Here is a 57671-nt window from a genome sequence, read left to right on the forward strand (position 1 = left end):
TAAGGAGGTGATCCAACCGCAGGTTCCCCTACGGTTACCTTGTTACGACTTCACCCCAGTCATGAATCACAAAGTGGTAAGCGCCCTCCCGAAGGTTAAGCTACCTACTTCTTTTGCAACCCACTCCCATGGTGTGACGGGCGGTGTGTACAAGGCCCGGGAACGTATTCACCGTGGCATTCTGATCCACGATTACTAGCGATTCCGACTTCATGGAGTCGAGTTGCAGACTCCAATCCGGACTACGACATACTTTATGAGGTCCGCTTGCTCTCGCGAGGTCGCTTCTCTTTGTATATGCCATTGTAGCACGTGTGTAGCCCTACTCGTAAGGGCCATGATGACTTGACGTCATCCCCACCTTCCTCCAGTTTATCACTGGCAGTCTCCTTTGAGTTCCCGACCGAATCGCTGGCAACAAAGGATAAGGGTTGCGCTCGTTGCGGGACTTAACCCAACATTTCACAACACGAGCTGACGACAGCCATGCAGCACCTGTCTCACGGTTCCCGAAGGCACTAAAGCATCTCTGCTAAATTCCGTGGATGTCAAGAGTAGGTAAGGTTCTTCGCGTTGCATCGAATTAAACCACATGCTCCACCGCTTGTGCGGGCCCCCGTCAATTCATTTGAGTTTTAACCTTGCGGCCGTACTCCCCAGGCGGTCGACTTAACGCGTTAGCTCCGGAAGCCACGCCTCAAGGGCACAACCTCCAAGTCGACATCGTTTACGGCGTGGACTACCAGGGTATCTAATCCTGTTTGCTCCCCACGCTTTCGCACCTGAGCGTCAGTCTTTGTCCAGGGGGCCGCCTTCGCCACCGGTATTCCTCCAGATCTCTACGCATTTCACCGCTACACCTGGAATTCTACCCCCCTCTACAAGACTCTAGCCTGCCAGTTTCGGATGCAGTTCCCAGGTTGAGCCCGGGGATTTCACATCCGACTTGACAGACCGCCTGCGTGCGCTTTACGCCCAGTAATTCCGATTAACGCTTGCACCCTCCGTATTACCGCGGCTGCTGGCACGGAGTTAGCCGGTGCTTCTTCTGCGAGTAACGTCAATTGCTGCGGTTATTAACCTCAGCACCTTCCTCCTCGCTGAAAGTACTTTACAACCCGAAGGCCTTCTTCATACACGCGGCATGGCTGCATCAGGCTTGCGCCCATTGTGCAATATTCCCCACTGCTGCCTCCCGTAGGAGTCTGGACCGTGTCTCAGTTCCAGTGTGGCTGGTCATCCTCTCAGACCAGCTAGGGATCGTCGCCTAGGTGAGCCGTTACCCCACCTACTAGCTAATCCCATCTGGGCACATCCGATGGCAAGAGGCCCGAAGGTCCCCCTCTTTGGTCTTGCGACGTTATGCGGTATTAGCTACCGTTTCCAGTAGTTATCCCCCTCCATCGGGCAGTTTCCCAGACATTACTCACCCGTCCGCCACTCGTCACCCAAGGAGCAAGCTCCTCTGTGCTACCGTTCGACTTGCATGTGTTAGGCCTGCCGCCAGCGTTCAATCTGAGCCATGATCAAACTCTTCAATTTAAGTTTGATGCTCGTGAATTAAACTTCGTAATGAATTACGTGTTCACTCAGAGACTTGGTATTCATTTTTCGTCTTGCGACGTTAAGAATCCGTATCTTCGAGTGCCCACACAGATTGTCTGATAAATTGTTAAAGAGCAGTGCCGCTTCGCTTTTTCTCAGCGGCGCGGGGTGTGCATAATACGCCATCCCGCCACGAAGTCAAGCATTTAATTTCGCTTTCTTCGCCGGAGTTCTCAGTGGAACCCCGCTGACCCGGCGGCTTGCGTGCCGTTGTTCCGTGTCAGTGGAGGCGCATTATAGGGAGTTATTTCAGGCTGACAAGGGGAAATTTAAAATAATTTTCCGAGTGCATACTTTTTCACCAAAAAAGACTAAATCGCCAGTTTTTCGAGCGTTTTGAAGCCATAGCGCTGCAACACTGGCAATAACTGTTCGGCCTCTGTTGTCATTGCCATGCAGAATGCCACATTCTCATCGGCCGATTTTGCATCTGGCGCTTCATGTTCTAATAACCAGGCCGTTCGACGCGCAATCGCGGCACCAGAATCCACCAGTCGCGTCCCTTCCGGGAGGACCTGTAATAGCTCCTCCTGTAATAGAGGGAAATGCGTACATCCGAGTACGACCGTGTCCGGTGGCTCCGACATCCGCAACCACGGGCGCAGAATACGGCGCAGATCTTCCAGCGAGACGGGTTCTCCGTGCAGCTTCGCTTCTGCCAGCTCCACCAACTCAGCGGATCCCAACATCGCTATCTGACACTCGTTAGCAAAGCGCGCAATCAATTCGTGTGTGTACGAGCGTTTCACCGTCGCGCGCGTCGCCAGTAGCCCTACAATACCATTCGCCGTGAGCCGCGCCGCGGGTTTAATCGCAGGCACCACACCGACAACCGGAAAAGCGAACTTTTCACGTAATGCCGGGAGTGACACCGTGCTGGCGGTATTGCATGCGATAACCGCAAGCGCGAGGGGATAGCGTTGCTGAACTGCAGTCACAATCTCAACGACACGCTCAACGATAAACTCTTCGCTTTTCTCACCATAAGGAAAGGCGACGTTATCGAAAGCATATATATAGTGGAGATCCGGCAGAAGATTCCGGATCTCATTGTAGACCGACAACCCACCGACGCCGGAATCAAACACCAGCACGGTGGGACGTGAATCAGAAGGTGTAGCTGCCAGACAAGGTGTATTCCCGTCCTGCAGTTGGGTAGCCATAAACTGTCTCGTAATCTTTATCGAACAGGTTGGCGATTTTACCACGAACTGTCAGCTGTGAGGTGATCGGATATGACACAGCCAGATCCCACAAACTCACACCGCCCATTTTTACCGGTTGATAAGTAACGTAGTCCGTATCGTATCGCGTCCCCAGATATTGATATGTCAGGCCCCAGTCAAAATCATAGACCTGCCAGTCGAGTTGGTATTTCACCTGCTGTTTAGAACGACGAGCCAGTGGCTCGTTGGTAATCGCATTACGCGAATCTACGTAGTCGTAGCTAAGCGTATGCGCCAACGGCCCGGTGTCGAAGTTTGCAGTCGCTTCGATACCTTTAATACGCACTTTGCCTTCGTTGTAGTACTTCTGAGTGTGGGTGTTGTAGTCGATCATGTCATCGATATCGTTGCGATACCCTGACACGCGCCAGTTAACACCTGATGTTAACCCTTCAAACGCCCCTTCCCACTGCTTACTCTCTTCGGGATCAAGGTTTGCATTGCCGTAATAGCCATGCAACTGCCCCAGATTTGGCGCTTTGTAAGATGTGCCATAGGAGGCAATGAAACGATAGCCTTCGATAAACTCCCATCCAGCGCTAGTTTGCCATGTACCATGACGACCAAACTCGGAGTTATCATCACTACGTGCCGCACCTTCGAAGGTGAAGTCACCAAGCTGCTGCAATCCCGTCAAATAGAGGCCAGTATTACGTTGGTCGTAACCGTCCGTAACATACCCAGTGCCTGGCTCCGTAGTTTGCTTTTGCCAGTCCACGCCTGCACCAATGTTACCGTGGCCAACAACTATGCTGTTTGACCACTGAACATTATATTGCTTCATCTCATCCAGCGTGGCCGAGGAATCATAGCGGCCATAGTTCGGATCATAGTTGTAGTCTTTACTGTGGCTGTAGCTCGAAACCAGTTGTGACTGAATAAGCTCGCCATTAAAACGTAACCCAGCGTCCCAGCTCTGGCTATAAAGCTGCCGGGTATCAAGTAGCGCCGAGCCAGGAGAATAATACGAGTCATAATCTGTGCGGTTATCATAACCATAACCACGAACGAACCCGCTCCATGTCTCGGAGAAGTTGTGCTCCAGTGCGCCATACAGCGTCTTGCTTAAGAAACCGTCTTTATCCGGTTGAGCCTGTGCACCAGTGCTACCGTAGGCCACAACATCGAAGCCTTTGGTGTAGGCATAATCGCCCATCAACGTGACACGCGTATTTTCGCCAAGCTGTTGTTGGGTTGCGATATCGTAATTTTGATACCCATTGCTTCCCACGCCGGCAGTCAGTTCCGTCCCTGGTTTTTCGCGCGTAGTAATGATATTCACCACGCCACCAATCGCATCCGAACCATATATAGCGGAACGCGGCCCGCGGATATACTCAATACGTTGCACCAGCGATACCGGGAACTGGCTAAGATCGGCCGAGCCGCTCACCCCCGCTAAATTAAGACGCACACCGTCTATCAACACCAGAACATGGCTGGCGTTAGTGCCACGAATAAAAATAGACGAGTTCTGTCCCATACCGCCGCTTTGTGCAATATCAACACCAGGCAAACGACGCAGTACATCGTTTACCGAGGTAGATTGCCAGCGATCAATGTCCTGACGTGTAACGACGGTGATGGGTGCAAGTACTGCACTTAGGGGCTGCTGAAAACGGTTAGCAGTAACGACGAGAGTATCTGGGCTAGCATCCTGCGCCCAACCAGAAGATGCCGCGACGGAAAGCGCCGTCAACAGCAACGATTTTTTAATCATTGTAAAGCATCCACAATATAAGAAGGATGCCGCAGGTCCACCGATAGTACGCGATAGTGAAAACCAGATGCGACGTTAGCCGGCAGGTCTTCGGGCTTGGAAGGTTATTCAGGATACCGAATAAAAAGAAATGAAGACTTCCCACCCACAGGCAGTGTCTGCTTTACGCTCTCATTTCACCTTTCCTTACCGCTGCGCGTCAGCTCCAGATTCACACTGGATTCCCTTTTAACTCACAGGACCGGAAAACGGATGCTACAGTTTGTTACAACCTGGTGTCCAGACCGGATATCACAATATCGGAAATCATCAATAACTGGACATCTGATGAGCAATCCCTACAATCCCCGCGTACTTTTATTTTTCAGGACGCATCATGACCCCCGAACACCTTCCGACAGAACAGTACGACGCACAGCTAGCTGAAAAAGTGGTGCGTCTGCAGAACTTAATGACGCCATTTTTTACAAAGGCTCCGGAAGTGTTCCGCTCACCGGTTAGCCATTACCGTATGCGTGCCGAGTTCCGTCTGTGGCATGACGGGGATGACCTGTACCACATCATGTTCGACAGCCAAACGAAGAACCGTATTCGCGTCGACAGCTTTCCGGCAGCCAGCGAGCTTATCAATACGCTGATGACAGCAATGATTGAAGGTGTACGCAACAATCACGTCCTGCGTCACAAACTGTTCCAGATTGATTACCTCACCACCCTGAGCGATCAGGCGGTGATATCCATGCTATACCATAAAAAACTGGATAATGAGTGGCGCCGGGAAGCCGAAGCGCTGCGGGATGCGCTGCGGGCGCAAAACCTGAATGTGCACCTGATCGGCCGGGCGACCAAAACTAAAATCGAGTTGGATCAAGATTATATCGACGAACGTTTACCGGTCGCGGGCAAAGAGATTATCTACCGCCAGGTTGAGAACAGTTTCACGCAACCGAATGCTGCGATGAACATTCAGATGCTGGAATGGGCGATTGATGTCACCAAAGGTTCAAAGGGCGATCTGCTGGAGCTGTACTGCGGTAATGGTAACTTTTCATTAGCGCTGGCGCAAAACTTCAACCGCGTACTGGCCACCGAAATCGCCAAGCCGTCCGTTGCTGCAGCCCAGTACAACATCGCAGCTAACCATATTGATAATGTACAAATTATCCGTATGGCAGCCGAAGAGTTTACGCAGGCAATGAACGGTGTTCGCGAATTCAACCGGTTGCAGGGGATTGATCTGAAGAGTTACCAGTGCGAGACCATTTTCGTTGACCCACCGCGCAGCGGTCTGGACAGCGAAACGGAGAAAATGGTGCAGGCGTATCCGCGGATTCTGTATATCTCCTGCAACCCGGAGACATTGTGTAAGAACCTGGAAACGTTAAGCCAGACGCACAATGTTTCACGTCTGGCGCTGTTCGATCAGTTCCCGTATACGCACCATATGGAGTGTGGGGTACTGTTAACGAAGAAGTAAGACTGCACGTAGGCCGGATAAGCACTACCGGTTCAGATTGCCGGATGACGGCTTTGCCTTATCCGGCCTACAGCTACAACTGTTACTCCGCTATTTCCTGCTTACGATTACGCACTTTAAAACCGATCCAGAACACCAGAATCACCGACAGTACCGCCGGGAAGAAGTTAGAGCCAATATCCGGGTATTCAGCGCGAACCACGGTGCTGTACAACAGAACACCGAGAATAAAACAGGCGGCAGCCAGGCCCGGCAGCCCCACAGGCATGGTGCGGTTCTGATAGCGTTGATGCAGACAATAAACCGTCAGCACCAGCGAAATAATCGGGAATACTGAGAATGGCACAATGGAGCTAAACAGCGCCGCAAATGTGCCATTGATCGATAAGCCAGCAACCAGCGCCAGCAGCAGCGTACCTTTATCTTGACCTGACTGTTTCATTGCTCGTCCTTCTCGTTACTCGGAGTGGTGCGTCATCTTCTCTTGTTCACGGCGGTACCAGTAAAATGCGCCTTTGGCGATCATGCGCAATTGCAATACCAGTCGCTCTTCCAGCTGTCGACGCTGTTCGGCGCCAACATCCAGTGCTTCTGCCCCGGCGCTGAACACAATGGTTACCATGGCTTCAGCTTGCGCTTCAGTAAACGCACGAGGCATATGGTTTTCGAGTTCCAGATAGTCCGCAAGTTCCGCAATGAAGTGCTGAATTTCACGTGCGACCGCTGCACGAAACGCTGCGGAAGTCCCAGAACGCTCGCGCAATAATAAACGGAAGGCGTTGGGATTGTTGCCGATGAACTCCATAAATGTTGAGACCGAGGTGCGGATCACACTCCCGCCTTTAGCGATGCGCTGACGCGCCTGGCGCATCAACTGGCGCAGCATCAGACCACTCTCGTCCACCATCGTCAGGCCGAGTTCATCCACATCGCGGAAATGGCGATAAAACGAGGTTGGCGCAATGCCCGCTTCACGAGCGACTTCGCGTAGACTGAGGCTGGCAAAACTACGCTCAGCGCTGAGTTGACTAAATGCGGCTTCTACCAGCGAACGCCGGGTTTTCTCTTTTTGTTGCGCTCTAACGCCCATCACGATGTCTGAATCCTTCCACATACCTTGCTGGCACTATACCAGAGATTAGGCGGTTGGCATGGCTTTGTGAATGATTGTTTACGCGCAGTTTGTGCTTCGACTTCGCAAAAAAGCACAACGATAATTGGGTTATCTCAACAACGATGTTACTATTCTGTTGCTTTTATGTATAAGAACAGGTAAGCCTGACCATGTCACATTCCTACGATTACGATGCAATAGTAATAGGTTCCGGTCCCGGCGGCGAAGGCGCTGCGATGGGTCTTGTTAAGCAAGGAGCGCGCGTCGCGGTTATTGAGCGCTATCATAACGTCGGCGGAGGCTGTACCCATTGGGGCACCATCCCGTCGAAAGCCCTCCGCCACGCCGTCAGCCGTATCATTGAATTCAATCAGAACCCACTTTACAGCGACCACTCCCGACTCCTTCGTTCTTCTTTCGCCGATATTCTCAACCACGCTGATAACGTCATTAATCAGCAAACGCGCATGCGGCAAGGGTTTTACGAGCGTAACCACTGCGAAATTTTGCAGGGCAATGCCCGTTTTGTTGATGAACACACGATCGCCCTGGAATGCCACGACGGCACGGTGGAAACGCTGACTGCGGATAAGTTTGTTATTGCCTGTGGCTCACGCCCTTATCACCCAACTGACGTCGATTTTTCGCACCCACGGGTTTACGACAGCGATTCTATCCTCAGCCTGCATCACGAACCTCGCCATGTTCTGATTTATGGCGCAGGCGTGATTGGCTGTGAATATGCGTCGATCTTCCGTGGAATGGACGTAAAAGTTGATTTAATCAACACCCGCGATCGTCTGCTGGCATTCCTCGATCAAGAGATGTCCGATTCGCTCTCATACCACTTCTGGAACAGCGGCGTGGTCATTCGCCACAATGAAGAGTATGAGCGGATTGAAGGCTGTGATGACGGCGTCATCATGCACCTGAAATCCGGTAAAAAGCTGAAAGCAGACTGTCTGCTGTACGCCAATGGTCGCACCGGTAATACCGATTCGCTGGCACTGGAAAATATTGGTCTGAAAACGGACAGTCGCGGGCAGTTGAAGGTCAACAGCATGTACCAGACGGCGCTGCCGCACGTCTATGCCGTTGGCGATGTGATCGGTTATCCGAGCCTGGCATCGGCGGCCTACGACCAGGGACGCATTGCCGCCCAGGCGTTGGTCAAAGGCGAAGCCACCGCGCATCTGATTGAAGATATCCCGACCGGGATTTATACCATTCCAGAAATCAGCTCCGTTGGTAAAACCGAACAGCAGCTCACGGCAATGAAAGTTCCATACGAGGTTGGCCGTGCCCAGTTTAAACACCTGGCGCGGGCGCAAATCGTCGGCATGAGTGTCGGAACGCTGAAGATTTTGTTCCATCGCGAGACCAAAGAGATTTTGGGGATCCACTGCTTTGGGGAACGCGCAGCCGAAATTATTCATATCGGTCAGGCGATCATGGAGCAAAAAGGTGGTGGTAACACCATCGAGTACTTCGTTAACACCACCTTTAACTACCCAACCATGGCGGAAGCCTATCGGGTAGCGGCGCTAAATGGCTTAAACCGCCTGTTTTAACGCACTGTCGAAATGGCCATCCATTGATCCCCGGATGGCCTCTGCCAGCTGTTCATAACGGCTGCGCAGCGGCGAGCCAGGGCGATACACCAGGCCAATCGTCCGGCGTGGTTCAGGCTTAATGCACGGCAGATAGACCACACCATCACGCTTACGCTCCGGCGGCACAGCCAGCGCAGGCAGTAAAGTAATACCGCTGCCTGCCGCCACCATGTTGCGCAGCGTTTCCAGACTGGTTGCCCGGAAATGGGTGTCTTCATCAGCACCGGCTTCAAAGCAGAAGCCCATCGCCTGATCGCGCAGACAGTGACCATCTTCCAGCATCAGCAGTTTTTCACCTGCTAAATCTGACATCGGCACACAGTCGCGGTTGGCCCATGGGTGATCTTCATAGATCGCCAGCAGCATAGGCTCATCAAATAACGGTACTTCGATGAACGCCTCACTCTCTTTCACCAGCGCCAGAATGACGCAGTCGAGCTTACCGCTATCCAGTTGCGCCAGCAGCTGATGTGTCTGCGCTTCATGCAGGTACATTTCCAGTTTCGGGAAGGTCTGGTGCAACATAGGGATAATATGCGGCAACAGGTATGGTCCCACCGTTGGGATCAAACCAATGTGCAGCGGGCCTGACATTGTCTCGCCTTGTTGGCTTGCCATTTCCTTGAGCACTTTGACCTCGCGCAGCACAGTACGCGCCTGATCCACCAGCAGTAAACCTGCCTGAGTGAACAGCACTTTACGACTCGTACGCTCCAGCAGCATAACGCCAAGCTCATCTTCCAGTTTGCGGATTTGCCCGCTAAGCGTTGGCTGGCTGACGTGGCAGGAATCCGCCGCTCGCCGGAAGTGACGATGCTCGGCTAGCGCCACCAGGTATTCAAGATCACGAATATTCATTATTCATCCTCCATCGCCACGATAGTTCATGGCGATAGGTAGAATAGCAACGAACGATTATCCCTATCAAGCTTTCTGTTTAATAATGCACCACAGAAACGGAACGGTACCCTTTAACCCTTGAAGCGCCTGTCCGTTCTCATACTCGAAATAACTAAAGCCAACGTGAACTTTTGCGGACCTCTGGTCCGCTTTTTTTTGCGTAAAAAAGCCCGGCGTAATGCCAGGCTCTGATAACTTTTTGTCTGATGGCGCTACGCTTATCAGGCCTACAACAACAAAGGTTATGCGATACGCGCCTTCGCGTAATCGATCGCCTGCGCAACCTGCTGCGGTGAAACACCACCTTTCGCCGCGCGCTTATCGAGGCACGACTGCAGCGAGAGAATCGGATAGACGTCATCGCCAATCACCGCGCTGAACTTTTGCAAGTCGGCCAGCGACAATGCTTCCAGCGGTTTACCCTGACGAATCGCCTCAACCACCGTTTCACCTACGATATGGTGTGCTTCGCGGAACGGAACACCTTTGGCAACCAGATAATCCGCCAATTCAGTGGCGTTGGCATAACCCTGCTGCGCCGCTTCCTGACAACGCGGACGTTTCACCTGAATGCCATCCAGTACCAGCGCGGCCATGTGTAAACAGTCCAGCCAGGTATCGAGTGCATCGAACAGGCCTTCTTTGTCTTCCTGCATGTCTTTGTTGTACGCCAGCGGCAGACCTTTCAGTGTCATCATCATGCCGGTCAGCGCACCTTGTACGCGTCCACATTTGCCACGGATCAGCTCTAATGCATCCGGGTTTTTCTTCTGTGGCATCAGAGATGAACCTGAGGTCACACGATCGGATAACTCAACAAAGCCCGCTTCACCGGTGTTAAAGAAAATCAGATCTTCAGCAAAACGCGACAGATGCACCATGCCGATAGAGGCATCAGAGAGCAACTCCAGTACATGGTCACGATCAGAAACGCTGTCCAGACTGTTGCGGGTCGCCGAGGCAAAGCCCAGCCAGCCTGCCAGTCGCTCACGATCGATTTCATACGCCGTACCCGCCAGCGCGCCGCAGCCTAACGGACTAACGTCCAGACGCTTAAGCGCATCCTGCAGACGGCTCTCATCACGCGCCAGCATTTCGACATAAGCCAGACACCAGTGAGCAAACGTCACCGGCTGTGCACGCTGCAAGTGCGTGTAACCCGGCATAACCGCATCCTGATTATTTTGCGCGGTGTCGACTAACGCGCTTTGCAACTGACGATTCGCAGACAGCAGTTCCATGACCGTGTCTTTGCACCACAGTTTAAGATCAGTGGCGACCTGGTCATTACGGCTACGCCCGGTGTGCAGTTTTTTACCTAACTGCCCGACTTTATCAATCAGCTTGCCTTCCACCCAGCTGTGAATATCTTCCGCATCACTTTGCAGGATCTGCTGCGGATTCGCGCGAACCTCTTCCAGCAGAGTGTTCATCGCTTCTTCCAACTGTAGTTGTTCATCAGCAGTCAGTACGCCGACGGTTACCAGCGCTTTGGACCAGGCCACAGAGCCGACAATATCCTGCTCTGCCAGGCGGTAGTCAAAACGTAACGAGTCGTTGAACTGTTTGAACCGCTGATCTGCTGCCTGTGTAAAACGCCCACCCCAAAGTGCCATAACATGCTTCCTTAAATTATTCGATTTCAATGCCGGATGGCGCTGCGCTTATCCGGCCTACAGGTTCGGTGTTATCACGTAGGCCCGATAAGGCGTAGCCGCCATCGGGCACATAAAATCTTACGCCAGAATACGCGTACCAATCGGCGTGCCGTTAAACAGCGCCGGGAGTTGCTCAGCATGACGCCAGGAAGCGATATCTACCGGGCGCCCCAGCGTACGCGCAGCATCCAGCGCCGCATTGACCTTCACGATCATGCCATCGGTAATAATGCCCTGCTCAATCAACTGTTCCGCTTTCGTCGCGGTCATTTCGGCAATACGCTGGCCTTTACCATCCAGAATACCACTCACATCAGAGAGCAGGATCAGATCAGCACCCAGCGTTGCCGCCAGCGCCGTCGCCGCCTGATCGGCATTGACGTTCATCAACAGCCCATCTTCAGTAACGCCAATGGAACTCACTACCGGCAGAAACCCCCCTTCCAGCAGCGTGTTAATCAGCTTAGGCGAACCCGGCTGCGCCAGTCCAACATGACCCAACTCTTTATCGAGTGGCGTCACTTTTACACTGTCGCCATCGCCAAGATACAGACCCACAGAGGCAATTTGATGTTTCTTCGCCCAGGCCAGTAAAGTTTTATTCGCGGTTCCCGCCAGTGCCCCCGTGATGATGTCGATTTGATCGGCTGGCGTAACACGCAGACCATTTTTCTTTTTCACCGGCAGATTGAGTTGTTTCATCAGCTCGTCGACGACACAGCCACCACCGTGGACAATGACCAGCGGACGCTGATGCGACTCGCGATAATTTACCAGCGCGGTAAACAGACGCTCCAGCGCCTCTTCGCTATCCAGTAAAACGCCGCCCAGCTTGATAATTAATGGATTCATCATTGCACCCTTAAATAAGAGACTGCGTCTCAGCAAAGCCGAAACGGATATTTGCGCACTGCATCGCCTGTGCCGCCGCGCCCTTCAATAAGTTATCTTCAGTCGCTACCACAATCAGGTGCTCGCCCTGTACGGCGAACCCGATATCACAGAACGGTAAGCCAACCACGTTCTTCAGCGCCGGAACACCTTTATCATACAAACGTACCAGTGGTTTATCGCCATACGCCTGTTGCAACGTCTGGGCCACCTGCGCATGAGTCACGCCCGCTTGCAAACGGCAGGTAATGGTTTCCAGGATCCCACGCGGGAAATTGCCCAAATGCGGGGTGAAGATCACCTCCGTACCCAGGTGAGTCGCGATTTCCGGCTGATGGCGATGAGTAAACACGCCATACGGTTGCAGGCTCACTTCACAAAAGCTGTTCGAAATAGCGGCCTTACGGCCCGCACCGCTCACCCCACTGGTGGCGTTAATCACCGGCCACTGACTGAGATCCAGCAGCCCGGCATCAATCAGTGGTTTCAGCGACAATTGTGCCGCCGTCGGGTAACAACCCGGAACAGCAATCAAATTCGCGTCTTTCAGACTGTCTGCGCTCCACTCCGCCAGGCCGTACACTGCCTGCTCCAGCAGGTCAGGATGCTGATGGGTAAAGCCGTAATATTTTTCATAGAACGCGCCGTCGTTTACGCGAAACGCGCCCGAGAGGTCAAACACCACACACCCGGCACGCAGAAACTGCGGTGCCAGATCATGACTGACCTCGTGAGCCGTCGCGAGGAACACAACGTCCACCCCTGCGCTAAACTCGCTGATATCGGACATTGGCTGTAACGGCAAATCGACAATGCCTTTTAGCTGCGGATGTAAATCGGAGATTAATTTTCCTGCATCATTGCTTTGCGCTGAGACGGTCAAAGCGGTTATGGTCATATCAGGATGGCGATTTACATAGGTCACAAGCTCTGCGCCAGCGTAGCCACTGGCGCCCACAATCAGCGTATTCAACATCGGGGCTGCTCACCTTCTTAGATTCGGTTGCCAGGTATAAGCCTTTATCACCTCACCTTACACTTGGTGGGTTTTATTACGCTCAACGTTAATGTATTTTTATTCACAAATACTGCATGAATATTGATACTATCATGACCCGAGGTGTGTCAACAATGAAAAACAATTTACCGCCATTTATCGAGATTTACCGCGCTCTGATTGCCACACCGTCGATTAGCGCAACCGAAGAAGCGCTCGATCAAAGCAATGCAGGTTTAATCACTCTGCTGGCGAACTGGTTTAAAGATTTAGGCTTCAATGTTGAGGTTCAGTCAGTTCCTGGTACGCGCAATAAATTCAATATGCTGGCGAGTGTCGGGCATGGTGCCGGCGGCCTGTTGTTGGCAGGCCATACCGATACCGTACCTTTTGACGATGGACGCTGGACGCGCGACCCCTTCACCCTCACCGAGCATGACAATAAGCTCTACGGTCTGGGTACAGCGGATATGAAAGGCTTTTTTGCCTTTATTCTCGATGCACTGCGCGGTGTAGATGTAACGAAACTGAAAAAGCCACTCTACATTCTGGCCACCGCTGATGAAGAGACCAGTATGGCCGGCGCACGTTACTTTTCTGAAACGACTTCGCTCCGCCCGGACTGCGCGATCATTGGCGAACCGACATCTCTGCAGCCCGTTCGCGCGCACAAAGGCCATATCTCTAATGCGATTCGAATTTTGGGTCAGTCGGGTCACTCAAGCGATCCGGCGCGCGGCGTGAATGCGATTGAACTGATGCATGATGCCATTGGCCATATCATGAAGCTGCGCGATGACCTGAAAGAACGCTATCACCATGACGCCTTTACCGTGCCGTACCCCACGTTAAATCTGGGCCATATTCATGGCGGCGATGCTGCTAACCGTATCTGCGCCTGCTGCGAACTGCATATGGATATTCGTCCACTACCCGGCATGACGCTTAACGATCTGAATGGGCTACTCAACGATGCGCTGGCCCCGGTCAGTGAACGTTGGCCGGGTCGCCTGACGGTATCGGAACTGCATCCGCCCATTCCTGGCTATGAGTGTCCGCCGGACCATCAGCTGGTCGAGGTGGTTGAGAAACTACTGGGCGCACAGACTGAAGTGGTGAACTACTGCACCGAAGCGCCCTTTATCCAGACGCTGTGTCCGACGCTGGTATTGGGTCCCGGCTCTATTAATCAGGCACATCAGCCGGATGAATATCTGGAAACACGCTTTATTAAGCCAACCCGCGAATTAATCACCCAGGTTGTGCATCACTTCTGCTGGCATTAACCGTTTATCGCCTCGCTAACCCTTTAGTGGTAAGCGAGGCAATTTATTAACATCTCCATAAGCAACGCTTATTTGGTTCGATGTGAATTAAATAACGTAAATTGCCGCCATTTTTTCGTTTGCTGAACCGATTTCGCAGCAATTGACGCCACGAGTTTTACGTGGCTTTATAAAAGACGGCTAAAAAGTTAAGCCCGAAAAATACAGGGCTAATAATTTCAAGATGGGGTGTCTGGGTAAATATGAACGAACAATATTCCGCGTTGCGTAGTAATGTCAGTATGCTCGGCAAAGTGCTGGGAGAGACCATCAAGGACGCGCTGGGAGAGAACATTCTCGACCGCGTAGAAACAATCCGTAAGTTGTCCAAGTCATCCCGCGCTGGCAATGAAATCAATCGCCAGGAATTGCTCACCACGCTGCAAAACCTGTCTAACGACGAGCTGCTGCCGGTTGCCCGCGCGTTTAGCCAGTTTCTGAACCTGGCCAACACCGCCGAGCAGTACCACAGCATTTCGCCAAAAGGCGAAGCTGCCAGCAACCCGGAAGTGATTGCTCGCACTTTGCGTAAACTGAAAGACCAGCCCAACCTCGATGAAACCACCATCAAGAAAGCCGTGGAATCGCTGTCTCTGGAGCTGGTACTGACCGCGCACCCAACCGAAATCACCCGCCGCACCTTGATTCATAAAATGGGTGAAGTAAACGCATGCCTCAAACAGCTTGATAACAAAGATATCGTTGATTACGAACGCAATCAGCTGATGCGTCGTCTGCGTCAGTTGATTGCTCAGTCCTGGCATACGGATGAAATCCGTAAACTACGACCAAGCCCGGTTGATGAGGCCAAATGGGGCTTCGCAGTGGTTGAAAACAGCCTGTGGGAAGGCGTACCTAACTACCTTCGCGAGCTAAATGAACAGCTGGAAGAACATCTGGGCTATAAGCTACCTGTTGATTTTGTTCCGGTGCGTTTTACCTCCTGGATGGGCGGCGACCGTGATGGAAACCCGAATGTCACCGCCGATATCACCCGCCATGTGCTGCTGCTTAGCCGTTGGAAAGCCACCGACCTGTTCCTGAAAGACATCCAGTTTTTGATTTCTGAACTGTCGATGGTAGATGCCACACCGGAGCTGCTGGCATTGGTGGGCGAAGAAGGCGCAGCGGAACCTTACCGTTATCTGATGAAAACGCTGCGTTCACGTCTGATGGCAACCCAGGCCTGGCTGGAAGCCCGTCTGAAAGGCGAAAAACTGCCAAAGCCTACTGGCCTGCTAACCCAAAACGAACAGCTTTGGGAGCCGCTGTACGCGTGTTACCAGTCTCTGCAGGCCTGTGGTATGGGCATCATCGCCAATGGCGAGTTGCTCGACACCCTTAGGCGCGTGAAATGTTTTGGCGTACCGCTGGTACGCATTGATATTCGTCAGGAAAGCACCCGTCATACCGAGGCTCTGGGCGAATTGACCCGGTATCTGGGCATTGGCGACTACGAAAACTGGTCAGAAGCGGATAAACAAGCGTTCCTGATCCGTGAGCTGAATTCCAAGCGTCCGCTGCTGCCGCGTCACTGGGAACCGAGCAACGACACCCGCGAAGTGCTGGACACCTGCCAGGTCATTGCCGAAGCCCCTTACGGCTCCATTGCCGCCTATGTTATCTCGATGGCGAAAACCCCGTCAGATGTGCTGGCCGTACACTTGTTACTGAAAGAAGCTGGTATCGGTTTTGCTATGCCGGTCGCACCGCTGTTTGAAACGCTGGACGACCTGAACAACGCCGATGACGTCATGTCCCAGCTACTGAATATCGACTGGTACCGCGGCTTTATTCAGGGCAAACAGATGGTCATGATTGGCTACTCTGACTCCGCAAAAGATGCGGGCGTGATGGCGGCCTCCTGGGCGCAATACCAGGCACAGGACGCGCTGATCAAAACCTGCGAAAAAGCGGGTATCGAACTGACGCTGTTCCACGGTCGCGGCGGCTCCATTGGTCGCGGCGGCGCGCCTGCCCATGCGGCACTGCTCTCTCAACCACCAGGTAGCCTTAAAGGCGGCCTGCGCGTGACAGAACAAGGCGAGATGATCCGCTTCAAATACGGCCTGCCGGAAGTCACCATCAGCAGCTTGTCGCTGTACACTGCCGCAATTCTGGAGGCTAACCTGTTACCGCCGCCGGAGCCAAAAGATGGCTGGCGTCATATCATGGATGAGCTTTCAGATATCTCCTGCGATCTCTATCGTGGATATGTTCGTGAAAACAAAGACTTTGTACCTTACTTCCGTTCCGCAACACCTGAGCAGGAACTGGGCAAGTTACCGCTCGGCTCACGTCCGGCAAAACGTCGCCCGACCGGTGGCGTAGAGTCTCTGCGTGCTATTCCGTGGATCTTCGCCTGGACGCAGAACCGCCTGATGCTTCCGGCCTGGCTGGGTGCGGGTACGGCACTGCAAAAAGTGGTTGAAGACGGTAAGCAAAGCGAACTTGAAGCAATGTGCCGTGACTGGCCATTCTTCTCCACGCGTCTTGGCATGCTGGAGATGGTATTCTCAAAAGCTGACCTGTGGCTGGCGGAGTACTACGATCAGCGCCTGGTCAAAAAAGAGCTTTGGCCATTGGGTGAAGAACTGCGTCAACGTCTGGAAGCCGATATCAATGTGGTGTTGGCAATCGCCAATGACTCACATTTGATGGCCGACCTACCGTGGATTGCCGAGTCTATTCAGTTAAGAAATATTTATACTGACCCACTGAACGTCTTACAGGCCGAATTATTATATCGTTCGCGCCTGGCAGAAGAGCAAGGTCATGCACCAGACCCACGCGTCGAACAGGCGCTGATGGTGACAATTGCTGGCGTTGCTGCCGGTATGCGTAACACCGGCTAATTTTATGCCTGTCACCCTCGTGCTATTGCGCGAGGGTGACATAAAATACTGCTGTCATAACCATCTCATTTTTAATATATTCCTGTCTGCATTTTATACATCCAATGGATATTTGTTAGCAGAACGCGATTTTCGACTCGCATTGCTTCAGATCCTCTTAAGGTTTAGCCGCTAACGTTGGCGCTACGATTAAAGACAGGCTCACACTATGCAATCCTTACAACTCCAGTCTAAACCCAAATTTAGCTGGAAAGCCCTGGGTTGGGCACTCCTCTATTTTTGGTTCTTCTCTACCTTACTCCAGGCCATTATTTATTGTACTGGCTATAGCGGAACTAACGGATTACGCGACTCAATACTGTTCAGCTCATTGTGGTTGATTCCGGTATTCTTATTCCCGAACCGTATTCGCATTATCGCCGCCGTTATTGGTGTGGCACTCTGGGCTGCTTCATTGGCCGCGCTGAGTTATTATGTTATTTACGGACAAGAATTCTCACAAAGCGTTCTGTTCGTCATGTTTGAAACCAACGCTAACGAAGCCCGCGAATATCTGAGCCAATATTTCAGTCTCAAGATCGTACTTATCGCACTGGCCTATACAGCAATCGCAATCCTGCTGTGGACGCGTTTACGCCCGGTTCATATTCCGTCGCCATGGCGTTATTTGGTGTCATTTGCACTGTTGTACGGTTTAATTCTGCACCCAATGACCGTCAATACGTTTATCAAGCATAAGCCTTTTGAGAAAACGTTGGGCGGCCTTGCATCGCGCATGGAGCCTGCCGCGCCATGGCAGTTCATCTCGGGTTATTATCAATACCGTCAACAATTGACCGCATTAAATAGCCTGCTGAATGAGAACAACGCATTGCCGCCACTGGCTAACTTTAAAGACAATTCAGGTGATGCTCCGCGTACGCTGGTGCTGGTGATTGGCGAGTCAACGCAACGTGGCCGCATGAGCCTGTACGGCTACCCACGTGAAACCACGCCGGAACTGGATGCGCTGCATAAATCCGATCCAAATTTCACCGTGTTCAATAATGTCGTGACCTCACGTCCGTACACGATTGAAATCCTGCAACAGGCGCTGACCTTCGCAAACGAGAAGAACCCGGATTTATATCTGACGCAGCCGTCGTTGATGAATATGATGAAACAGGCGGGTTATAAAACTTTCTGGATCACCAACCAGCAAACAATGACCGCCCGTAACACCATGCTGACCGTATTTTCCCGGCAGACAGACAAGCAGTTCTATATGAACCAGCAGCGTACCCAAAGTGCGCGTGAATACGACAGCAATGTGCTAGCACCGTTTAAAGAAGTCATGGCCGACCCGGCACCGAAAAAGTTCATCATCGTTCACTTGCTGGGTACACACATTAAATACAAATTCCGCTATCCGGAAGGCCAGGGTAAGTTTGACGGTAATACCGAGAACGTACCTGCAGGTCTGAGCAGTGATGAACTGGAGTCATATAACGATTATGACAATGCCAACGTCTATAACGACCATATCATTGCCAGCCTGATCAAAGACTACAAAGCAACTGATCCAAACGGCTTCCTGCTCTACTTCTCTGACCATGGTGAAGAAGTGTATGACACGCCGCCACATAAAACGCAGGGCCGTAACGAAGACAGCCCAACGCGCCATATGTATACGGTACCGTTCCTGCTGTGGACGTCTGAAAAATGGCAGGCTGCGCACCCACGCGACTTCTCGCAGGATGTTAATCGCAAGTACAGCAGTTCTGAACTTATCCATACCTGGTCAGATTTAGCCGGCTTTACGTACGACGGTTTCGATCCGACCCGTTCTATTACCAGCCCGGAGTTCAAAGAGACGACCCGCTGGATTGGTAATCCGTACAAGAAAAACGCCCTGATTGATTACGACTCCTTGCCTTACGGCGATCAAATCGGGAATCAGTAACGCCCTCTCAGGCCACTCTTTAAGAGTGGCCTTTTTTTATGATGACGGTTACTGTTTCCCTGTCCACGATCTGTCAGGGATTCACATGTATCACAACATCAGCCACCTACTTTCCCGCCTGATTAACGGTCCCTTACCGCTGCATCAGGTTTACTTCGCCAGCAGCAATGCCGCAACGCCAGAACTGGCGTACAAGGCAGATTTTCCGCGACTGGAAATCGTGCTGGAGGGGCAACTTTCGGATACGGGTATCGGGAACATACTTGTTCCCGGAGACGTTCTGTACGTCCCGGCAGGAGGCTGGAATCTTCCGCAATGGCAAACGCCCGTCACCATGCTGACGATTCTGTTCGCTAAGCAGCAGTTAATCTTTAGCGTTATGCAATGGGATGGCCGCCAGTTTCAACATCTCGCCAATCAACATGTGGCACGCCGCGGACCGCGTATCGGCTCCTTCATGCTACAGGCACTCAATGAAATACAAATGCAGCCCCAGGAGCAGCAAACCGCGAAATTAATTATTGCCAGCCTGTTCAGCCATTGCCGTGACCTGCTCGGTAGTCAAATCCAGACGGCATCGCGTAGCCAGGCACTTTTCGGCGCCATTCGCGACTACATTGACGAACGCTACGCCTCTCCGTTGACCCGCGAATCCGTCGCCCAGGCTTTTTACATCTCACCGAATTACCTTTCGCATCTGTTTCAGAAAACCGGAGCCATTGGTTTTAACGAATATCTCAACCACACCCGACTTGAACAAGCGAAAACGCTATTGAAGGGCTACGATCTGAAAATTAAAGAAGTTGCACACGCCTGCGGGTTCGTCGACAGCAACTACTTCTGTCGCCTGTTTCGCAAAAATACCGAACGTTCACCATCTGAGTATCGTCGGCAATATCACAGCCAGTTAACGGAAAAAGAGACGTTCCCACATTAAGGTGAAGTCGCGACAAAACCCACAAAGGACAAAAAACATATTTACTGGACTTTTGTAATATCAAAAAGAAACACGCATCCTCCGCCATCAGATTAAACTGGCCAACCAAGAACATGTGAAGTATCTCCCACTTTCACCGATATATTACATTTGTCCAGCTTTTGACAGATTTGTCAGATAGCGAAGTATACCGAAACACTCTTATCCTGAGCACAGCAAAGTATCCCGGTAACGGGCTGCTAACGAGAAATTAAGAGGGTGTTTTATATGGAACTGTACCTGGATACCGCCAACGTCGCAGAAGTTGAACGTCTGGCCCGCATTTTCCCTATCGCGGGCGTCACCACCAACCCAAGCATTATAGCGGCAAGCAAAGAATCCATCTGGGATGTGCTGCCGCGCCTGCAAAACGCCATTGGTGAAGAGGGCATTTTATTTGCCCAGACCATGAGCCGGGATGCACAAGGCATGGTGGAAGAAGCCAGACGCCTGAGCAACGCCGTACCCGGCCTGGTGGTGAAGATTCCCGTCACGGCTGAAGGTCTGGCCGCGATCAAAATGCTGAAAAAAGAGGGTATCACCACACTGGGCACCGCGGTATACAGTGCTTCTCAGGGTCTGCTGGCCGCACTGGCTGGGGCTAAATACATCGCGCCTTACGTTAACCGCATTGATGCTCAGGGTGGTGACGGTATCCGCACAGTACAAGAACTGCAAACATTGCTGGAACTGCATGCGCCAGACAGCATGGTGCTGGCAGCCAGTTTTAAGACACCGCGCCAGGCGCTGGATTGCTTACTGGCAGGATGTGCCGCAATCACCCTGCCATTAGACGTAGCGCAACAAATGCTCAATACCCCTGCGGTAGAGTCAGCAATAGAGAAGTTTGAGCAGGACTGGAACAACGCATTTGGTCACATCAACCTGTGAGGGAAATAAAGTATGGATCGCATTATTCAATCACCTGGTAAGTACATCCAGGGTGCTGATGTTATTACCCGTCTTGGCAGCTATCTCAAACCACTGGCAGAACGCTGGCTGGTCGTTGGGGACAAGTTTGTCTTAGGATTTGCACAATCTGCGCTGGAAAAAAGCTTCCAGGATGCCGGACTGGCGCTGGAGATTGCACCGTTTGGTGGTGAATGTTCACAAAACGAAATCGACCGCCTGCATGGCGTGGCGGAAAAAGCGCAATGCGGGGCAGTACTCGGTATTGGCGGCGGTAAAACGCTGGATACCGCCAAAGCGCTGGCGCACTTTATGGGTGTACCGGTTGCCATTGCGCCAACCATCGCATCTACCGATGCGCCATGTAGCGCGCTGTCCGTTATTTACACCGATGCGGGTGAATTCGACCGCTATCTGCTGCTGCCGAACAACCCGGACAGGGTCATTGTTGATACCAAAATTGTCGCGGGTGCGCCTGCGCGGCTGCTGGCAGCAGGTATCGGCGATGCGCTGGCAACCTGGTTTGAAGCACGAGCCTGCTCACGCAGCGGCGCCACCACCATGGCGGGTGGTCAGTGTACTCAGGCGGCGCTGGCACTGGCAGAGCTGTGCTTTAATACGCTGATCGAAGAAGGTGAAAAAGCGATGCTGGCTGCAGAGCAGCACGTGGTTACACCAGCACTGGAGCGCGTGATTGAAGCCAACACCTATCTGAGCGGCGTCGGTTTTGAAAGCGGCGGCCTGGCAGCGGCTCACGCCATTCATAATGGTCTGACCGCAATCCCGGATGCGCATCACTATTACCACGGCGAAAAAGTGGCTTTTGGCACGCTGACGCAACTGGTGCTGGAAAATGCGCCGGTAGACGAAATCGAAACCGTTGCGGCGCTGTGCCATTCCGTTGGTTTGCCGATTACCCTGGCGCAACTGGACATCAAACAGGATATTCAGGCGAAAATGCGCATTGTGGCAGAAGCGGCTTGTGCCGAAGGCGAAACCATCCACAACATGCCGGGCGGCGCAACGCCGGACCAGGTGTATGCCGCCCTGCTGGTGGCTGACCAGTACGGTCAACGTTACCTGCAAGAGTGGGAATAACCTGCAAATAGAAAATCCCCGCAAATGCGGGGATTTTTTTATTCCTACGATGCCGGACCCGCGCAAGCGACATCCGGCATTTTCTATTACAGCAGATCGAAACGGTCCAGGTTCATCACTTTCACCCATGCCGCGACAAAGTCCTTCACGAACTTCTCGTGGGCATCGCTGCAGGCATAAACTTCTGCCAGCGCACGCAGTACCGAGTTAGAGCCAAACACCAGGTCGGCGCGAGTTGCGGTGTATTTCACTTCACCGTTCAGACGGTCACGACCTTCAAATACCTCTTTCGATTCGTCAGTCGCTTTCCATTCGTTACGCATATCCAGCAGGTTGACGAAGAAGTCATTGCTGAGCACGCCAGGACGATCGGTAAAGACGCCATGCTGGCTACCATCAAAGTTGGCACCCAGTACGCGCATCCCGCCTACCAGCACGGTCATTTCCGGTGCTGTCAGGGTTAACTGCTGCGCTTTATCGATCAGTAACGACTCGGTGGTCGACACGTCAGGACGGGCACGATAGTTACGGAAACCATCTGCAATAGGCTCCAGCAGCTCAAACATCTCGATATCGGTTTGGTCCTGACGCGCGTCTACGCGGCCCGGAACAAAAGGCACAGTGATGTTAACACCCGCCGCGCTTGCCGCTTTCTCGACACCGACCACACCGGCCAGCACGATAATGTCGGCCAACGAGGCGGTATGAGCAGATTTATAAATACCTTCCAGCACAGGCAGAACACGTGCCGCAGTCGCATTCACATCCCAGCCGCGTTGTGGTGCCAGCGCCAGGCGAGCACCGTTAGCGCCACCACGTTTGTCACCGCCACGGAAAGTCGATGCGGAAGCCCACGCCACCGATACCAGCTCACTGACAGAAAGCCCGGAAGCTGCAATGGTCGCCTTCAGGTTAAGAATGTCTTCTTCACTTGGGTTGAAGAACGCATGCGGCAGTGGATCCTGCCAAATCAGATCTTCTTGCGGTACTTCCGGCCCGATGTAACGCGCTTTCGGCCCCATATCACGGTGCGTCAGTTTAAACCACGCACGAGCAAAGGCTTCGTTGAACGCCTGCGGATCGTTAAGGAAACGACGAGAGATCTTCTCGAACTCAGGATCAAAGCGCAAGGTCAGGTCGGTGACCAGCATTGTTGGCTTGCGTTTTTTCGACGGATCAAACGGATCGGGGATAATCTCCGGTGCGTCAACCGCTTCAAACTGAATAGCGCCTGCCGGGCTGCGAGTTTGCACCCACTCATATTTGAACAGGTTCTCGAAGAAATAGTTGCTCCACTGGGTCGGAGTCTGCGTCCAGACAACTTCCAGACCAGAAGTGATGGCATCTGCACCCGAGCCGCTGCCGTAGCTGCTGGCCCAGCCCAGGCCCTGCGCTTCAATTGGTGCAGATTCAGGATCAGGACCAACATGGGATGCAGGTGCTGCTCCGTGGGTTTTGCCCAACGTATGACCACCACCAATCAGCGCAACAGTTTCTTCGTCGTTCATCCCCATATTACCGAAGGTCGCACGAATAGCCGCTGCCGCAGAAAGCGGTTCACCACTGTGATCAGGACCTTCTGGGTTCACATAGATAAGACCCATTTCGGTTGCGCCAAGCGGGGCTTTTGCCAACTCTTCAGGATGGCGGTGAGTCAGCCAGGCTTTCTCATCACCCCAGTTTACGTCCAGATCCGGTTCCCAGACATCTTCACGCCCTGCGCCAAAACCGAAGGTACGGAAGCCTGAGTTTTCCAGCGCCACGTTACCCGCGAGGATAAACAGATCGGCCCAGGAAATTTTCTGACCATATTTCTGCTTGATTGGCCACAGCAGACGACGCGCCTTATCAAGGCTAACGTTGTCCGGCCAGGAGTTCAGTGGTGCAAAACGCTGCTGTCCGCGACCCGCGCCGCCGCGTCCATCGATGGAGCGATAAGTCCCTGCACCGTGCCATGCCATGCGGATAAACAATCCAGCATAGGTTCCCCAGTCAGCGGGCCACCACGGTTGAGATTCGGACAGAAGGGCTCTGAGATCCCCTTTCAGGGCAGAATAGTCGAGTTTGCTAAATTCTTTGCGGTAGTTGAAGTCCTCGCCCAGCGGGTTCGAACGGTTGGAATGTTGGTTCAGCAAATCTACACGGAGTTGATTAGGCCACCAGTCGCGGTTGTTCGTTCCTGCTCCCGCGCTCTGATCGTGACTGCCCTGATGAAAAGGACACTTACCGGCAGTTGATGCGTTATGGCTATCGTCGGACATGCTCATCTATATGCTCCCTTTACAGTGTTCTGACTACGATATACACCACCAGAGATAAGATATAGTCGAAATAACCCACAGATTCGATAGCTAATTCCTTTTATATTTTACGTTACAGAGATGTAGATCAAAATGATCAATAAAAAGCCCTCCGTAGAGGGCTGGGGCATCTGTTTAATTCGGTCTTACACCCAGTGTGTGACAAATAGCGTAGCTCATCTCAGCGCGGTTGAGCGTATAGAAGTGAAAATCTTTCACCCCTTCGCGACTGAGGATCTTCACCATGTCCATGGCGATATTCGCCCCTACCAGCTTGCGGGTTTCGGCATCATCATCCAGACCATCAAACATTGTCGACATCCAGGAAGGGATACGAACATTGGTCATATCGGCAAATTTCTTCGCCTGCTTAAAGTTAGAGACCGGCAGGATACCCGGAATAATTTCCACATCGATGCCTGCTGATACGCAACGGTCGCGAAAACGCAGGTAGCTTTCCACATCAAAGAAGAACTGGGTGATCGCCCGGTTTGCACCGGCATCAACCTTACGCTTCAGGTTCAGCAAATCAGCCTGAGCACTCTTCGCTTCCGGATGAACTTCCGGATAAGCGGCAACAGAGATATCAAAGTCTGCAACGTCTTTCAGCAGCGTCACCAGGTCAGAAGCATACATATCCGGTTTACCGCTTCCCGGCGGCAGGTCACCACGCAGGGCAACAATATGACGAATACCGTTGTTCCAGTAGTCCTGAGCAATGGTACGCAGCTCATCACGGGTCGCATCAATGCAGGTCAGGTGCGGCGCTGCTTCAAGACCCGTGCGATCCTTAATACCTTTAATAATGCTGTGCGTACGGTCGCGCTCACCCGAATTTGCCCCGTAGGTCACGGAAACAAACTTCGGCTTCAGGCTGCTCAGACGATCGATGGAGTTCCACAGGGTTTGTTCCATTTCACTGGTGCGCGGCGGGAAAAACTCAAACGAAACGTTAATCTGACCGGCAACTTCCGCCAGGCTCTGATTCAGGGCTTCCCGCTGGTTGGCGTGAAAAAAGCTCATACCTTACCTCATCAATCTTTTGTCGTTATATGTTGTATTGTGAACTGCTATACGTTTAGACGTCTAGATGTAAAAATGACGGAAAAGCACGCTGGCGTCAACACAAAAATCATCGATAAAGGTGAGGAATACTCAGCCAACGTGAAAAAAATTCACATCAGCTTGAAATGGTGAAGGATTGCATCATGAGTTCTTGCACCCACTGCAACCGGCTCTCATTTTCAGGCAACATCACGAACCCGGCACGGATACACAGCTCAGCATCGCTCAGTGGATGGAATACCACGCCCTGGCGCTGGATAGCGGCAAATGAAGCCGGGAGCAAACTTAAACCATCGCCCTGGGCAATCCGCGCAAGCAACACATCATGCTCCAGTGGTTCTTCAAGACAGGAAGGAGAGTAACCAGCACGGTGGAAAATCTGCCGGGTATAGTCAAAGAAAGCCGGGTTACGTTCCCGCTGGAACCAGAACAACGGTCGGTGGTTAAGTGCCGATAAGGAAAGAGAGGTCGTACAAGCCTCTGACCAAAAGGAGGGTAATGCAGCAATTATCGGCTCTTGCCAGGCTAAAGGGATGACGGTAAGCCCAGATGCCTCAATAGGCAAAGCCACCAACGCCGCATCCAGTTTGCCTCGCCTTACCTGACGAACAAGTTCAGGTGAGCCGTGACGCATGACACGCAGCATTTTTACACGAGCATTTAGCATTGATTCAAGCGCCACAAAAACACCCTGTTCAAACGCCGTGCTTAATCCTAAACGCAGAGGTTGCACCTCCATCTGCGCTAGCTGGCTCAATGCAATATAGGTCTTGTCCTGTAGCGCCAGCAGTGGGCGCACCATTTCTAATACATGCTGGCCCTCTTCCGTCAATGTCAGCCCACGGGTATGACGGACAAAAAGCGTCACCCCCAGACGTTCTTCAAGCTGGCGAATATGGCGGCTTAGCGGCGGCTGCGACATAAAAAGACGTTGCGCCGCACGGCTCATGTTGTTCTCTTCGGCCACTACGGTGAAGTAGCGCAGCAGACGGATATCCAGAGAGTGCAGGGGCGATATTGTCATACCAAAAAAGTATCACGGAAACGGTATTATCCCAATCATTCTGCGCGCTCTATCCTCACGCCACAGACCACACGATAGAGGAAGAAATGATGCTTTCAGAACGCTTTATTACCGGTCAGGAGATGTTGCAAAAAGTGGATGGCAAAGGGGGCGATGCGGTCATCGAAAGTCTGCAGGACATTGCGCCAGACTTCGCCCAATACCTGATTGAATTTCCTTTTGGCGACATCTATTCAAGACCGGGGCTGGATTTACGCAGTAGAGAAATAGCTACCGTCGCGGCATTAACTGCGCTGGGTAACGCCACACCGCAACTGAAAGTACATATTGGTGCGGCATTACACGTGGGTTTAACGCAGGATGAGATCGTTGAAGTGATTATGCAGATGGCCGTATATGCTGGCTTCCCCGCGGCACTCAACGGTGTGTTCGCCGCAAAAGAGGTGTTTGCCTCCCACAAAGGCTAAAACAACAGGCCAGCGGATTATCTGCTGGCCTGAGTATCTGCTGGGTTATGCCGCACTGCATTGCCGGGCATGCGGCAGCTATCCCCCGTTGTTTAATGGGGAACAATTTCGCGAACATCACGCCTCGCTTTGGTTTGTGGATGAAGAAATCAGTGACGATCAACACACCAGACCCTGGCAGTTACTGGGCAAAAGTTATCAGGGATGGTGGCAAAACCAGTGGCAAATTTGGCAACAAGGCGACACGCGTAAAATGGTGTGTTTGTTAACAGGGGGTCAGGTTGAAAAAGGAGCGTTAATAACCCTGGCGGCAAGTCATCATTTTCTCAACGGGTTGCAGCAACAGACGGAATTTCAGCAAAGCCCACGTTACTCTGCCCATTCTGTGTTTCAGACGATAAGGACGCTGTAAATACAACGCCCTCATTGATAAACGGTAATGATGCCGGATAGTAATACTTACGCATTTTATCCGGCAAAAAAACTACAACAACTGCGCCAGACGGTTGATGTCGGACTGGATAGCACCGGCGGTTACATCACGACCTGCGCCCGGCCCACGGATCACCAGCGGGTTATCGCGATACCAACGGCTTTCAATGGCGAACACGTTATCGCACGGCAACAGCGCTGCCAGCGGGTGTTCAGCGCGGACCGCTTCAACACCCACACGCGCTTTACCATTGGCGTCAAAACGCGCCACGTAGCGCAACACCAGCCCCATTTCACGTGCAGCTTCCAGACGTTGCACCATCTGTTCGTTCAACTCATCACCATTTTCAAAGAAATGGTCAATGGAGCCTTCTTCACAGTGCGCAGGCACCAGTGACTCAACGCGAACCTGGTCCGGCTCAATATCGTAACCTGCTTCACGCGCCAGGATCACCAGCTTACGCATCACATCTTTACCAGAAAGATCGACGCGCGGGTCTGGTTCAGTTAGCCCTTGCTGCCAGGCCTGATCCACCAGTTCGGTGAACGGAACCGTGCCATCAAATTGCAGAAACAGCCAGGATAACGTGCCGGAGAAGATCCCGCTGATCGACAGAATCGTATCACCACTATCAATCAGATCGCGCACAGTATGGTTGATCGGCAAACCTGCACCCACGGTGGCGTTATACAGCCAGTGGCGACCGGTTTTTTCGAAAGCATCATGAATTTGGCGATACTTATCGCTGGTACTCGCCCCCGCCAGTTTATTGGCGCTAATGACATGGAAACCATGGCTGGCGAAGTCCAGATACTGATCGGCCAATTGTTCACTGGCCGTCACATCCAGTACCACTAAATCATCATACGGGTGGGCGCGCATCCACAGGAATAGCGCCTCTTCATCCTGCTCTACCGCTTCGTCGTCGAAGAAAGCCAGAGCACGGCTGGCATCCAGCCCTTCATAGTTCAGCAGGCTGCGGCGGCTATCCACCACGCCTGCCAGCACGAATTCAAACCCGGTACGCGCGGAAAGCGTTGTTTGTTCGCGGGCAAACAGTTCCAGCCAGCGTGAACCAATATTCCCCTTGCCGAACAGCACCAGACCGATACGTTTTTCTGCACGGAAAATAGACTGATGCAAACCCTGAATCAGGCTTTCGGTCGGGCCGGTACGCAGTACCGCAACCAGACTGATCCCCTCTTCCGACTGCCAGGTAAACTCGACGGGCTGGCCTTTTAACTGCTGCCAGAAACGGTGGCAATGCAGCGGATTGCGCGTTACGCCTGCCCCAACCATCGCCACCAGCGCCAGCCCCTGGCGCAGACGCAGCTCGCCCGGCAAACCGGCTTCATCAAGAATTTTCAGTGCGCCATCAGCAACTTCGGAGGTATAGCAAAATTGCAGCAACTGACGGTCCGGATGCACACCAACCGCCAGCGGACGCACCTGCGTGCGTTTTAAAATCTGGTCGATATCTTTGTAAGCCAGCTTAAAGTCCTGGCCGGCGGGAACCTGAAACTCAATCAGACAGACGTCGTCATGGCTGGTCACAATGCGCGCTCCGGTACCAGAAGCCAGTACACGCTCAATCCGCGTTGACCCCTGATCCGGCGTGTAGCTGCAGCGCAGCTGGAGGTCGATATCGCTACCCGAAACCGGCTGTAAGGTGCGAGCATGCAGAACCGGAGCCGCCAGACGCGCCAGCTCGCTGGCTTCATCAAGACGCAGCAGCGGTAGCAAACAGGCATCTTTGACTTTACGCGGGTCCGCACTATAAACCCCAGCGACATCGCTCCAGATAGTCACGCGGGAAACGCCCGCCAGCGCGCCAACCTGCGTCGCTGAATAGTCAGAGCCGTTACGCCCCAGCAGCACCGTTTCACCCGCATTGCTACGACTGATAAACCCGGTAACCACCAGGCGTTTACCCGGATGCTGAGCCAGCAGTTGTTGCAGCAACGGATAAGACAGACCTTCATCCACCTGCGGCTGGGCACCGCGTTCAGCACGTAAAAACTCTCGCGCATCCAGCCAGGCCGATTCCAGCCCCTGTTGGTTAAGGACAGCAGACATCAAACGCGCCGACCACACCTCGCCATGTCCCACCACTTCGGCATAGACGGCATCGTTCACACCGCTGTCGAGCAATCCGGCCAGACGCTCCAGATCGTGAATAAACGCACCGATCAGCCCATCAGCCACGTCTGGTGGTAACAGGCCGCTAATCAGCTCACTTTGATAACGGCGTAATGCCTGCTGAACCTGATGCGCAGAAAGACGATCGGTCTGGCTTAACTTAAGCCAGCTAATCAACTGGTTAGTGGTACTGCCCGCGGCGGAAACAACCATCATATCGTCAGGCTGCGAGTACTCCGCCATAATACCTGCGACACGCAAATAACATTTCACGTCTGCCAGACTACTACCACCAAATTTGTGCAGTTGACGACCCTTCGCCCCTGCCTGCGCAATCACACTCATGTTTACCCCTTGTTTGCAGCCCGGAAGCCATTTTCCAGGTCGGCAATTAAATCTTCGCCATCTTCAATACCGGTGGAGATACGCAACAACGTTTCCGAAATTCCGGCAGCAGCACGCGCTTCTGGCGCCATACCCGCGTGTGTCATGGTCGCGGCGTGGGAGATCAGACTTTCAACGCCCCCTAATGATTCCGCCAACGTAAACAATGACAACCCGCTCAGGAAGCGACGCAATGTTTGCTCGTCGCCATCCAGTTCAAAACTCAACATCGCGCCGAACCCTTTTTGCTGACGCGCGGCAATCTCATGCCCCTGATTATCCGGCAGTGACGGATGATACAGTTTCTTCACCAGCGGCTGGGTTTGCAGGTAGTCCACAATAGCCTGAGCATTACGTTGTGCCACTTCCATACGCGGCGACAGAGTACGCAGGCCACGCAACAGCAGATAACTATCAAATGCGCCGCCGGTAACGCCAATATTATTCGCCCACCATACCAACTCAGTGACCGTCTCCGGATCTTTCGCTATCACCACGCCAGCCACCACATCCGAGTGACCGTTTAAATATTTCGTGCATGAATGCAACACCAGATCGGCGCCCAATGCCAGTGGATTTTGCAGTGCAGGGCTTAAAAAAGTGTTGTCGACAACGCTCACCGCACCAGCCTCACGCGCCAGTTGGCAGATTTTTGCAATATCTACCACGCGCAGCAGCGGGTTGCTTGGACTTTCGACCAGTACCAGCTTTGGTTTTTCCGCCAACGCCGCTTTCAGCGCCTGATCATCACCCTGATCGACAAACAGCACGCGATAGCAGCCACGTTTTGCCAGACTATCAAACAGACGATAGCTCCCACCGTAACAGTCGTGCGGTGCGACCAGCAGATCGCCAGGCTTGAGGAATACCGTGGTCACCAGATGAATCGCCGACATGCCGGTATTGGTCAGCACTGCACCAGCGCCTCCCTCCAGCTCCGCCAACGCACGCTGAACCACATCACGCGTCGGGTTGCCGCGGCGTGAATAGTCATGCGCGCGCGGCTCATTAAAACCGGTGAAATTATAGGTACTGGAGAGGTGAATCGGTGGGACAACGCAACCGTACTGCTCGTCGTCATTTAATCCGCTACGCACTGCAATGGTGGCCTGTTTACGCGTCATATTGAGGAGATCCTGGCTGAGTCGGTGAAAAGTCAGACACCAGAGTAATCATTGTTACAATAGCCGTCAATACATCTGGACATCTAAACTTCTTTGCGTATAGATTGAGCAAACAGGAAATAGCCGTTAAAATTATATGCATTAGCGTACATTTGCGTCGGCTAACTTCGTGTCAGGGCCGCGCCACTACGATAAACTACGCGCAATTATGGTCCGGGCTCAGGTTCTGGCCTCAATATTAATGACAAAGAGGATTAGGTATCTCATGGCTGAATGGAGCGGCGAATATATCAGCCCATACGCTGAGCACGGTAAGAAGAGTGAGCAAGTCAAAAAAATTACGGTTTCCATTCCTCTGAAGGTGTTAAAAATCCTTACCGATGAACGCACGCGTCGTCAGGTTAACAACCTGCGTCACGCCACCAACAGTGAACTGCTGTGTGAAGCGTTTCTGCATGCTTTTACCGGGCAACCATTACCCAACGATGAAGACCTGCGTAAAGAGCGCAGTGATGAAATCCCGGAAGAAGCAAAGGTAATCATGCGTGAACTGGGTATCAACCCGGAAACGTGGGAATACTGATTGTTAGAACAGATGAGAAAAGGCGGGATTACTCCCGCCGCTTCTCACTATGTTACTTACTGATACCATTAAGTTTATTCAATGTCTCTTCCATTTTGAGCGTCTCTTTACGGTTCAAGGGATAGAAATAAATCAGAATAATCGCGGCCAAAAACAGGCATAACGCCGGTAAAAGATTCGCCATCGTATAGATGTTTTCCTGCACGATGCTGGTTTGCACAGCGCCGCCCGTTGACGAAGATTGATAACCAATGATGGCCAGCATAAATCCACCAACCGCCCCTGCACACGCCTGACCCACCTTGCGGGCAAAGAAGTTCACGCCGTAAACCGTACCATCCTCACGATCGCCGGTGACATACTGATGATAATCACAAACATCGGTCATAAACGCCCAGATCATCAGGTTGAATAACCCAGCCCCCAGCGTCGCCAGGAACAGGCAAACCAAATAGACTTTCGCGTCGGTAATATGGATGAAGTACATAATCAGATACATCGCCACCGCAAAGAGCAATGCGCCGACGCTGGCCTCTTTTTTACCAAACCGCTTCGTGAGCCAGGATGCCGATGGCGCCAGCAAAACCAGAGACCCAAAGGTGAAGAGCAAGGCAACGGACATGGCCTCTTTGTTATGGAAATAGTCATTAAACAGGTAAGTCATGTTGGTACCAGACAACCCCTGATTAATCACGATCAACAGATCCACAACCACTAAAACAATCAGCGCCTTATTGCGTAGTAGCCCTTTCAACAGCACTGAAACAGGCATGCTCTCTTTTTTCTCTACGCGCACACGCTCCGTCGTTAACTGGCAGGTCAATGTTAAAAAGATAAAACCCAACACCGCACAGCCGATGGCGATCCAGAAGAAATGCTGCCCGGAAATCACCTGACTTCCGTCCACCAGGGTGGTGTACATCAGAATCGGGATAAAAAAGCCGGTTGCTCCGCCGCCGATAGCGGAACCCACGCTGCGCCAGGTTGACAGCGACACCCGGTCTTCCGGGTTCGAGCTAATCGCCGCAGACATGGCGCCATACGGAATGCTGACTGTCGATAACAGTGAACCGTACACAAAATAGGAGCAGCAAATGTAGATAATTTTCGCCGTATAAGAAAAATCATTCACAAACGGCAGAAACAGGACCACCGCGATGATACAGAATGGATACTTCATGCGGCGCACCCAGGGGTTAAATCGCCCATGTATCGTCAGTTTAGAGGTATCGCATAAGCGCCCTACACCAACATCGACAAACGCATCAAAGAGTTTAGTCACAAAATAGAGTGAGCCGACAATAACCCCTGAAATGCCGAGGACGTTAGTGTAATAAATCATTAAAAAACTATTTACTAAGCCAAGAATAAAACAGGTTCCCAGGTCACCACACAAATAACCAATTTTATCTCTAAATCCGAAAGGTCTGACGACAGTGGTTTCATTATTTCCGATAATAGTTCCATCATTAGACATGATGTCAACTCCTTAGACATATTATTCACACAAACTATGCTTATCGACGTAATCGGTCGATATGAAAACTATTACCGATTAGAAGTTATAACCAAGACCGACACGATAACGGGTCTGGCGATCGTCTGTCGTTGTTGTGTTATAACCAGAGGAAACGTTGCCAACCTCAACAAATGGAACCCAGGATCCTAGTTTATACGCCACGCGGAAGTTATATTCGTAATCATCTTTTCGGTTGTTATATAAATCTTCGCTATCGGCAATTTTATAAATACCGTTTAGCTCAAACATCCAGTCATTAATGTTATAACCGAGCCATGCTTCCGGACGATAGACCATGCGGTCATCCTTGCCGTCAGTGTTTCTGCGCATGTACTCCTGACGATAGCGGAACGCAGTCCACCAGCTGTCATTGATATTGTACTGTACGCGGACATAAGGTTTATAAATCGTGATGTTATCGCCCGTTTCGATCGCAATACCTGGCTGCCAGATGAGATCCCGCCAGGTAAACTGGTAACTTGCCGTATACTCGTTACCGTTACTTTCCATATTATTCCACGCATCGTTCGATTGCGTATCTTCAGAACGTGAAATGGCCTCTACCGCTACACCAAAACCTGTAGCAAAACGATGAGACATATAAACACGATCGTAATTTCGCCCGTCATCATAATATTCATGACGGTAATCAACATAACCCGCCTGCGCGGCTGCAGATAATAATGGTATCAGTAACAAGATAGATTTAAATTTCATGACCATCCCTTTTCACACTAAATAAAGAAAATTCACCATTACATTCCGGACTATAAACAGGAAAATAATAGAGTCGTAAGAATAATTTTATATTTCCGCAAAAGTGTATTTTAGAAAGAAGGGATAAACCTTTGAGATTTTGCCAGGAATTGGCATAAGTGGCAAAGAACAGAAGATAAAAATGACGAAGATCACTAGTGTGAATATTTTATTTTAAAAATAAAACGCCATTTCATTTATTAAAAACGAAATATTATTCAACACATAAATATAAATATAAATTGTATTATCAAATACAGATACAAAAAAAGCGCCATAAGGCGCTTTTTTCTGGCAGCTGAAACTTATTTGCTGCCTGGGATGCTGAAACGCTTGTTGAAGCGATCAACACGGCCACCGGTAGCAACATCACGCTGCTTGCCAGTATAGAACGGGTGGCACTTGCTGCACACGTCGAGGTTCAGATCGTGACCGACAGTAGAGCGGATTTTAATGACGTTACCGCAAGAGCAGTTTGCAGTAATTTCTTCGTATTTCGGGTGAATATCTTTTTTCATGGGAAAACCTCGGTTTAAGGCCGCGTCGCTCTTCCAGCCCTAACGCCAGACACCACGCGATGTTAATAGTATAGGTCAGTGATACAAATTTGTATCAAAGGCGGCGAATCATACAGAAATTAACCTGCTCATGCAAACTGATCCGCATTCTGTCCTTCACTAATGTGTATACTAACCCGCCAGATTTCAAGTCAGGATGATTCAATGCCCGTTGCGCATGTTGCCTTACCCGTTCCGCTACCTCGTACCTTTGACTATCTCCTGCCGGAAGGTATGAGCGCCAAAGCCGGGTGTCGCGTACGCGTGCCCTTTGGCAAGCAGCAGGAGCGTGTCGGTATCGTCCTTTCCGTCAGCGAGCACAGTGAACTACCGCGGAGCGAATTGAAAGCCGTTCTCGAAGTGCTGGACAGCGAACCGGTCTACTCGACCTCCGTCTGGCGTCTGCTGTTGTGGGCGGCGGATTATTATCATCATCCTATCGGTGACGTACTGTTTCATGCCCTGCCAATTCTGCTGCGCCAGGGACGCCCGGCGACTAACGCGCCCATGTGGTACTGGTTTGCCACTGAAGAAGGCCAGGTTATTGACCTCAACAGCCTGAAGCGTTCTCCCAAGCAGCAGCAGGCGCTGGCTGCGCTACGCCAGGGAAAAATATGGCGCGACCAGGTGGCAGAGCTGGAATTTAATGACGCCGCATTACAGGCGTTGCGGAAAAAAGGTCTGTGCTCCCTGGCGAGTGAAACGCCAGGTTTCAGCGACTGGCGTACGCACTACGCCGTTTCCGGCGAGCGTCTTCGACTGAATACCGAGCAAGCCACCGCTGTTGGCGCGATTCATAGCGCGTCGGACAGCTTTAGCGCCTGGCTATTAGCCGGCGTGACGGGGTCGGGTAAAACAGAGGTCTATCTAAGCGTACTGGAAAATGTCCTTGCCCAGGGCAAGCAGGCACTGGTAATGGTGCCGGAGATTGGCCTGACGCCACAAACCATTGCCCGTTTTCGTGAACGCTTTAATGCGCCGGTCGAAGTCCTGCACTCCGGATTGAATGACAGCGAACGTCTTTCGGCATGGCTGAAAGCAAAAAATGGCGAAGCGGCGATAGTTATCGGTACGCGCTCCTCGCTGTTTACGCCGTTTAAAAATCTGGGCGTGATTGTCATCGACGAAGAGCACGACAGCTCTTATAAACAGCAGGAAGGCTGGCGTTATCATGCGCGCGACCTCGCGGTTTATCGCGCCCATAGCGAACAAATTCCCATCATTCTCGGCTCAGCCACCCCTGCGCTGGAAACGCTGTGCAACGTGCGGCAGAAAAAATACCGCATGTTGCGCCTGACGCGCCGTGCCGGGAATGCACGCCCAGCCATTCAGCACGTGCTGGATCTCAAGGGTCAGCAGGTACAGGCCGGGCTCGCCCCTGCGCTTATCGCCCGTATGCGTCAGCATCTGCAAGCGGATAACCAGGTGATCCTGTTTTTAAACCGCCGGGGTTTTGCGCCTGCCCTGCTGTGCCACGACTGTGGCTGGATTGCTGAATGCCCGCGCTGCGATCACTACTACACGCTGCATCAGGCGCAACACCATCTGCGCTGCCATCACTGCGACAGTCAGCGTCCGATACCGCGTCAATGCCCTTCCTGCGGCTCAACGCATATGGTGCCGGTAGGACTCGGCACCGAACAGCTTGAGCAAGCTCTGGCACCTTTTTTCCCCGGCGTGCCAATCTCACGCATCGATCGCGACACCACCAGCCGTAAGGGCTCGCTGGAGCAGCACCTGGCAGAAGTGCATCGCGGCGGCGCTCGCATTCTGATCGGCACGCAAATGCTGGCTAAAGGCCACCACTTTCCGGACGTTACCCTGGTGGCGCTTCTGGACGTTGACGGAGCGCTATTCTCTGCCGATTTCCGTTCGGCTGAACGTTTCGCCCAACTTTATACCCAGGTTTCCGGACGAGCTGGGCGCGCCGGGAAACAAGGCGAAGTGGTTCTGCAAACGCACCATCCTGAACATCCGCTACTGCAAACCTTGCTGTATAAAGGTTATGACGCATTTGCCGAACAGGCGCTGGCCGAGCGGCAAACGCTGCAGTTACCACCGTGGACCAGTCACGTGATCGTGCGGGCAGAAGATCATAACAATCAGCATGCGCCAATGTTCTTACAGCAGTTACGAAATCTGATTCAGGCCAGTCCGCTGGCCGATGACAAACTGTGGGTGCTTGGCCCGGTTCCCGCTCTGGCACCTAAGCGCGGCGGTCGCTATCGCTGGCAAATTTTGTTACAGCATCCGTCGCGAATTCGCCTGCAGCATATCGTCAGCGGCACGTTGGCGCTGATCAATACGTTACCCGATGCACGTAAGGTTAAATGGGTGCTGGATGTCGATCCCATCGAGGGATAATCCCTCACGATGCGAGACGGATCGTAAAATTAAAGATCCATCACACTTTTTATGAAAATTCTGTAACCGTTTCCATTAACTATCTGATAAAAATGTTTCAGATGAAGGCTATTCAAGGACGAGTCTGTGCCAGCAGCTCTCTGGCGAGGAGAAAGAGTGAAACCGAATAAGCAGGTTGCCGCCGCTACGATGAAAGATGTTGCTCTGAAGGCGAAAGTCTCAACGGCAACCGTATCCCGCGCATTAATGAACCCGGACAAAGTCTCACAGTCAACCCGTAACAAGGTTGAGCAGGCAGCCCTGGAAGTGGGATATTTACCCCAATCAATGGGACGCAATGTTAAGCGTAATGAGTCACGTACCATTCTGGTGATTGTACCGGATATCTGCGATCCCTTTTTTAGCGAAGTGATTCGCGGCATAGAAGTGACCGCCGCAGAGCAAGGATATCTGGTGCTTATCGGCGATTGCGCTCACCAGAACCAGCAGGAAAAGACCTTCCTCAACCTCATAATCACCAAGCAGATCGATGGCATGGTGCTGCTCAGCTCACGCCTGCCGTTTGATGCCAGCGTGGAAGAGCAACGCAACTTGCCGCCGATGGTCATGTCCAACGAATTTGCGCCAGAGCTGGAACTGCCCACCGTGCACATTGATAACCTCACTGCAGCCTTTAACGCGATGAATTATCTGCTGGAACTGGGGCATAAGCGCATTGGTTGTATTGCCGGTCCAGAGGATATGCCGCTGTGCCACTACCGCCTGCAAGGCTATGTTCAGGCACTACGCCGCAGTGGAATTACCGTCGATCCACACTTCATCGCGCGCGGTGATTTCACCTATGAAGCGGGCGCTAACGCGTTAAAACAGCTACTTGAGCTGCCGCAGCCGCCGACCGCGGTCTTTTGTCACAGCGATGTGATGGCGCTTGGCGCGCTCTCTTACGCCAAACGTCAGGGCTTAAAAGTACCGGATGATTTATCTATCATTGGCTTCGATAATATTTCACTGACGGAATTTTGTGATCCACCCCTGACAACCGTCGCACAACCGCGTTTCGATATCGGACGTGAAGCTATGCTGTTACTGCTCGATCAATTACAAGGGCAGAGCGTCAGCAGTGGCTCACGTTTACTGGACTGCGAGCTAATTATTCGGGGTACTACCCGGGCACTGACGTAAAGTAAAGTGCTTTCGGACTCCCCTGTCTGGTCAAAGGCCCGTCGCTTAAGTAACATGGCGGGCTGACGAACGAATAAATACAGCGAAACGATAGTGGCACAACGAGATTATGTACGTCGCGGCCAACCGGCACCTTCGCGGCGCAAAAAGAGCACATCACGGAAAAAGCAACGCAGTACGCCAGCGGTATCCCCCGCGATGGTCGCTATTGCTGCAGCCGTACTCGTGACCTTTATCGGTGGTCTGTACTTCATTACGCATCACAAAAAAGAAGAGTCCGAGACGCTGCAAAACCAGAAAGTCACCGGCAATGGCATCCCACCAAAACCGGAAGAACGCTGGCGCTACATCAAAGAGCTGGAAAGCCGTCAGCCTGGCGTACGTGCGCCAACCGAACCCTCTGCGGGTGGCGAAGTGCTTAACGCCGATCAGTTGACCAATGAGCAGCGCCAGTTGCTGGCGCAAATGCAGGCTGATATGCGTCAACAGCCGACACAGCTCAACGAAGTACCGTGGAACGAACAAACGCCTGAACAGCGCCAGCAAACGCTGCAGCGTCAGCGTCAGGTGCAACAACAACAGTGGAACAACGCGCAGCAGCAGGCGCAGCAACCGCGCACGCAATCACGGGTAGCGGAACAGCCTTACCAGCAGCAGCAAACGCGTACGGCGCAAGCAGCTCCGGTACAACAACAGCCGAAAGCACAGCCAAAACCGGCGGCCCAACAGCCGTACCAGGATCTGCTGCAGACGCCTGCGCATACCACCGCCGCTCAGCCGAAAACGCAGCCAGCCGCGCCAATAACGAATGAAACGCAGCCGCCAAAACAAACGGCGGAGAAAAAAGATGAACGCCGCTGGATGGTGCAGTGCGGGTCATTCAAAGGGGCAGAGCAGGCAGAAACCGTGCGTGCTCAACTGGCCTTTGAGGGCTTCAACTCCCGCATTACCACCAACAACGGCTGGAATCGCGTGGTGATTGGCCCGGTGAAAGGCAAGGAAAATGCCGACAACACCATCAGCCGCCTGAAAGTTGCCGGCCACACAAACTGCATTCGACTCGCCACTGGGGGTTGAAACCCCCAAAATATCCCCCATCTATACTTGCATTACGCCCCGTACACCTGTGCGGGGCCTGTATTCTGCATTTGTAACCAAGGGGTCTGCTCGTGACAACAATAGTAAGCGTACGCCGTAACGGCCATGTGGTAATCGCCGGTGATGGTCAGGCCACACTGGGTAACACCGTAATGAAAGGCAACGTGAAAAAAGTCCGCCGTCTGTACAACGACAAAGTCATTGCGGGCTTTGCGGGCGGTACTGCGGATGCATTCACGCTGTTTGAACTGTTTGAACGCAAACTGGAAATGCACCAGGGTCACCTGGTTAAGGCCGCCGTTGAGCTGGCTAAAGACTGGCGTACCGACCGTATGCTGCGCAAACTCGAAGCGTTGCTGGCCGTTGCAGATGAAACGGCATCGCTCATCATCACCGGTAACGGTGACGTCATTCAGCCAGAAAACGATCTGATTGCCATCGGCTCCGGCGGTCCCTACGCCCAGGCTGCAGCACGCGCTCTGCTGGAAAACACCGAGCTTGGCGCACGCGAAATTGCTGAGAAAGCGTTGGATATTGCAGGGGATATCTGCATTTATACCAACCACTTCCATACCATCGAAGAATTGAACTCCAAAGCGTAAGGATCCCCCATGTCTGAAATGACCCCACGCGAAATTGTCAGCGAACTGAACAAGCACATCATCGGCCAGGATAACGCTAAGCGTTCCGTGGCGATTGCCCTGCGTAACCGCTGGCGCCGCATGCAGCTCAACGAAGAGCTGCGCCATGAAGTCACACCGAAAAATATTCTGATGATTGGCCCAACCGGTGTCGGTAAAACCGAGATCGCCCGCCGTCTGGCAAAACTGGCCAACGCGCCGTTCATCAAAGTTGAAGCAACGAAATTCACCGAAGTCGGCTATGTAGGTAAAGAAGTTGACTCGATCATCCGCGATCTGACCGATGCCGCCATCAAAATGGTTCGCGTTCAGGCGATCGAGAAAAACCGCTTCCGCGCAGAAGAAATGGCCGAAGAGCGTATTCTCGATGTACTGATCCCGCCAGCCAAAAATAACTGGGGACAGTCAGAGCAGCCTCAGGAACCTTCAGCAGCGCGTCAGGCATTTCGTAAAAAACTGCGTGAAGGCCAGTTGGACGATAAAGAGATTGAAATCGATCTTGCTGCCGCACCGATGGGCGTAGAAATTATGGCGCCTCCGGGCATGGAAGAGATGACCAGCCAGTTGCAGTCTATGTTCCAGAATCTGGGTGGCCAGAAGCAAAAACCGCGTAAGCTGAAAATCAAAGATGCGATGAAGCTGCTGATTGAAGAAGAAGCGGCCAAACTGGTCAATCCGGAAGAGCTGAAACAGGAAGCTATCGACGCCGTTGAACAGCACGGAATCGTGTTTATCGACGAAATCGACAAAATCTGTAAGCGTGGCGAGTCCTCCGGCCCGGATGTTTCCCGTGAGGGCGTACAGCGCGACCTGCTGCCGCTGGTTGAAGGCTGCACCGTCTCTACCAAGCATGGTATGGTGAAAACCGATCACATCCTGTTTATCGCCTCCGGCGCATTCCAGGTGGCGAAACCGTCTGACCTGATCCCGGAACTGCAGGGTCGTCTGCCGATTCGTGTGGAACTTCAGGCGCTGACCACCAGCGATTTTGAGCGTATCCTTACCGAACCGAATGCCTCCATCACCGTGCAGTACAAAGCGCTGATGGCGACAGAAGGTGTGGACATTAACTTCACCGAGTCGGGCATTAAACGCATTGCCGAAGCGGCCTGGCAGGTCAACGAAACCACCGAAAACATCGGTGCGCGTCGTCTGCATACCGTGCTTGAGCGTCTGATGGAAGATATTTCCTATGATGCGAGCGATTTGAACGGCCAAAGCATCACAATTGATGCCGAATATGTGAGCAAACATCTGGATGCGCTGGTCGCAGATGAAGATCTGAGCCGTTTTATCCTATAATCGCGTTCAATGCATTTTCATCACTGTTGATGGGGCTGATAAAGCCCCATTTTTATTGGCGCTAAATATGACTGAACAACAACAAATTAGCCGCTCGCAAGCCTGGCTGGAAAGTTTACGACCTAAGACCTTACCGCTCGCCTTCGCGGCGATCATCGTCGGTACGGCATTAGCATGGTGGCAAGGGTTCTTTGATCCGCTGGTCGCTCTGCTGGCACTGATTACCGCAGGACTGCTGCAAATCCTGTCCAATCTCGCGAACGACTATGGCGATGCCGTTAAAGGCAGCGACAAGCCCGACCGTATTGGACCGCTGCGCGGTATGCAAAAAGGCGTTATTACCCAGCAAGAGATGAAGCGTGCGCTGATTGTCACCGTGGTCTTAATCTGCCTGTCCGGTCTGGCGCTGGTGGCGGTGGCCTGTCACACGCTGGCAGATTTTGTCGGCTTCCTGATTCTCGGCGGCCTGTCGATTATCGCCGCTATCACCTATACCGTCGGTAATCGTCCATACGGGTATATCGGTCTGGGTGATATTTCTGTACTGGTGTTCTTCGGCTGGCTGAGCGTGATGGGAAGCTGGTATCTGCAGGCGCATACGTTGATTCCGGCGCTCATTCTGCCTGCTACCGCCTGCGGCCTGCTGGCAACTGCCGTACTCAACGTTAACAACCTGCGCGATATCAACAGCGACAGAGAGAACGGCAAGAACACGCTGGTCGTGCGTTTAGGCGCTGTCAATGCCCGCCGCTACCACGCCTGTCTGCTGATGGGCACGCTGGTCTGCCTGGCGCTGTTTAACCTGTTCTCGCTGCAAAGTTTATGGGGATGGCTCTTTATCCTCGCCGCACCACTGCTGATTAAACAGGCACGCTACGTGATGCGTGAAATGGATCCGACGGCAATGCGCCCAATGCTGGAACGCACCGTAAAAGCGGCACTGTTGACTAACCTGCTGTTTGTTGTTGGAATTTTCTTAAGTCAGTGGTCTCTTTAACTGACAAATATCAATTAACAATTGATGATTTTGCCAACAGTACACATAGCGCGATATACTAAAAATTCTCGCAGCAACTGAACGTTGAGCCTATGAAATACGATACATCCGAGCTTTGTGACATCTATCAGGAAGATGTCAACGTCGTGGAACCACTGTTCTCTAACTTTGGAGGACGGTCGTCGTTTGGCGGGCAAATCATCACGGTAAAATGTTTCGAGGACAACGGGTTGCTGTACGATCTGCTCGAACAAAACGGCCGTGGTCGCATTCTGCTGGTCGATGGCGGCGGTTCTGTCCGTCGTGCGCTGGTCGATGCCGAACTGGCTCGACTGGCCGTACAGAATGAATGGGAAGGTCTGGTCATCTACGGCTCAGTCCGTCAGGTAGACGATCTGGAAGAACTGGATATCGGCATTCAGGCGATTGCCGCAATTCCGGTCGGTGCCGCAGGGGAAGGTATTGGGGAAAGCGATGTGCGCGTCAACTTTGGCGGCGTAACGTTCTTCTCTGGCGACCACCTGTACGCCGACAACACCGGGATAATCCTCTCCGAAGACCCGCTCGATATCGAGTAAAGAAAACACCGCAATTCGGTGTGATGCCAGTCGGTTAAACAACTGACTGGCTTTTTTTCGCTTCTAAAAATCTCCAGAGCCTCTTTTGCCATTTTCCCCTTCCGATTCCCCCATCCTGCGCATTGACGAAGAAAAAACTCTCTCTATACCTAATGATGAATCTCATCACTCTCATCACGAGGTCATCATGCATATCGATCTGACAGGTAAAAAAGCGCTGGTCACCGGAGCCAGTCGTGGATTAGGGCGCGCCATTGCACTGTCGCTGGCGAAAGCCGGTGCTGATGTTGTTATAACCTATGAAAAATCTGCGGAGAAAGCCCAGGCCGTTGCCGATGAAATTACAGCACTTGGCCGCCATGGTGAGGCCATTCAGGCAAACAGTGCAGACGCTCAGGCGATTCAGAACGCCGTAAACCGCACGGTACAGTCACTCGGAGGACTGCATATTCTGGTCAACAACGCAGGGATCGCACGCGGCGGCCCGCTGGAGTCGCTGTCACTGGAGGACATCGACGCATTGATTAACGTGAACATCCGTGGCGTGGTAGTTGCCATACAGGCCGCGCTGCCGCATCTCCCTGAAGGTGGGCGAATCATCAATATTGGCAGTTGTCTTGCCAACCGCGTCGCCCAGCCGGGGATTGCCGTCTACGCGATGACTAAATCAGCGCTCAACTCGCTAACCCGTGGCCTGGCTCGTGATCTCGGCCCACGGGGTATTACCGTTAATCTTGTCCATCCCGGTCCAACGGACAGTGATATGAACCCGGCAGATGGCGAGCAGGCAGAATCCCAACGACAGCTTATTGCGACAGGGCATTACGGAACACCGGAGGATGTTGCAGCGGCGGTGACGTTTCTGGCAAGCCCAGAGGCTGGGCAGATTTCCGGCACCGGTCTGGACGTAGATGGGGGTTTGAATGCCTGAAATTAACGTTGTGTTGCGGTAAAACGTTTGTATTGCCGGATGACGGCTTACGCCTTATCCGGCCTACACAGGAACGATTACGCAAGAGATTTCGTGTTGTAGCAAGGCGGCAAACGAAGGTATCCCCAGGAGCGTAGTAAACTACGTGACTGGGGTAACTGAGCGCAGCCAACGCAGCTACGGCACGAAAGATGAAGCGTAATTAGACTTCTTCCATACGACCCAGCAGGGCATGCAGACGATCCTGCCAGCCGTTCTGCTGTTCTTTCAGGCTGTTGTTCTCACGCTCCAGCTCTTCACGCTGCTGCTGTGCAGACTGAACTTCCTGCGACAGTGAGTTGTTCTTTTCTTTCAGCTCTTCGATTTCCATCTGCAACAGCGTGATGGTATCAATCGCCTGCTGTACTTTTGCTTCCAGTTTCTCAAACACTTCTAATGACATCGTCATACCTCTCCTGAATTGCAAGGCGTTGATGGATAAAAATCCTCGTCCCGATAACCGGCGACGCCTTAATAAAAACGAGCGCACACTACTTAACACCGATTGTATGAAGCCGCGCCATCCCTGTCCAGCGGCATCCCGCGCAGATTGCGGTTTGCAACACTTTTAATCTTTGTCCTGGTGACACAACCGTCATAACTCTTAAGTGTTAACAGGATGATCGGTGAAATGATTCAGCTCACACTATTTTTGTATAACAAATACCGCGCAATGGCGCGAAAACGCTCATTTTGTTGATGGAGTACACACATTTTAATTTCGATATTTCTCGTTTTTGAGCGTTAACGATAAATTAACAGTGTGCCTACCGGCTCCGGGGATGTCAGTGACCTTCTCGCATACAATAAACATTAAACTCTTCAGGATCCGATTATGAGTCAAACATCAACCTTGAAAGGCCAGTGCATTGCTGAATTCCTCGGTACCGGGTTGTTGATTTTCTTCGGTGTGGGTTGTGTCGCTGCACTCAAAGTGGCTGGTGCTACTTTTGGTCAGTGGGAAATCAGTATCATCTGGGGTCTGGGGGTAGCCATGGCTATCTATCTGACAGCAGGCGTTTCTGGCGCACACCTGAATCCCGCGGTAACTATCGCACTCTGGCTGTTCGCCTGTTTTGATAAACGCAAAGTTGTCCCTTTTATTATTTCGCAAATTGCCGGCGCCTTTTGCGCAGCGGCACTGGTTTACGGGCTTTATTACAATCTTTTCCTCGATTTTGAACAAACTAACCATATCGTGCGCGGCAGTACCGAGAGCCTGGGTCTGGCAGGTACTTTCTCCACCTATCCGAACCCGCATATCAATTTTGTGCAGGCCTTCGCGGTTGAAATGGTCATTACCGCTATTCTAATGGGGCTGATTCTGGCTCTGACCGACGATGGTAACGGTGTACCGCGTGGTCCGCTGGCACCACTGCTGATCGGCTTGTTGATTGCCGTTATTGGTGCTTCCATGGGTCCGCTGACAGGTTTTGCGATGAACCCGGCACGTGACTTCGGACCGAAACTCTTCGCCTGGATGGCAGGATGGGGCGAGATTGCCTTCACGGGTGGTCGTGATATCCCTTACTTCCTGGTTCCAGTGTTTGGCCCAATTACCGGCGCGATTTTGGGCGCATGGGCATATCGCAAACTGATTGGTCGCCATTTACCGTGCGATGTCTGCGCGATTGAAGAAAAAGATGCGGCGGCCAACACTCAACAAAAAGCTTCGCTGTAATGTGACTACGGGACAAAAATTATGACTGAAAAAAAATATATCGTTGCGCTCGACCAGGGCACCACCAGCTCCCGCGCGGTCGTAATGGACCACGATGCGAATATCGTTGCCGTTTCACAGCGCGAATTCGAGCAAATCTACCCGAAAGCAGGTTGGGTAGAACACGACCCAATGGAAATTTGGGCGACCCAAAGCTCTACGCTGGTTGAAGTTCTGGCGAAAGCCGATATCAGTTCCGATGAAATTGCAGCAATCGGTATTACCAACCAGCGTGAAACCACCATCGTCTGGGAGCGTGAGACCGGAAAACCAATCTATAACGCCATTGTGTGGCAGTGTCGTCGTACCGCGGATATCTGCGAAAAGCTCAAGCGCGATGGCATGGAAGAGTACATCCGTAACAACACCGGCCTGGTCATTGACCCGTACTTCTCTGGCACCAAAGTGAAGTGGATCCTCGACCACGTTGAAGGCTCGCGTGAGCGAGCTCGTCGCGGCGAGTTGCTGTTTGGTACCGTGGACACCTGGCTTATCTGGAAAATGACTCAGGGACGCGTACACGTCACGGATTACACCAACGCCTCGCGTACCATGCTGTTCAACATCCACTCCCTGGACTGGGATGACACGATGCTGGATGCGCTGGATATTCCGCGTGCCATGCTGCCGGAAGTTCGCCGTTCTTCTGAAGTCTACGGCCAGACCAACATTGGCGGTAAAGGCGGCACACGTATTCCTATCTCCGGTATCGCGGGTGACCAGCAGGCTGCACTATTTGGCCAGCTGTGCGTGAAAGAAGGGATGGCGAAGAACACCTACGGTACTGGCTGCTTCATGCTGATGAATACCGGCGAGAAAGCCGTTAAGTCAGAAAATGGACTGCTGACCACTATCGCTTGTGGCCCGACCGGGGAAGTGAACTACGCGCTGGAAGGTGCTGTGTTCATGGCGGGTGCGTCCATCCAGTGGCTACGTGATGAGATGAAACTCATCAGCGATGCATTCGACTCAGAGTATTTCGCCACCAAAGTGAAGGACACCAACGGCGTATATGTTGTTCCGGCGTTCACCGGTTTGGGTGCTCCATACTGGGACCCGTATGCACGTGGCGCCATCTTCGGCCTGACCCGTGGCGTAAACTCCAACCACATCATCCGCGCAACGCTTGAGTCTATCGCTTATCAGACGCGTGACGTGCTGGAAGCAATGCAGGCGGACTCCGGTATTCGTTTACACGCGCTGCGCGTGGATGGCGGTGCGGTAGCCAACAACTTCCTGATGCAGTTCCAGTCAGACATTCTCGGCACACGTGTAGAGCGTCCGGAAGTCCGCGAAGTCACCGCATTGGGTGCCGCGTACCTGGCTGGCCTGGCAGTAGGCTTCTGGCAGAATCTGGATGAGCTGCAGGAAAAAGCGGTCATTGAGCGTGAGTTCCGCCCAGGCATCGAAACCACCGAGCGTAACTTCCGTTACAGCGGCTGGAAAAAAGCGGTCAAACGCGCGCTGGCGTGGGAAGATCACGAGGAGTAATACGTCATTGCCGGATGGCGACGCTAAGGCGTCTTATCCGGCCTACATGCTTGTGTAGGCCGGATAAGGCAACGTCGCCGCCCGGTAAGTTATCTGTGCAGAAGTAACCCCCGAGCATATCAATTATTCCCTCACTCCCCTGTGCTACACTTCGCGCCATTCCTTTCAGCTACGAGTTTGCAATGAGACGAGAACTTGCCATTGAATTTTCACGCGTGACCGAAGCGGCCGCGCTGGCTGGCTATAAATGGCTGGGCCGCGGCGATAAAAATACCGCTGACGGCGCGGCGGTGAACGCCATGCGTATTATGCTCAACCAGGTCAACATCGACGGCACCATCGTGATTGGCGAAGGTGAGATCGACGAAGCGCCGATGCTGTTCATCGGCGAGAAAGTCGGAACCGGTCTCGGCGATGCGGTCGACATCGCCGTCGATCCCATCGAAGGCACACGCATGACGGCCATGGGCCAGGCCAACGCGCTGGCGGTACTGGCTGTCGGCGACAAGGGTTGCTTCCTGAACGCGCCGGATATGTACATGGAAAAGCTGATTGTCGGCCCTGGCGCCAAAGGTTCAATCGACCTGAACCTGTCGCTGGAAGCCAACCTGCGTAATGTCGCCAGCGCGCTCAACAAACCGCTCGGCGAACTGACCGTCACCATTCTGGCGAAACCACGCCACGATGAAACCATCGCCGAAATGCAGGCGCTGGGCGTTCGCGTCTTCGCGATTCCCGACGGCGACGTGGCCGCGTCTATTCTGACCTGCATGCCCGACAGCGAAGTTGACGTGCTGTATGGCATTGGTGGCGCACCGGAAGGTGTCGTCTCTGCCGCCGTTATCCGCGCGCTGGATGGCGACATGCAAGGCCGCCTGCTGGCTCGCCATGACGTCAAAGGCGACAGCGAAGAGAACCGTCGTATCGGCGAACAGGAGCTGGCTCGCTGCGCCGCGATGGGTATTGAGGCAGGTAAAGCGCTGCGTCTGGATGAAATGGCCCGCAGCGACAACGTTATTTTCTCCGCAACCGGGATCACCAAAGGCGATCTGCTGGAAGGCATTAGCCGCAAAGGTAATATCGCCACCACCGAAACGCTGCTGATCCGTGGGAAATCACGTACGATCCGTCGTATTCAGTCCATCCACTACCTCGATCGCAAAGATCCGGATGTACAGACGCATATCCTGTAATTGATTTGATCAATAGAGCCTTCCAGCCCATCTGGGCTGGAAATCTTTTGTGCAACGAACGAAGATAAGGCAATCACAGCAGACAGGAGAAAACCATGGCAGATTGGGTAACAGGCAAAGTCACTAAGGTACAGAACTGGACCGATGCCTTATTTAGTTTGACCGTGCGAGCTCCGGTTCTTCCCTTCACGGCAGGTCAGTTTACCAAACTCGGCCTCGAAATCGACGGCGAGCGCGTCCAGCGAGCCTATTCCTACGTGAATGCGCCTGATAACCCCGATTTAGAGTTCTATCTGGTGACGGTTCCTGACGGAAAACTCAGCCCCCGTCTGGCCGCACTGAAGCCTGGCGACGAAGTACAGGTAGTGAGCGAAGCAGCCGGTTTCTTCGTGCTGGATGAAGTCCCCGATTGCGACACACTGTGGATGCTGGCAACCGGCACGGCTATCGGCCCATATTTATCGATTCTGCAGTTGGGCAAAGATCTGGACCGTTTTAAAAATCTGGTGCTGGTCCATGCCGCACGTTATGCCGCCGATTTAAGCTATCTGCCGTTGATGCAGGCGCTTGAAAAGCGTTACGAAGGTAAATTACGCATCCAGACGGTTGTCAGCCGTGAAACCGCCGCAGGTTCATTAACCGGGCGAGTTCCGGCGTTGATTGAAAGCGGCGCGCTGGAAACGGTAGTTGGGCTACCCATGGATACAGCAACCAGTCATGTGATGCTCTGTGGTAACCCGCAAATGGTACGCGACACGCAGCAGTTGCTGAAAGAAACCCGGCAGATGACCAAACATCTGCGCCGTCGACCGGGCCATATGACCGCTGAGCATTACTGGTAAGCACGTTTCACTGCCCGGTAAGCGTCCCGGGCATTTTGCCGGATGGCGACGCTGGCGCGCCTTATCCGGCCTACGAGTCAGCTCTGTATTTTACGTCCTGCGTGTCCTTCCCGTATTTATTTGCATCCTGGGTGCCGACAAAGGCGCCCAGATCGATAAGCATGCCAACCAGAATCAACGTCGGTACAAAGCGGCCTACCGCCCATTGCCAGGCACCAGGCAATACTGCCCAGTTTCCGGCCAGCAGCATCCATGCAAGAATCATCAGGAACGCCCACGCGCCGGAGCGACCCCGATCATGCAGACGTTTTACTGTGACTGCAGCCGTCGGCCACAGCAGACAGACCAGACAAAATGCCGCCGTCTGGATATCGAGCAATTGTTTACTCGCCAGCGAAAACAAAACCAGCATCCCGACAATCCACAGGCCTATCCAAATCCAGAAATCACGGCGTCCAAGACGCCCTTTAAATGAGAATAACCACTGCTGTATGGTCATGTAGATTCCTTTATTATTACCTTCCAGAACAGTTTACCCTTTTGACAAGCCTGACGGTTACCGTTTTAATCGTGAGCAGAGAGAATGAAAGGTACGATTGATGAAGCAAGGATTGACACTGTTTTTATTATTGTTTTCAGCCTTAACCGCCAGTACTGCGGCACGGGCGGAAGAGCCATCGACGGCAACCACGGCCCCCTATTTACTGGCAGGGGCGCCGACCTTTGATCTGTCGATTAGCCAGTTTCGCGAAAACTTTAATACGCAGAATCCGAAGCTTATTCTGAATGAGTTCCGTGCCATCGACAGCAGCCGCGATCGGGCAAATCTCACCCGTGCCGCCAGTAAAATCAATGAAAACCTGTATGCGTCCTCCGCCCTTGAGCGCGGCACCTTAAAAATCAAAAGTATGCAGATAACCTGGCTGCCGATTCAGGGGCCAGAACAAAAGGCGGCCAAAGCGAAAGCGCTGGAATACATGACCGCCGTCATTCGCACCGTCGCGCCGCTACTGACGAAAGAGCAAAGCCAGAAAAAGCTGCAAAAATTACTCGCTGCCGGCAAAGGCAAGCGCTATTACGCTGAAACAGAAGGCGCAATCCGCTATGTCATCGCAGATAACGGTGAAAAAGGGCTGACCTTCGCTGTTGAACCGATTAAGCTGGCACTATCAGAAAGTCTTGAGAAAGCGAATTGATGACAAAAAGCAAAGCCTTTCAGGGGATGAATCTCTATACTGTTTCACAGACCATGCTGCCCTGACGGGCGGCCATATTCCTTAATTCGCTGACAAGCGTGGAGAAATGAAATGCGACATCCTTTAGTGATGGGTAACTGGAAACTGAACGGCAGCCGCCACATGGTAAACGAACTGGTTGCTAATCTGCGTAAAGAACTGGCTGGCGTTGCTGGCTGTGCAGTAGCAATCGCTCCACCGGAAATGTATATCGACCTGGCGAAACACGCCGCTGCCGGTAGCCACATCATTCTGGGCGCGCAGAACGTTGACCTGAACCTGTCTGGCGCATTCACCGGTGAAACTTCTGCTGAAATGCTGAAAGATATCGGCGCGCAGTACATCATTATCGGTCACTCTGAGCGTCGTACTTACCACAAAGAGTCTGACGAGCTGATCGCGAAGAAATTCGCTGTGCTGAAAGAGCAAGGTCTGACCCCGGTTCTGTGCATCGGTGAAACCGAAGCGGAAAACGAAGCAGGCAAAACTGAAGAAGTTTGCGCACGCCAGATTGACGCCGTGCTGAAAACTCAGGGCGCAGCAGCATTCGAAGGCGTGGTTATCGCTTACGAACCTGTATGGGCTATCGGTACCGGTAAATCTGCAACGCCTGCTCAGGCTCAGGCAGTCCACAAATTCATCCGTGACCACATTGCTAAAGCTGATGCGAAAATCGCTGAACAGGTTATCATCCAGTACGGCGGTTCCGTAAACGCAGCAAACGCTGCTGAACTGTTCGCTCAGCCGGACATCGACGGCGCGCTGGTTGGCGGTGCATCTCTGAAAGCAGACGCTTTCGCAGTGATCGTTAAAGCCGCTGAAGCCGCTAAACAGGCCTAAGTTGTTAAGGCGGGAGGAGCACTCCTCCCGCTGTATTAACTACCAGTATCCCAACCAGTGCCACCAGAAGGCGCCGGTCACACCCCAAATGGTCAGGTTGACCACACTCATCACCAGTCCCGTTCTCCACCACTCCGCCAGCGTGACATAGCCCGAACCAAAGATGATCGGCGCAGTACCCGTGCCATAGTGCGTGAGCGACATCATCAACGAGGAGGAGAAGCCCAGCATCAGACCGAGCAGCGCCGGTGGGGCACCGAGGCCTAATCCGGCAGCAAAGAAAGCCGCGAACATGGCCGTGATATGTGCAGTGGTACTGGCGAAAAAGTAGTGTGAATAGACATAAAGCAGGATCAACAGCAGCGTGGCGATACTCCAGTGCACGCCGAGATGGTCAATTGCACTACCAACACTCGTCGCCAGCCACCCCACCAGACCCAGTTTGCTCAGGAAATCCGCCATCATAACCAGTGCGGCAAACCAGACTATCGTATCCCATGCCCCGCGGCATTTAAGAATGTCATCCCAGCTCAATACACCCGCCATCAATAGAATCGACAATCCAATTAACGCGGCGCTAGTGGGGTTTACGCTCCAGGCACTGCCCATCAGCATTGCTGGAACACCCGCCCATAGACAGAGCAGCAAAATGAACACCCCCAGGGTGATTTTCTCTGCCAAAGAAAGTGGACCCAGCGCATCCAGTTTTTGCCGCGCAAACTGCGGCGCATTTGGCGTGCGCGTGATAGCTGGCGGATAGAGCCACCAGATGACAATAGGCATCACGACCAGTGAGACAACGGCAGGAAGAAGCGCCGCAATCGCCCACATTCCCCAGGTCATGTTCAGCACGCCATCCGTCCCCTTTGTCAAAAAACTGACGATTAACGGATTAGGTGCGGTCGCGGTGATGAACATTGCCGAGCTGATCGGGTTAATGTTGTAGTTCACCAGCGCGAGATAACGGCCCGTTGAGCCATTCTCGGCATGGCCTGGCTGCGAGCCGAGGCTCTCCGCAATCGCCCGCATTACCGGGTGGATAATGCCGCCACCACGCGCGGTATTGCTTGGCGTTACGGGTGCAATTAGCGTTTCTGCCAGCGTTAGCGCCCAGGCGATACCCAACGTTCTTTTGCCAAACAAAGCAATAAACCCATAGCCAATACGCGCGCCCAGGCCGGTCTTTAACAGACTTTGCGACAGCATAATGGATAAACCAATCAGCCAGATTAGCTGGTTAGAAAAACCACTTAACGCATCGCTCAGCGCCGCGGTGGGTTTACCGGGATGCGTTACGCCAGTCATGGCTACCAGCATAATTGCCACAATCGCAATCGCGCCGATAGGCATGGCTTTACCAATAATTGCCGCGATAGTACCGATAAATAACGCCAGCAGATGCCACGCTTCGGGGGTAACATCTGCTGGACATGGGATAACAAACCAGATGGTCAGCGTAATAACAATCGAGATGATGGCAGGCCAACAGCGGATGGGGGTCAATCTGTCCATGAATCAATCCTTGAGTTTCCAGCACGCAATTATGCGCTCAGGTATTAACCGATATCGGTGCGCATAATACAATTCACCCACTCACAAAACAAAAAATTAACATTCCGATACAACTATAATTTCCCCAACACGCTAAACCACACATAATCCAGCGGCAGCAGTATCAGATACGTTGCCGCCGCCAGCGTGATACACAGCAGCATTCCCGCCCTTGCAGGTACTTTCCCAAGCGCCATCGCCACCACGATCGGTGAAGCCTGATACGGCAACAGTGGTGTGGAATAACCCAGCACCTGGATCATAATCACCGACAGCAGCGGGAATCCCGTCGCATCGGCAAAGCTTTGCGCCAACGTGGTATACAGCGCCGGAACGCCGTTCGCCGTCATAATAAAATTAAGCGCCGTGGTAATACCGGTCAGCGCGAGGAAACTGGTAAACGGCTTTTCCGCATCCAGCGGCATCACCTGTAACAGCGCCTCGCCTACCGCGCTACTAATACCGGTCTGCGTGACGGTGATCGCCAGCCCCAGAATACCCGCCACATAAATACAGGTACGAATGTTGACCCCAGTGGAAAACTCGTCGCCATTGATAAAGCCAACCCGTGGGAGCAATGTGATAACTGCCGCCGCCAGCCCAGTCCACGCGGGGCCAATGCCGTGCCAGCTTTCGCTTACCCAAAGAAGCAACACCACCGCTAACATCCAGGCCAGACGTTTTTCATCTCCACTCATCGGTTCCGACGGCGTGAGATCGCGCGGCGCATGGGGCTTGCCAGGGAACAGCCAGCAGATAAGCACGATGAGAACCGCGCCTTTAAGCCAACCCAGAACCGGCGTATGCAGCAGCAAATAGGGAAGATAATTGAGGTGGATGCCGTAAGAGCCTTCCGCAGCGCCGCTCATCACCAGATTCGGTACGTTTGCGGGTAAAATCGTCGCAGAAAGCTGGAATGTCCCAAACCCAACGGCCAGTGCCAGACCATACCAGGCGCGCGTACCATCGTTAATTCCAGCCCGTTTCGCCATCGCTGCGACAATCGGCATCAGCAACGCAATACGCCCCATGTTGGACGGCATGACAAACGCCAGCGCGTAACTCAACAGCACCACACTCGCCACCATTAACGGCCAGGAGTCGGTCAACCGTGATGACAGCGCCCTCGCCGCCCTGTCCGCCAGCCCCGTTTTACGAATCGCGATACCCAGCACAAAGCCGCTAAACACCAACCAGAATGCGGAGGACGCAAAGCCGCCAAAGATCACATCCGGTGGCGCGATTTTGGCCACCATCGCCACGGCAAAGAACAGCAGCGCCGTGATAAACTCCGGCAGCAGCGACGTAGCCCAGAGCAGAATGGTGATGCCAACCACCAAAGAGGGGATAAACAGAGGGTGTGTAAGCCAGAGCGACATGCCTGTCTCCTGTTGTTTTTTTCAACAAGAATACGGGGACAGGCATGCGGAGTAAACGCCAGATTAGGTGGGGTTAACGCAGAATATCACATTGATGATCCTGAATTTCCTCAGCGGAGGCGAGATTGAACGCCAGCAGATTGCGCTGGATCGCCAGCAAAACAAAGGATTCATCGCTCTGACGCACCATTGCCAGGGCGTAGCGGCCCATATGATCACGCGCATCCGGCACCTCTTCTGCCAGCATCATAAACGGGCTACGTTGCGCCAGTTCATTTTCCGTGACGCGACGCGCCAGATATTCATGACCGCGCAGTCCGCCGGGCAATGGCAACCAGCGAGTGCTGATTTCCGCCAGATTGTCATCCAGTTGTTGTCTGACATCGGTTCGCAGGCAGGAGATATGAATATGCAAATGATTTTGTGTACGCCCGCTGCGCGAGTTAATGGTCAGGGAGACCGCTTTGTCAGGGATTTCATGGCCGTATTTTTGGCTCATAAAGCTACGCGCCTGCCAGGCCAGCCAGAAAAAGTTCGGCGTGCCTGATTTCAACAGCAGTGGGCTTTCCGTACCGTTGATGCGGTAAGTGGGCATCAACAAATATTGCAAAGGGCCGTTACGGTCTTTAAACACCACATATCCGGCATCGGGTTTAACTTCAGTACACGGCGCGGGATCGTGCTGCTGCAATTGATGTGGCAGGCATTGCTCAAGGACTATCTGGCGTAACGCGTCCGGGTTACCGCTAAATTTCCAGTACCCAACGCCTGCAGCGGCGGCGACCACAATCACCGCCAGTAAAAGATAGCCTGCTTTTTTCATTACGCGTTTCCTGTATCCCATTGAAGGGCAAGAGTAACGCAAAACGATGACAAATAAAAAAACCCGGTCGCGCTATGCCACCGGGTCGGTAAATCACAGAACTTATTTAGCGTTTGCTGATCTGGTCGAACGTACCGCCGTTAGAAAAGTGTTCTTTCTGCGCTTTTGTCCAGCCGCCAAACTCTTCGTCGATGGTGAACAGCTTCAGCTTCGGAAATGCGCTTTCGTATTTCTTCGCGACGTCAGCATCACGCGGGCGATAGTAGTTTTTCGCCGCAATTTCCTGACCTTCCGGGGAATAGAGATACTTCAGATAAGCTTCTGCCACCGCTTTGGTATCTTTCTTTTCCACCACTTTGTCGACCACGGAAACGGTCGGCTCGGCGAGGATAGACTCACTTGGGGTGACTATCTCGAATTTATCTTTGCCCAGCTCATTCGTTGCCAGCAACGCTTCGTTTTCCCAGGCAATCAGCACATCGCCAATCCCTCGTTCAACAAACGTATTAGTTGAGCCCCGCGCACCGGAATCCAGTACTTCAACGTTTTTAAACAGTGCTTTGACGAAGTCCTGCGCTTTGGCCTGATCGTTGTTATTGTGGTGCAGAGCGTAGCCCCATGCTGCCAGATAGTTCCAGCGTGCGCCGCCTGAGCTTTTCGGGTTTGGCGTAATGACCGACACGCCTGGTTTGATCAGATCGTTCCAGTCATGAATTTGCTTTGGGTTGCCTTTGCGAACCAGGAACACGATGGTGGAGGTGTAAGGCGCGGAGTTATCCGGCAGGCGCTTAATCCAGTTTTTATCGATACGGCCACGTTCTGCAATGGCGTCCACATCGTAAGCCAGCGCCAGCGTCACGACATCGGCCTCAATACCGTTGATGACAGAGGTTGCTTGCTTACCCGAACCGCCGTGCGACTGACGGATCACGACGTTATCGCCTGTTTCCTGCTTCCAGTGCGCACTGAAGGCTTTATTGTACTGCTCGTACAGCTCACGTGTTGGATCGTACGATACGTTAAGTAGCTGTATATCCTTTGCCAGAACGCTGGTCGATGCCAGCAATAATGTTAACCCTACGCCCCATTTGTTCATCGCCCAGCTCTCTTATGTGATGTTGTGATGAGCAAAGCGTGCCAGAAAGGGATCCAAACATTAAAGAATAAAAAAAGATTTGCTATAACCTGGGGGAATAAATAAGAAAGGTTGTGCCGGATGACGGCTTACGCCTTATCCGGCCTACAGCGTGTACTCTTGTAGGCCCGGTAAGCGAAACGCCACCGGGCAACAAAAAACAATCAGTACAGTTTTTTCGCGCAGTCCAGCCAGTCACCTTTGAACGGACGCTTCATGTTTTCGATAGCGTCGATGATGTCGTGGTGAACCAGCTGCTCGTTCTGAATACCTACACAGCGACCGCCGTGACCTTCCAGCAGAAGTTCAATGGCATAGGCGCCCATACGGGATGCCAGGATACGATCGTAAGGAACCGGGGAACCACCACGCTGAATGTGACCCAGCACGGTAGAACGCGTTTCACGGCCCGTTTCTTTCTCAATGTAATGTGCCAGTTCATCAACGTCACACATGTGCTCAGTGATCGCGACGATGGCGTGTTTTTTACCTTTTGCAATGCCGGCTTTGATTTCAGCAACCAGATCGTCACGGCTAAATTCAACTTCCGGAACCACAACAAATTCACAGCCACCGGCAATTGCTGCAGCCAGAGTCAGGTCGCCGCAGTAGCGACCCATCACTTCAACGATGGAGATACGCTGGTGAGAAGAAGAAGTATCACGCAGACGGTCAATCGCTTCGACGACGGTACCCAATGCGGTGAAGTAACCGATGGTGTAGTCAGTACCTTTAATATCGTTGTCGATAGTGCCCGGCAAACCGATGCACGGGAAGCCCATTTCAGTCAGGCGTTTTGCACCCATGTAAGAACCGTCACCACCGATAACAACTAATGCGTCGATGCCACGTTTCTTCAGATTTTCGATAGCCACTGCACGCACGTTTTCGTCGCGGAATTCCGGGAAGCGAGCAGAACCGAGGAAAGTACCACCACGGTTGATCATGTCGGACACGCTGTAGCGATCAAGCTGAACCATACGGTCTTCATACAAACCCAGGTAGCCATCATGGATCCCCATGACTTCCAGTCCTTCCGTTAACGCTGCACGTACAACACCACGGATTGCTGCGTTCATGCCCGGCGCATCACCGCCGCTTGTCAACACACCGATTTTCTTAATCATGACTACCTCTGAACTTTGGAATGCAAAATGAAATCTGCTGCCGGAAGTCGATTCCGCATATCGAAACGATCCAACGAATATGCAGATAGTATAACAATCACTTCCTGCTGAATTGATTCAGGTCAGGCCAAATGGTGGTAATTTATACACAACATGCTGGCCCGGCTCACTTTTTTACAATGAATTATGAAAGCTCAAACATCTTGCCTTCCTTGGGTACGACTGAACAGGGATCCTGGTGAATAATCACATCCGATCCCGGGAAACGTCGTAAAATTGCCTGCTCAACCTGTTCAGCCACTATATGCGCCTGAACGAGCGGCAGATTATCTTCCATTTCCAAATGAATCTGAATAAAGCGGGTCGGCCCTGACTGCCGCGTGCGAAGATCGTGAGCGCCGCTGACCCCTGGCCATGACGTCACTATATCAATAATTTCCTGACGTTCTTCATCGGGTAAAGCGCGATCCAACAAGGATTGCACTGCCTCATACCCCATGCGTAATGCACTATATAAAATATAGATGCCAATCCCGAGCGCAAACA

49 protein-coding genes, 1 rRNA gene and 1 riboswitch (1 of these 51 running past the window's edge) are annotated in these 57671 nt (G+C 52.6%); of the genes, 25 read left to right on the forward strand and 25 right to left on the reverse strand.

Annotation, left to right across the window (positions count from 1 at the left end):
• From OGX91_RS13215 to btuB, 3 genes are all read right to left on the reverse strand, one after another.
• A 16S ribosomal RNA gene (locus tag OGX91_RS13215) occupies positions 1-1542 on the reverse strand.
• A gap of 374 nt (positions 1543-1916) precedes the next feature.
• Complete coding sequence (murI, locus tag OGX91_RS13220; protein WP_072041459.1) at positions 1917-2768, reverse strand: glutamate racemase; 852 nt, start codon at positions 2766-2768, stop codon at positions 1917-1919.
• On the reverse strand, positions 2713-4551 hold the full coding sequence (btuB, locus tag OGX91_RS13225; RefSeq protein WP_040231799.1) for a TonB-dependent vitamin B12 receptor BtuB: 1839 nt from the start codon (positions 4549-4551) through the stop codon (positions 2713-2715). Before btuB ends, murI begins: the two co-directional genes overlap by 56 nt.
• Positions 4552-4615: 64 nt before the next feature.
• A riboswitch (cobalamin riboswitch) is annotated at positions 4616-4812 on the reverse strand.
• A gap of 115 nt (positions 4813-4927) precedes the next feature.
• Between btuB and trmA the strand changes: the two genes are divergently transcribed.
• Positions 4928-6028, forward strand: a complete 1101-nt coding sequence (gene trmA / locus OGX91_RS13230) for a tRNA (uridine(54)-C5)-methyltransferase TrmA (RefSeq protein WP_005122776.1) — start codon at positions 4928-4930, stop codon at positions 6026-6028.
• An 82-nt stretch (positions 6029-6110) separates the two neighbouring features.
• Here trmA and OGX91_RS13235 read toward each other — a convergent pair whose 3' ends face one another.
• Together OGX91_RS13235 and fabR are read right to left on the reverse strand one after the other, a co-directional pair.
• Positions 6111-6470 carry a YijD family membrane protein gene (locus OGX91_RS13235; RefSeq protein WP_003825114.1) on the reverse strand — a complete coding sequence of 120 codons (360 nt, stop codon included), beginning with the start codon at positions 6468-6470 and terminating at the stop codon, positions 6111-6113.
• A 15-nt stretch (positions 6471-6485) separates the two neighbouring features.
• Positions 6486-7121, reverse strand: coding sequence for an HTH-type transcriptional repressor FabR (gene fabR / locus OGX91_RS13240; protein WP_003028862.1), 636 nt, complete (start codon positions 7119-7121; stop codon positions 6486-6488).
• 191 nt (positions 7122-7312) lie between these two features.
• On the opposite strand from fabR, the gene sthA reads away from it, so the two are divergent.
• On the forward strand, positions 7313-8713 hold the full coding sequence (gene sthA / locus OGX91_RS13245) for a Si-specific NAD(P)(+) transhydrogenase (protein WP_040233022.1): 1401 nt from the start codon (positions 7313-7315) through the stop codon (positions 8711-8713).
• Here the strand turns inward: sthA and oxyR are convergent.
• The 4 genes from oxyR to argC form a co-directional block, all read right to left on the reverse strand.
• Complete coding sequence (gene oxyR, locus OGX91_RS13250; protein ID WP_003028858.1) at positions 8696-9613, reverse strand: DNA-binding transcriptional regulator OxyR; 918 nt, start codon at positions 9611-9613, stop codon at positions 8696-8698. The two genes, sthA and oxyR, sit on opposite strands and share 18 nt — an antisense overlap.
• Positions 9614-9897: 284 nt before the next feature.
• Entirely contained in the window at positions 9898-11271 is a 1374-nt protein-coding gene (argH, locus tag OGX91_RS13255) for an argininosuccinate lyase (protein WP_286626491.1), read from the reverse strand.
• A 120-nt stretch (positions 11272-11391) separates the two neighbouring features.
• Positions 11392-12168 carry an acetylglutamate kinase gene (gene argB / locus OGX91_RS13260; protein WP_137378532.1) on the reverse strand — a complete coding sequence of 259 codons (777 nt, stop codon included), beginning with the start codon at positions 12166-12168 and terminating at the stop codon, positions 11392-11394.
• Between the two features lie 7 nt (positions 12169-12175).
• Positions 12176-13180 (reverse strand): N-acetyl-gamma-glutamyl-phosphate reductase, encoded by a 1005-nt coding sequence (gene argC, locus OGX91_RS13265; protein WP_005122770.1) that lies wholly within the window; start codon positions 13178-13180, stop codon positions 12176-12178.
• Between the two features lie 155 nt (positions 13181-13335).
• Between argC and argE the strand changes: the two genes are divergently transcribed.
• The 6 genes from argE to gldA all read left to right on the forward strand — a co-directional run bounded on the left by argE (position 13336) and on the right by gldA (position 22306).
• Positions 13336-14487 carry an acetylornithine deacetylase gene (gene argE / locus OGX91_RS13270; RefSeq protein WP_005122768.1) on the forward strand — a complete coding sequence of 384 codons (1152 nt, stop codon included), beginning with the start codon at positions 13336-13338 and terminating at the stop codon, positions 14485-14487.
• 242 nt (positions 14488-14729) lie between these two features.
• Positions 14730-17381, forward strand: a complete 2652-nt coding sequence (gene ppc, locus OGX91_RS13275; protein WP_040233030.1) for a phosphoenolpyruvate carboxylase — start codon at positions 14730-14732, stop codon at positions 17379-17381.
• 208 nt (positions 17382-17589) lie between these two features.
• A complete protein-coding gene (locus OGX91_RS13280; RefSeq protein ID WP_005121686.1) occupies positions 17590-19323 on the forward strand; it encodes a phosphoethanolamine transferase CptA in 1734 nt (577 codons plus the stop codon).
• Positions 19324-19408: 85 nt separating this feature from the next.
• Positions 19409-20260, forward strand: a complete 852-nt coding sequence (locus OGX91_RS13285; RefSeq protein WP_040233033.1) for an AraC family transcriptional regulator — start codon at positions 19409-19411, stop codon at positions 20258-20260.
• A gap of 267 nt (positions 20261-20527) precedes the next feature.
• Positions 20528-21190: a fructose-6-phosphate aldolase gene (fsa, locus tag OGX91_RS13290; RefSeq protein WP_040233034.1), complete on the forward strand. Its 663-nt coding sequence runs from the start codon at positions 20528-20530 to the stop codon at positions 21188-21190.
• 12 nt (positions 21191-21202) lie between these two features.
• Positions 21203-22306 carry a bifunctional L-1,2-propanediol dehydrogenase/glycerol dehydrogenase gene (gldA, locus tag OGX91_RS13295; RefSeq protein WP_005121690.1) on the forward strand — a complete coding sequence of 368 codons (1104 nt, stop codon included), beginning with the start codon at positions 21203-21205 and terminating at the stop codon, positions 22304-22306.
• Positions 22307-22392: 86 nt separating this feature from the next.
• On the opposite strand, the gene katG is transcribed toward gldA, so the two are convergent.
• The 3 genes from katG to OGX91_RS13310 form a co-directional block, all read right to left on the reverse strand.
• Entirely contained in the window at positions 22393-24573 is a 2181-nt protein-coding gene (katG, locus tag OGX91_RS13300; protein ID WP_005121691.1) for a catalase/peroxidase HPI, read from the reverse strand.
• Positions 24574-24741: 168 nt separating this feature from the next.
• Positions 24742-25629 (reverse strand): methylenetetrahydrofolate reductase, encoded by an 888-nt coding sequence (gene metF / locus OGX91_RS13305; RefSeq protein ID WP_005121692.1) that lies wholly within the window; start codon positions 25627-25629, stop codon positions 24742-24744.
• 157 nt (positions 25630-25786) lie between these two features.
• The gene (locus tag OGX91_RS13310) at positions 25787-26695 is read right to left on the reverse strand and encodes a LysR family transcriptional regulator (protein WP_155022012.1); all 909 of its coding nucleotides are present in this window, start codon (positions 26693-26695) and stop codon (positions 25787-25789) included.
• 89 nt (positions 26696-26784) lie between these two features.
• Here OGX91_RS13310 and OGX91_RS13315 point away from each other — a divergent pair, with 89 nt between their 5' ends.
• Both OGX91_RS13315 and OGX91_RS13320 read left to right on the forward strand, forming a co-directional pair.
• On the forward strand, positions 26785-27162 hold the full coding sequence (locus OGX91_RS13315) for a carboxymuconolactone decarboxylase family protein (RefSeq protein ID WP_005121694.1): 378 nt from the start codon (positions 26785-26787) through the stop codon (positions 27160-27162).
• Positions 27143-27574 (forward strand): hypothetical protein, encoded by a 432-nt coding sequence (locus tag OGX91_RS13320; protein ID WP_052463778.1) that lies wholly within the window; start codon positions 27143-27145, stop codon positions 27572-27574. Before OGX91_RS13315 ends, OGX91_RS13320 begins: the two co-directional genes overlap by 20 nt.
• Before the next feature lie 72 nt (positions 27575-27646).
• On the opposite strand, the gene metL is transcribed toward OGX91_RS13320, so the two are convergent.
• Complete coding sequence (metL, locus tag OGX91_RS13325; protein ID WP_005121700.1) at positions 27647-30079, reverse strand: bifunctional aspartate kinase/homoserine dehydrogenase II; 2433 nt, start codon at positions 30077-30079, stop codon at positions 27647-27649.
• A gap of 2 nt (positions 30080-30081) precedes the next feature.
• Positions 30082-31242: a cystathionine gamma-synthase gene (gene metB / locus OGX91_RS13330; RefSeq protein WP_286626498.1), complete on the reverse strand. Its 1161-nt coding sequence runs from the start codon at positions 31240-31242 to the stop codon at positions 30082-30084.
• Between the two features lie 265 nt (positions 31243-31507).
• Between metB and metJ the strand changes: the two genes are divergently transcribed.
• Positions 31508-31825, forward strand: coding sequence for a met regulon transcriptional regulator MetJ (gene metJ / locus OGX91_RS13335; protein ID WP_003028816.1), 318 nt, complete (start codon positions 31508-31510; stop codon positions 31823-31825).
• Between the two features lie 52 nt (positions 31826-31877).
• On the opposite strand, the gene OGX91_RS13340 is transcribed toward metJ, so the two are convergent.
• From OGX91_RS13340 to rpmE, 3 genes are all read right to left on the reverse strand, one after another.
• Positions 31878-33302, reverse strand: a complete 1425-nt coding sequence (locus tag OGX91_RS13340; protein WP_286626500.1) for an MFS transporter — start codon at positions 33300-33302, stop codon at positions 31878-31880.
• Between the two features lie 78 nt (positions 33303-33380).
• Positions 33381-34061, reverse strand: coding sequence for an oligogalacturonate-specific porin KdgM family protein (locus OGX91_RS13345; RefSeq protein ID WP_182289570.1), 681 nt, complete (start codon positions 34059-34061; stop codon positions 33381-33383).
• A 344-nt stretch (positions 34062-34405) separates the two neighbouring features.
• Positions 34406-34618 carry a 50S ribosomal protein L31 gene (gene rpmE / locus OGX91_RS13350; RefSeq protein WP_003028810.1) on the reverse strand — a complete coding sequence of 71 codons (213 nt, stop codon included), beginning with the start codon at positions 34616-34618 and terminating at the stop codon, positions 34406-34408.
• Positions 34619-34822: 204 nt separating this feature from the next.
• On the opposite strand from rpmE, the gene priA reads away from it, so the two are divergent.
• From priA to OGX91_RS13390, 8 genes are all read left to right on the forward strand, one after another.
• The gene (priA, locus tag OGX91_RS13355) at positions 34823-37021 is read left to right on the forward strand and encodes a primosomal protein N' (RefSeq protein ID WP_286626504.1); all 2199 of its coding nucleotides are present in this window, start codon (positions 34823-34825) and stop codon (positions 37019-37021) included.
• Between the two features lie 156 nt (positions 37022-37177).
• A complete protein-coding gene (gene cytR, locus OGX91_RS13360) occupies positions 37178-38203 on the forward strand; it encodes a DNA-binding transcriptional regulator CytR (RefSeq protein ID WP_003825179.1) in 1026 nt (341 codons plus the stop codon).
• Between the two features lie 93 nt (positions 38204-38296).
• The gene (ftsN, locus tag OGX91_RS13365; protein ID WP_199947729.1) at positions 38297-39280 is read left to right on the forward strand and encodes a cell division protein FtsN; all 984 of its coding nucleotides are present in this window, start codon (positions 38297-38299) and stop codon (positions 39278-39280) included.
• Between the two features lie 92 nt (positions 39281-39372).
• Positions 39373-39903: an ATP-dependent protease subunit HslV gene (gene hslV, locus OGX91_RS13370; RefSeq protein ID WP_003028805.1), complete on the forward strand. Its 531-nt coding sequence runs from the start codon at positions 39373-39375 to the stop codon at positions 39901-39903.
• Positions 39904-39912: 9 nt separating this feature from the next.
• The gene (hslU, locus tag OGX91_RS13375) at positions 39913-41244 is read left to right on the forward strand and encodes an ATP-dependent protease ATPase subunit HslU (protein ID WP_003028803.1); all 1332 of its coding nucleotides are present in this window, start codon (positions 39913-39915) and stop codon (positions 41242-41244) included.
• Positions 41245-41311: 67 nt separating this feature from the next.
• Entirely contained in the window at positions 41312-42241 is a 930-nt protein-coding gene (menA, locus tag OGX91_RS13380) for a 1,4-dihydroxy-2-naphthoate polyprenyltransferase (protein ID WP_005121721.1), read from the forward strand.
• Between the two features lie 92 nt (positions 42242-42333).
• Positions 42334-42819: a ribonuclease E activity regulator RraA gene (gene rraA, locus OGX91_RS13385; RefSeq protein WP_003028798.1), complete on the forward strand. Its 486-nt coding sequence runs from the start codon at positions 42334-42336 to the stop codon at positions 42817-42819.
• Between the two features lie 187 nt (positions 42820-43006).
• Complete coding sequence (locus tag OGX91_RS13390; protein ID WP_199947731.1) at positions 43007-43750, forward strand: SDR family NAD(P)-dependent oxidoreductase; 744 nt, start codon at positions 43007-43009, stop codon at positions 43748-43750.
• 202 nt (positions 43751-43952) lie between these two features.
• Here the strand turns inward: OGX91_RS13390 and zapB are convergent, their stop codons facing one another.
• Positions 43953-44198 carry a septal ring assembly protein ZapB gene (zapB, locus tag OGX91_RS13395; protein WP_005121725.1) on the reverse strand — a complete coding sequence of 82 codons (246 nt, stop codon included), beginning with the start codon at positions 44196-44198 and terminating at the stop codon, positions 43953-43955.
• Positions 44199-44624: 426 nt separating this feature from the next.
• On the opposite strand from zapB, the gene OGX91_RS13400 reads away from it, so the two are divergent.
• From OGX91_RS13400 to fpr, 4 genes are all read left to right on the forward strand, one after another.
• Positions 44625-45470: an MIP/aquaporin family protein gene (locus OGX91_RS13400; RefSeq protein ID WP_005121726.1), complete on the forward strand. Its 846-nt coding sequence runs from the start codon at positions 44625-44627 to the stop codon at positions 45468-45470.
• Between the two features lie 21 nt (positions 45471-45491).
• The gene (gene glpK, locus OGX91_RS13405; RefSeq protein ID WP_040233045.1) at positions 45492-47000 is read left to right on the forward strand and encodes a glycerol kinase GlpK; all 1509 of its coding nucleotides are present in this window, start codon (positions 45492-45494) and stop codon (positions 46998-47000) included.
• Between the two features lie 182 nt (positions 47001-47182).
• Positions 47183-48193, forward strand: coding sequence for a class II fructose-bisphosphatase (gene glpX, locus OGX91_RS13410; protein ID WP_040233046.1), 1011 nt, complete (start codon positions 47183-47185; stop codon positions 48191-48193).
• Between the two features lie 95 nt (positions 48194-48288).
• On the forward strand, positions 48289-49035 hold the full coding sequence (gene fpr, locus OGX91_RS13415; protein WP_149692178.1) for a ferredoxin--NADP(+) reductase: 747 nt from the start codon (positions 48289-48291) through the stop codon (positions 49033-49035).
• 70 nt (positions 49036-49105) lie between these two features.
• On the opposite strand, the gene OGX91_RS13420 is transcribed toward fpr, so the two are convergent.
• Complete coding sequence (locus OGX91_RS13420) at positions 49106-49534, reverse strand: DUF805 domain-containing protein (protein ID WP_286626510.1); 429 nt, start codon at positions 49532-49534, stop codon at positions 49106-49108.
• 100 nt (positions 49535-49634) lie between these two features.
• On the opposite strand from OGX91_RS13420, the gene OGX91_RS13425 reads away from it, so the two are divergent.
• The gene (locus OGX91_RS13425; RefSeq protein WP_286626512.1) at positions 49635-50231 is read left to right on the forward strand and encodes a DUF1454 family protein; all 597 of its coding nucleotides are present in this window, start codon (positions 49635-49637) and stop codon (positions 50229-50231) included.
• A gap of 111 nt (positions 50232-50342) precedes the next feature.
• Positions 50343-51110 (forward strand): triose-phosphate isomerase, encoded by a 768-nt coding sequence (gene tpiA / locus OGX91_RS13430; protein WP_003028783.1) that lies wholly within the window; start codon positions 50343-50345, stop codon positions 51108-51110.
• Between the two features lie 39 nt (positions 51111-51149).
• On the opposite strand, the gene OGX91_RS13435 is transcribed toward tpiA, so the two are convergent.
• The 6 genes from OGX91_RS13435 to fieF all read right to left on the reverse strand — a co-directional run.
• Positions 51150-52622: a DASS family sodium-coupled anion symporter gene (locus OGX91_RS13435; RefSeq protein ID WP_149692176.1), complete on the reverse strand. Its 1473-nt coding sequence runs from the start codon at positions 52620-52622 to the stop codon at positions 51150-51152.
• Between the two features lie 113 nt (positions 52623-52735).
• Positions 52736-54040 (reverse strand): SLC13 family permease, encoded by a 1305-nt coding sequence (locus OGX91_RS13440; RefSeq protein WP_286626515.1) that lies wholly within the window; start codon positions 54038-54040, stop codon positions 52736-52738.
• Between the two features lie 73 nt (positions 54041-54113).
• A complete protein-coding gene (locus OGX91_RS13445; protein ID WP_149692174.1) occupies positions 54114-54863 on the reverse strand; it encodes a CDP-diacylglycerol diphosphatase in 750 nt (249 codons plus the stop codon).
• A 106-nt stretch (positions 54864-54969) separates the two neighbouring features.
• Complete coding sequence (gene sbp / locus OGX91_RS13450; protein WP_005121747.1) at positions 54970-55959, reverse strand: sulfate/thiosulfate ABC transporter substrate-binding protein Sbp; 990 nt, start codon at positions 55957-55959, stop codon at positions 54970-54972.
• 203 nt (positions 55960-56162) lie between these two features.
• The gene (gene pfkA / locus OGX91_RS13455; RefSeq protein ID WP_005121749.1) at positions 56163-57125 is read right to left on the reverse strand and encodes a 6-phosphofructokinase; all 963 of its coding nucleotides are present in this window, start codon (positions 57123-57125) and stop codon (positions 56163-56165) included.
• Positions 57126-57309: 184 nt separating this feature from the next.
• Positions 57310-57671, reverse strand: the 3' end of a protein-coding gene (fieF, locus tag OGX91_RS13460) for a CDF family cation-efflux transporter FieF (protein WP_040233055.1). Its footprint extends 541 nt past the window's final position; only the last 362 of its 903 coding nucleotides appear in the window; its start codon lies beyond the right edge, outside the window — the gene reads right to left on this strand; it ends in the stop codon at positions 57310-57312.

The organism is Citrobacter sp. Cpa228, from assembly GCF_030333085.1.
Classification (GTDB): Bacteria; Pseudomonadota; Gammaproteobacteria; order Enterobacterales; family Enterobacteriaceae; genus Citrobacter; species Citrobacter pasteurii.

Excerpts from the sequence above, each read along its gene's own strand:
- murI (WP_072041459.1), bottom strand. The coding sequence starts at position 2,768 with ATGGCTACCCAACTGCAGGACGGGAATACACCTTGTCTGGCAGCTACA.
- btuB (WP_040231799.1), bottom strand. The coding sequence starts at position 4,551 with ATGATTAAAAAATCGTTGCTGTTGACGGCGCTTTCCGTCGCGGCATCT.
- trmA (WP_005122776.1), top strand. The coding sequence starts at position 4,928 with ATGACCCCCGAACACCTTCCGACAGAACAGTACGACGCACAGCTAGCT.
- OGX91_RS13235 (WP_003825114.1), bottom strand. The coding sequence starts at position 6,470 with ATGAAACAGTCAGGTCAAGATAAAGGTACGCTGCTGCTGGCGCTGGTT.
- sthA (WP_040233022.1), top strand. The coding sequence starts at position 7,313 with ATGTCACATTCCTACGATTACGATGCAATAGTAATAGGTTCCGGTCCC.
- oxyR (WP_003028858.1), bottom strand. The coding sequence starts at position 9,613 with ATGAATATTCGTGATCTTGAATACCTGGTGGCGCTAGCCGAGCATCGT.
- argH (WP_286626491.1), bottom strand. The coding sequence starts at position 11,271 with ATGGCACTTTGGGGTGGGCGTTTTACACAGGCAGCAGATCAGCGGTTC.
- argB (WP_137378532.1), bottom strand. The coding sequence starts at position 12,168 with ATGATGAATCCATTAATTATCAAGCTGGGCGGCGTTTTACTGGATAGC.
- argC (WP_005122770.1), bottom strand. The coding sequence starts at position 13,180 with ATGTTGAATACGCTGATTGTGGGCGCCAGTGGCTACGCTGGCGCAGAG.
- argE (WP_005122768.1), top strand. The coding sequence starts at position 13,336 with ATGAAAAACAATTTACCGCCATTTATCGAGATTTACCGCGCTCTGATT.
- ppc (WP_040233030.1), top strand. The coding sequence starts at position 14,730 with ATGAACGAACAATATTCCGCGTTGCGTAGTAATGTCAGTATGCTCGGC.
- OGX91_RS13280 (WP_005121686.1), top strand. The coding sequence starts at position 17,590 with ATGCAATCCTTACAACTCCAGTCTAAACCCAAATTTAGCTGGAAAGCC.
- OGX91_RS13285 (WP_040233033.1), top strand. The coding sequence starts at position 19,409 with ATGTATCACAACATCAGCCACCTACTTTCCCGCCTGATTAACGGTCCC.
- fsa (WP_040233034.1), top strand. The coding sequence starts at position 20,528 with ATGGAACTGTACCTGGATACCGCCAACGTCGCAGAAGTTGAACGTCTG.
- gldA (WP_005121690.1), top strand. The coding sequence starts at position 21,203 with ATGGATCGCATTATTCAATCACCTGGTAAGTACATCCAGGGTGCTGAT.
- katG (WP_005121691.1), bottom strand. The coding sequence starts at position 24,573 with ATGAGCATGTCCGACGATAGCCATAACGCATCAACTGCCGGTAAGTGT.
- metF (WP_005121692.1), bottom strand. The coding sequence starts at position 25,629 with ATGAGCTTTTTTCACGCCAACCAGCGGGAAGCCCTGAATCAGAGCCTG.
- OGX91_RS13310 (WP_155022012.1), bottom strand. The coding sequence starts at position 26,695 with ATGACAATATCGCCCCTGCACTCTCTGGATATCCGTCTGCTGCGCTAC.
- OGX91_RS13315 (WP_005121694.1), top strand. The coding sequence starts at position 26,785 with ATGCTTTCAGAACGCTTTATTACCGGTCAGGAGATGTTGCAAAAAGTG.
- metL (WP_005121700.1), bottom strand. The coding sequence starts at position 30,079 with ATGAGTGTGATTGCGCAGGCAGGGGCGAAGGGTCGTCAACTGCACAAA.
- metB (WP_286626498.1), bottom strand. The coding sequence starts at position 31,242 with ATGACGCGTAAACAGGCCACCATTGCAGTGCGTAGCGGATTAAATGAC.
- metJ (WP_003028816.1), top strand. The coding sequence starts at position 31,508 with ATGGCTGAATGGAGCGGCGAATATATCAGCCCATACGCTGAGCACGGT.
- OGX91_RS13340 (WP_286626500.1), bottom strand. The coding sequence starts at position 33,302 with ATGTCTAATGATGGAACTATTATCGGAAATAATGAAACCACTGTCGTC.
- OGX91_RS13345 (WP_182289570.1), bottom strand. The coding sequence starts at position 34,061 with ATGAAATTTAAATCTATCTTGTTACTGATACCATTATTATCTGCAGCC.
- rpmE (WP_003028810.1), bottom strand. The coding sequence starts at position 34,618 with ATGAAAAAAGATATTCACCCGAAATACGAAGAAATTACTGCAAACTGC.
- priA (WP_286626504.1), top strand. The coding sequence starts at position 34,823 with ATGCCCGTTGCGCATGTTGCCTTACCCGTTCCGCTACCTCGTACCTTT.
- hslU (WP_003028803.1), top strand. The coding sequence starts at position 39,913 with ATGTCTGAAATGACCCCACGCGAAATTGTCAGCGAACTGAACAAGCAC.
- menA (WP_005121721.1), top strand. The coding sequence starts at position 41,312 with ATGACTGAACAACAACAAATTAGCCGCTCGCAAGCCTGGCTGGAAAGT.
- rraA (WP_003028798.1), top strand. The coding sequence starts at position 42,334 with ATGAAATACGATACATCCGAGCTTTGTGACATCTATCAGGAAGATGTC.
- OGX91_RS13390 (WP_199947731.1), top strand. The coding sequence starts at position 43,007 with ATGCATATCGATCTGACAGGTAAAAAAGCGCTGGTCACCGGAGCCAGT.
- zapB (WP_005121725.1), bottom strand. The coding sequence starts at position 44,198 with ATGACGATGTCATTAGAAGTGTTTGAGAAACTGGAAGCAAAAGTACAG.
- OGX91_RS13400 (WP_005121726.1), top strand. The coding sequence starts at position 44,625 with ATGAGTCAAACATCAACCTTGAAAGGCCAGTGCATTGCTGAATTCCTC.
- glpK (WP_040233045.1), top strand. The coding sequence starts at position 45,492 with ATGACTGAAAAAAAATATATCGTTGCGCTCGACCAGGGCACCACCAGC.
- glpX (WP_040233046.1), top strand. The coding sequence starts at position 47,183 with ATGAGACGAGAACTTGCCATTGAATTTTCACGCGTGACCGAAGCGGCC.
- fpr (WP_149692178.1), top strand. The coding sequence starts at position 48,289 with ATGGCAGATTGGGTAACAGGCAAAGTCACTAAGGTACAGAACTGGACC.
- OGX91_RS13420 (WP_286626510.1), bottom strand. The coding sequence starts at position 49,534 with ATGACCATACAGCAGTGGTTATTCTCATTTAAAGGGCGTCTTGGACGC.
- OGX91_RS13425 (WP_286626512.1), top strand. The coding sequence starts at position 49,635 with ATGAAGCAAGGATTGACACTGTTTTTATTATTGTTTTCAGCCTTAACC.
- tpiA (WP_003028783.1), top strand. The coding sequence starts at position 50,343 with ATGCGACATCCTTTAGTGATGGGTAACTGGAAACTGAACGGCAGCCGC.
- OGX91_RS13435 (WP_149692176.1), bottom strand. The coding sequence starts at position 52,622 with ATGGACAGATTGACCCCCATCCGCTGTTGGCCTGCCATCATCTCGATT.
- OGX91_RS13440 (WP_286626515.1), bottom strand. The coding sequence starts at position 54,040 with ATGTCGCTCTGGCTTACACACCCTCTGTTTATCCCCTCTTTGGTGGTT.
- OGX91_RS13445 (WP_149692174.1), bottom strand. The coding sequence starts at position 54,863 with ATGAAAAAAGCAGGCTATCTTTTACTGGCGGTGATTGTGGTCGCCGCC.
- sbp (WP_005121747.1), bottom strand. The coding sequence starts at position 55,959 with ATGAACAAATGGGGCGTAGGGTTAACATTATTGCTGGCATCGACCAGC.
- pfkA (WP_005121749.1), bottom strand. The coding sequence starts at position 57,125 with ATGATTAAGAAAATCGGTGTGTTGACAAGCGGCGGTGATGCGCCGGGC.